This window comes from Asticcacaulis sp. P2_B1, assembly GCF_056404915.1.
In genome coordinates this window covers 395,396-453,066 of the sequence record NZ_JBFUDD010000003.1, presented here as the reverse complement: position 1 = coordinate 453,066, position 57,671 = coordinate 395,396, and the positions used below count along the sequence as shown (strand labels likewise).

The following is a 57,671-nucleotide window of genomic DNA, read 5'->3' as shown; positions in this document are numbered from 1 at the left end:
GCTTCGGTCAGCAGGATCGTATCCGCATCCTTGGGGAAGTGCGGCGTCAACTCGATCGGTATGCCCATATTGCCGAGATAGTTGTGCAGGAAATCTTCGCCCGACGAATGGAACGGCTTGTAGCTGGCTATGCCTACCGGATTGCCGAGCTCGCCCAAAACCCCATCGACGGTTTTCAACGCATTGCCGGCGGCCGCGCCCCAGCCCGGGCCCGGATCCTTGGGGCCTGCCGGCTTGTAATTGGCGACAATGGCCTTCCAGTTGAACGAGGTGTCGAGATTTTCCCACTTGGCACGGTCGCCGCCATCGATCGTGGTGTCGTCCGCCGCCGGGATCCAGTTGAAGAGGGTGATTTCCGGCGCCTTGGCAAACATGGTGTCCCACAACTGCTCGGCATAGCGATCGGCATAAAGGGTCGAATAGGTATCGACCCAGCCGCCGCCATTATGGTGGTCGGGGCGGATATTGCGGTAATAACGGATGATTTCGTAGGACTCATATTGCTGCAGCAATTGATCGGTAATCATCGGGTCGCGCGTTTCGGTGCCGGTATAGAGGCCGTCATACATCAACGGCTCTTTTTCCAGGTCGTAGCCCAGGCCCTGGAAGTGCTCGTACCAGTTCGGGTATTTGATGATGACCTTGACGTTGGGATTGACCTTTTTCGCCGGCCCCAGGACCAGATTCTGGCTGACCTCGCGCATGGTGTCGAGGCGGTATTGCGTCCACGACCGGTCGCCCTTGGCCTTGATGTCTTCATCGGATTTAGAGGTATAGAAGAAGAAGTCGTCCATAATGACTTCGTTGAAGTGACGGGCGGCCATTTCGACGGCCTTCTGGCATTCGGCGCGATCGGTCGGTAATTCGTAATCGAAGGTGCCGAACTGACCGTTGAAACCGCCGGCCGCCAGGGTCATACCGCCGGCGACCTCGATCCCCTTGGCTTCGAATTCTTTCTTGATGGTTTCGATTTCGGCGTCGCTGGCGAATTCCCGGTCGCGGTAGACTTCGAGATAGACCTTGTCGAAAGGCACGCTGGCCATGGCACGGGCGAATTGGTGTTCGAACACCTTGGGATCGGCCAGGGGACGGGCGACCCCGACAGGGATATAGATGGCGGTCTTGAAATGCTTGTAATGGGCGACGTGTGCCGCCGGCTTGGCAACCGCCTGGGTGCCGGCAAGCGCGGCGACGCAGGTGAAGGCCGGCAGAAGTGCCAATAGAAATGAACGATGAAATCCCGCCATGACGTCTTCCCCAACATAGTTTTTTGTTAGCGTTATCATGACTCATCATACGACTCTTTGGCAAGCCCTTGCCGCGTCTATTTCGCACTTGAATGAAATTTTACTCATAAAGAGACAGCGCTGTCAGCACTGTCCCATCCAAGAAATTTTGACTTGACCCCGCGGCAGAATAGGGGCTTTGTCGGGCCAATTCGCGACCGGCCGTCGCTTTACGCCTCGGTCGGAAAAATAGCTCAATCAATTCAAAGAGTAGCGCCTTGAAAATCCTCCGCCGCCGCAAAACCAAGATCGTCGCCACCTTGGGACCGGCGAGTTCGAACGCCGACATGCTGGCGCAACTGTTCCAGGCCGGCGCCGACGTTTTCCGCCTCAACTTCTCGCACGGCAGCCATGAGGATCACGGCAAGAATATCGACCTGATCCGCGAACTGGAAGCGCGCTCCAAGCACCCGATCGGCATCCTGGCCGACGTCCAGGGCCCGAAACTCCGCGTCGGCCGCTTCATGGGCGGCGCCGTCGTCCTGAACAACGGTCAGAACTTCCGCCTCGACCTCAATCCGACCCCGGGCGATTCGACGCGCGCCAACCTGCCCCATCCGGAAATCATCGCCGCGGCCCAGATCGGCTCGCACCTGTTGCTCGACGACGGCAAGCTGAAGCTGCGCGTCACCCATGTCCGCGAAGACCACCTGGAAACCATCGTCGTCAACGGCGGCCGCCTCAGCGACCGCAAGGGCGTCAATGTCCCCGACGTCGTCCTGCCGATCCCGGCCCTGACGGTCAAGGATCGCGCCGACATGGCCTTTGCCCTGGAACGTGGCGTCGAATATATCGGCTTGTCCTTCGTGCAACGTCCGGAAGACGTGCTGGAAGCCCAGGAGATCATCAAGGGCCGCGCCTGGGTGCTGAGCAAGCTGGAAAAGCCGCAGGCGCTCGACAATCTCGATGAAATCATCCGACTGTCCGACGCCGTCATGGTGGCGCGCGGCGACCTCGGTGTCGAACTGCCGCCGGAAGAAGTGCCCCTAGCGCAAAAGCGCATTGTGCAGGCGGCCCGCGCTGCTGGCAAGCCGGTGATCGTGGCGACCCAGATGCTGGAATCGATGATTTCGGCCCCTACCCCCACCCGCGCCGAAGCCTCCGACGTGGCGACCGCCGTGTTCGACGGCGCCGACGCCGTCATGCTGTCGGCTGAAACCGCCGCCGGTCAATTCCCGATCGAAGCCGTCACCATCATGGACCGCATCGTCGCCCGCGTCGAACAGGACGACGGCTGGCGCACCATGACCGACCGCCGCCGCCCGGATCCGGAGCCGACAACCAACGGCGCCATCGCCGCCGCTGCCCGTCAGGTCGCCCAGACCATCGGCGCCGCCGCCATCGCCGCCATGACCAATTCCGCCAGTTCCGCCCTGCGCGTGGCGCGCGAACGGCCCAATGCCCCGATCATGGGCCTGACCCCCAATATGCAAACGGCGCGGCGCCTGGCCCTGTGCTGGGGCGTTCACCCGGTTCTGACCCCGATCACCCACTCGATGACGGAAACCGTTGCTGTGGCGTCGAAACTGGCGCGCTCGGAAGGTATTGTCGAACCGGGCCAGGACATCGTCATCGTCGCCGGCATGCCATTCGGCAAGTCGGGCTCGACCAACAGCTTGCGCGTCGCCAAGGTCACCCGGACCAATGCTCAGGAAGTCGAATTCGTCGACGACGCGAAGTAGGGTCAGCCAAGCGCATCCGGTGTAAACGCCGAAGGCAGCAATTCCGCCACGCTCAGGCTCTTTTGTGGACCACTGGTGTCACACAGCGAGATACGCGTTTTCGGCGTGGCGAATTCCGATATCTTCTGCCGGCAACCGCCGCACGGCGCGCACAACGGCAATTTGTCGGCCAGAACCGCGATCTCCATAATCTGACGGCCGCCGGCCATGACCATGTGGCTGATAGCGGTCGTTTCGGCGCACCAGCCCTCCGGAAAGGCGACATTTTCGACATTGCAGCCGGCATGGATGCGGCCGTTCTCATCGCGGATAGCGGCACCAACCGGAAAATGAGAATAGGGCGAATGGCTGTGCGTCAGCGCCGCGCGGGCGGCTTCGAAGAGGTCTTGTGCCACGTCTGTGATCCTTGCACGAAGAGGGCAGGATAGTTTTGCACCGTCGTCAGGATTTGGGAAGCGGAATTCCTAAAAGCCACAAGCACTGTCCGCGGAAAGCCCGGATTTTGGATGAGATACTAGCCGGCTAGCGCCGCGGGTATACTTCATACCCGCAAGCGACGACTGCGACGTAGATCGCCAAAAGCCGGCGCTTTCCGCATTATTCGATGTATTCGGGGGCCGCTATCCTCTTCCCCACCAGCATCGCATCGGCGACGATGCGCAGCGGCTGGAAATCGGCGTCGGACTCGTCATCCATGACCAGCTTGTAGAAATGCGCATAGAGGCCGGCATATTCCGCCTCTTTCTGCTTGATGACGACATGGCCGTCGATCTCCAGCTCGGTACCGCCCATGCTCAGAGTCAGCTTTTCACCGGCTTCGGATTCAACGAATATGCTCCAGGTCTGGACGCCGGTTTGCAGGAAGTCGTATTCGGCGCGAATAGCCAGGTCGTTCTCGGTCGTCATGTCCATCTCGACCTGGATCGGCGCGTCGCAATTGACGGGGATATGCAGGTCCGCCTTCTTGACCAGGACGGCGTCGGGGATGATCTTCGTCAGGATCGACAACGAATTGATGCCGGGATCGAAAACACCCATGCCGCCGGCTTCAAAGATCCAGCGCTGACCGGGGTGCCATTGACGGACATTTTCCTTCCACACGATCTTGATGCTCTTGATCGGGCGCTCGCTGATCCAGACGCGGGTGGCTTCGACAGCCGGCGCGAAACGCGAATGCCAGGAGGCCAGGACCGTCACACCGGCAGCGGCAGCCAAAGCCTTGATGGCCTCGGCTTCGCCCAGTGTCGCGGCGGGCGGCTTTTCGAGGAAGACGTGGCGACCGGTGGCGATGACCTCGCGCGCGATCTTGTGACGGATCTGCGGCGGCGTGCAGATGGCAATGGCGTCGATCTCAGGATGGGCGGCCAGCATGGTTTCCATGTCGGGATAGGCCTGAATGCCTTCCGGTCGCGCGTGCGGCGAACAGCCGGCGACCAATTCCAAATTCTTGTTGCCCAGGATCGAGGGGATATGCTGGTCGACGGCGATTTTGCCGAGACCGATCAGGCCGATTTTCAGTTTTTGCGCCATGGCGGGATCGTTTCCTTGAAGTCTTTAGATCGTCTTTAATTGTATTACTTATTTGGCGCAAGGGACTGCGGTGTTAAAAAAAGCGGCCCTGAACTCTTCCATTAAGGCTGTTCCGCCAGGCTGTAGATGCGAGTCATGGCCTGCCATTTTTCACCCGGCGCGGCGAACGGCAAGGCCTGTTGGAACTCCCACATCAGTTCCTCCCATTTTTGCACGTCGGGAGAGGCGGCATCGGCCGCGGCCTTGGCGACCGGATCGAAATCCGGTCCGGGCGTCAGGATCATAAACATGCGGTTACCGACCAGGTAAATTTCCAGGGCCGTTATGCCGGCGCCGCGAATCGAAGCATTGATGGCGGCCGGGACATTACCCGCGGCATGCCAGTGTTTATAACGCGCGATCAGCTCGGGATCGTCCTTCAAATCGAGCGCGTAGCAAAGTTTTTCCATCGGCGTTTCCGTCTTTTATAGCTTCCAAATCTTGGGATTTGGCAAGGGCTGGCGCCCGCGAGGCACCTGCGCGCCCATAATGTCTGAGTATATATTTGAGGTTTGCCGGGAATGCAAATTTCATATTTGACGGGGCGGTTTATATGTGATGTTTAATGCTTACAAGCAACAAGGTCTTTCGACCGACGAGACACAGGGGTAAGCATCATGGACGTCACACCGGCCGACGAAACGCCAGCAAAATCCAGCGGAATTTGGCCCGTCATCCTGATCACGGCGCTGTTTTTTTTCTGGGGCATGGCCAATAATCTCAACGATGTGCTGATCCCGCAATTCAAAAAAGCCTTCACCCTGACCGACTTCGAGTCGAGCTTGGTGCAGCAGTCCTTCTATCTCGGCTACTTTTTCATGGCTCTGCCGGCCGGCTTCCTGATGCGCCGTTTCGGCTATAAGGCCGCCGTCGTCACCGGTCTTGTCATCTTTGCCATCGGCGCCTTTTCCTTCTATCCCGGTGCCGAAATCCGCCAATATGGCTGGCTGCTCGGATCGCTTTTCGTCATCGCCTCCGGCCTGGCCTTCCTCGAGACCTCAGCCAATCCGTTGATGACGATCCTCGGCGACGAAAAGCACGCTGCCTTTCGCCTGAACCTGGCGCAGTCTTTCAATCCTCTGGGCTCCGTCATTGGTCTTCTAATCGGTCGTACTTTTATTTTGTCGGGTGTCGAGAAGCTTAATACCGCGGCCGATTACATCCGCGAAACCAAGGCCGTGCAAATGCCCTATGTCATTATTGGCTTGGTCGTTCTTGGGTGGGCCGCCCTTGTGGCGTTAAGTAAGTTTCCGCAAGCGGCAACGAAAAGCGTCCATGATGAAGCCGATTCTAAGCTCAGTGCCGGTCAAGCTATCGGTGGGCTATTCAAACACAAGCATTTCCTTACGGGCGTCGTAGCGCAATTCTTCTACGTCGGCGCCCAAGTCGGTATTTGGAGCTATACAATTCGTTATGCTCAGGCTGAAATTCACATTAACGACAAGCTGGCGTCGGATTACACAACCGCTGCCTTGATCATCTTTGCCATCGGTCGCTTCGCCGGCACAGGCTTGATGCGCTTCGTCTCGCCGTCGCGCCTCCTGGGTGTCTTCGCCGTCATCAATATCGCCCTTACCGGCTATGCCGCTTCGGCCGGCGGCCAGTATGGCCTCTATGCCCTAGTGGCAGCCAGCTTCTTCATGTCGATCATGTTCCCGACAATCTTCGCCACCTCTGTGCGCGGGCTTGGACCGCTGACCAAGACCGGTTCGTCCCTGCTGGTCATGAGCATCATCGGCGGCGCCGCTCTGACCGCCGTCATGGGCAAGGTGTCGGACATGAGCCACATCCGCACCGCCATCTTCGTGCCCCTGGTCTGTTTCGTCGTCATCGCGCTCTACGGCCTGATGTCGCCGAAGGAAAAGACAGTCGTCGATATGAGTGCCGCCCATTGATCATCGATTCGCATCAGCATCTGTGGCAGATCGGCCGTAACGACCAGAGCTGGCCGACGCCGGATCTCGTCACGATCTGTCGCGATTTCATGCCCGCCGACCTGGCCGACGCGGCGCAAGGCGTAGACGGCACGGTGCTGGTGCAATCGCAACCCTCCGAAACCGACACCCTGTGGCTGCTGCAGGTGGCGAAGATGACGCCGCTGATCAAGGGCGTCGTCGGCTGGACGGACATGGCCGCGCCCAAGGCGGTCGAACGCATCCGCTATCTCAGCCACCAGCCCAAGTTCAAGGGACTGCGGCCGATGTTGCAGGGTTTGAGCGAGGACGACTGGGTACTGCGCCCCGAACTCGATGCCGCCCTGACCACCATGGTGGAACTGGGCCTGAGCTTCGACGCCCTGGTCTTTACGCGCCACCTCGGCGTCATCGCCACCCTGGCCCAGCGCTATCCCGATATGGCCATCGTCATTGATCACGGCGCCAAGCCGCCCTTCGCCGCCGGCGATGCCGCGATGGCAGCGTGGCGCGACGGGATAACCGCCGTCGCACAATGCCCGAATATCGTCTGCAAGCTGTCGGGCCTTGTCACCGAAATGGCCGAGGGTCAGGATATGGCGGTCGTCGCTGACGGCGCCGATCACCTGCTCGACGTCTTCGGACCGGAACGGCTGATGTGGGGCTCGGATTGGCCGGTCGTGCTGCTGCGCGGCGCCTATGACGACTGGTTCGGCTGGACGCGGCGATGGTTGCGTGACAAGGACATTACAGTACGCGAACAAATTATGGGCCGGACGGCCGAACGTTTTTACAGACTGGATTAAGGTTCAGAGACATGCCATTTTCCGACAGCGCCGACAAATCGGCCAGCAAATACCGCGCTCCCGCCCTTGAAAAAGGCCTTGACGTCCTGGAGCTGCTGGCCAGCGCCAAGACCCCCATGACCCTGTCGCAGATCTCGGCGCGGCTGGCGCGCTCGGTCAGTGAACTGTTCCGCATGGTCCAGGTCCTGGAGGCGAGAGGCTATGTCGGCGCCTCCCAGCGCGGCGACGGCTTCGAACTGACCAACAAGCTGTTCTCCCTCGGCATCTCGCGCGGCCCCAGCCAGAACCTGCTGGCCAGCGCCCTGCCCATGATGCAGGCCCTGAGCGAGCAGACCAAGCAGGCCTGTCACCTGGCCATCGCCTCAGACGACCGCATGGTGGTTATCGCCCGCATTGAGGCGCCGGGCGATCTCGGCTTTTCCGTCCGCGTCGGTTATCAGCGTCCGCTGATCCATTCGACCTCCGGCGTGGTCCTCTACGCCTTCCAGAAACCCAAGGTTCGCGATCAATGGCGCACCCTCCTCAAAGCAGGGGCAACGGCGGAAGAGTGGCAAGCCTTCGAAAGTCAGGCCGATCGCGTCCACAGCCAGGGCCATCATACGGCCAAGAGCGAATATATCGACGGCATCACCGATCTGTCGTGTCCCATCACCAACGACGTCGCGACCGTCGCCGCCATGACTATGCCGTGGATCCACGTCCATGACGGCGTCTCGATGGAGGACGCCCTGACGCGTCTGAAAGCCACGGCCAAGGCCTTAAGCAAGGCTTTGGGAGCCTAGAGCGTTGACCGGCTAAGGTGGGCCGGGCAAACACTCTAAGTTTTTGTTTTGTCGCATTTCCTTACGCCAAACCGGCGTTCACTTTGGCGGGAAATGCTCTAGCGCCACATTGTTGCTTGATTCTCACATAATGGAGCGTTATCTCTTTTATCTATAATAAGACTTTCAAGTCTGAATAATCGTAATCCTAATGTCGGTTGAAGCGCGTCAGTGAGTCACACAGCCCTACCCGTTCGAACCCTGGCCTCCACCGAGGTCGCCGTCAGCGTGCTTGGTTTCGGCAGTGCTGCGCTGGGGAATCTTTATCGCGCCGTCACTGACGATGCCGCGGCCGCGGCTATGCGCGCCGCCTTTGAGGCCGGAATCGGCTATGTCGATACGGCGCCGCATTACGGACAGGGTTTAAGCGAGCGCCGCGTCGGTCGCGCCGTAGCCGAGCAGGAGGTGACCTTGTCGACCAAGGTCGGGCGTGTCCTGCGACCGATCGCGCAATCGGCGCCCGGTACGGTGCGCCACGGCTTTGTCGACGGCGACGCCTTCGAGCCCGAGTTCGATTACAGCTATGACGGCGTCATGCGTTCGTTCGAAGACAGCCGCCGGCGCCTGGACGGCGCCAGGGTATCCATCCTGCTCGCCCACGATCTCGGCCTTGCCACTCATGGCGACGACGCCCCGCGTCACATGCGCGACTTCCTCGGTGGCGGTTACCGCGCCATGGCCGAGTTGAAGGCCGCCGGCGAGGTCCAGGCCATCGGCCTCGGCGTCAACGAGTGGCAGGTCTGCGAGGAGGTCCTGACGTCCGTCGATCTCGACACCGTCCTGCTGGCCGGGCGCTATACCCTGCTGGAACAGACCGCCCTCGACAGCTTCCTGCCGCTGTGTCAGCGCCGCGGCGTTTCGGTTATCGCCGCCGGTCCGTTCAATTCGGGCATATTGGCCGGCGACGTCCATTACAATTACGATGTCGCGCCACCCGAGATCGTGACCAAGGTCAAGGCCCTGGCGGCCGTGTGCACGGCCCACGGCGTGCCCCTAGCCGCGGCCGCCCTGCAATTCCCGCTCGCCCACCCAGCGGTCGCCTGCGTCCTGGCCGGCATGGCCGACGCCGCTCAGGTCGCCGCCAACCTCGCCCTGTGGCAGGTGGCAATTCCCCCCGCCCTGTGGGACGATCTCAAAAGCGAAGGCCTGCTGCGCGCCGACACACCGGTGCTCGAGGCGGTGGCATGATGGGACCGTTCCTGCTTTTGCATCCGGACGACAATGTCCTGGTGTGCCGCGAACATGCCTTCAAAGGCCAATCGATCGTTATCGACGGCCAGACCGTCACCCTGACCCAGGATATCGATGTCGGTCACAAGATCGCCCGCCGCGCCCTGCGTGCCCAGGACAAGGTCATCAAATACGGTGCGCCGATCGGATCCATGACGGCCGACGCGGCCCGCGGCGAACACGTACACATGCACAATATGCAAAGCGACTATATTTCATCCCACACGCGCGAGGCCACCGGTCATGGACATTAAGATCGGGGACACCAAGACCTTCCCGGCCTGGCTGCGCCCCGACGGCCGCAAGGGCATCCGCAACGTCATCTGCGTCGTCTACCTGGTCGAATGCGCCCACCATGTGGCGCGCCAAATCGTCAATCGCGCCGATGACGATGAAGTCCACCTGATCGGCTTCCCCGGCTGCTATCCCAACAGCTATGCCTACGCCATGATGGAGGCCCTGTGCACCCATCCCAATGTCGGCGGCGTAGTCCTGGTGTCGCTCGGCTGCGAAAGCTTCAACCGCGGCGCCCTGGCCCACCACGTGGCGGCATCCGGCCGTCCGGTCGAGACCTTCGTCATCCAGAACGAAGGCGGCACCTTGTCGACCATTCAAAAAGGTCTCGAGGCCGTACAGCGTGTCAAGGCCATCGCTGACGCCACACCGCGCGTCAACATGGACGTGTCGGAACTTATCGTCGGCACAATCTGCGGCGGTTCCGACGGCACGTCGGGCATCACCGCCAATCCGGCGGTCGGACGTTGTTTCGACACCCTGGGCGCCGCCGGCGCCGCCTGTATCTTTGAAGAGACCGGCGAACTGGTCGGCTGCGAAAAGATCATGGCCTCGCGCGCCATCACGCCGGAACTCGGCGCCGAGCTGGAAGCCGCGGTGATGAAGGCCGAGGCCTATTATACCATTATGGGCTACGGTTCCTTCGCACCCGGCAATGCCGAAGGCGGTCTGACCACCCAGGAAGAAAAGTCGATGGGGGCCTATTCGAAGTCGGGCTCGGCGCCGATCTGCGGCATCATCAAGCCCGGCGACGTACCGCCTTCAGGCGGCCTCTACCTGCTCGATGTCGTGCCGGATGGCGAGCCGCGCTTCGGCTTCCCCAACATTTCCGATAATGCGGAAATTGTCGAAATGATCGCCTGCGGGGCGCACCTGACCCTGTTCACCACTGGCCGCGGCAGCGTCGTCGGCTCGGCCATCTCGCCGGTCATCAAGGTATGCGCCAATCCCGAAACCTATCGCAAGCTGTCCGGTGACATGGACATCGATGCCGGCCGCATCATGGAAGGCCGCGCCACGCTCGATGAAGTCGGTGCCGAGATCACCGACCTGGTCCTGCGCGTCGCCGCCGGCGAACGCAGCTTAAGCGAACAGATGGGCCACCAGGAATTTATACTGACCTATAAGGCATTCGATCCAGTGGGTCCCGCCTGCCTGCCCCTACGGAGAACGTAATGAGATTGACGGGTAAAACCGCCCTGGTGACCGCAGCGGGCCAGGGTATCGGCCGCGCGACGGCGGAACTGTTCCTGCGCGAAGGCGCCACGGTCATCGCCACCGATATCCGCGCCGAACTGGTCGAGACCCTGGGCGGCGCCATTCCCCGCGCCCTCGACGTCACCAATGCCGACGCGGCCAAAGCCATAGCTTCCGAATTTCCGGAAGTGAACGTCCTCTATAATTGCGCCGGCTTCGTCCATTCCGGAACGATCCTCGACTGCGACGAAGACGCCTGGAACTTTTCCCTGTCGCTCAACGTCACCGCCATGTACCGCATGATCCGAGCCTTCCTGCCGGCCATGCTGGAACGCAGCGGCGGCTCGATCATCAACATGTCGTCGATCGCCTCGTCGATAAAGGGCATCCCCAACCGCTTCGCCTACGGCGCCACCAAGGCGGCCGTCGTTGGCCTGACCAAGGCCGTGGCGGCGGACTTCGTTACCAAGGGTATCCGCTGCAACGCCATCTGCCCGGGGACGGTCGAGACCCCGTCCCTGCTGCAACGCCTTCGGGACACCGGCGATTTCGACAAGGCCTATGCCGAGTTCACCTCGCGCCAGGCCATGGGCCGCTTCGGCCGCGTCGACGAACTGGCCAATCTGGCGCTTTACCTGGCCAGCGACGAGTCGTCCTTCACCACCGGTCAGACCCACATTATCGACGGCGGCTGGATCAACTAACAAATCCACCGGCGGCGAAAACGCGAGAGATTTTTTCATGTGAGCAGGCGGCGAGCGACAGCTGTATGCTTATACAGCCTAGCGATGCCAACGCACTCACAGGGAAAAAGGACCGCGTTTTCTAGAAAGCGATGTCCATCCAGACCATGCTGGTTTCCCCGGCCTTAAGGCATTTCAATCCGCTATTGGGCTGGTTGAACGGGTCCGGCATATGGTTGACCGGCTCGACGCAAAAATAGTTATCCCCCAGCGGCACGAAGATGTGCAGCCAATGGCTATCCGGTGAGGCGCGCAGGGTGTGGGTCAACCGATCGCCGTCATAGATCTCAGCGCGGCCCTTGAAGCCGGTATAGCAGTGGTCGATGGTGACATCGAAAGCGACCGGCTCGCCGTGCGTCCAATCCTTGCGCAGCACGCCGGCATGCCACGAAATCGGCAGGCATTCATCATCGCTGCGCCAGATGCCGTCGACCGTCGCCTTGAGGCGCGAGTTGGGCTTGAGATTGAAATAGGGGTGGAAACCGAGCCCCGCCGGCATGGTGATGCGCGACAGGTTCTTCACGCTCAGGAAGCTGCGCAGGCCGTCGGCGCGCAGTTCATAAACGATGGTCGCTTCATATTCCCACGGCCAGGTGTCGGGCTGATGATGATAGCTCAGGACCGCGCGGGTCGGCGAGGCTTCGACGATCTTCCAGGCGTTCCGCCACCCCTGGCCGTGCAGGGCATGGGGATGGTCGCTGAGATTGGGCGGCAGGACCACCTTGTGACCCTCGAAGACGAACTTGCCGTCGCGGATGCGGTTGCAGAAGGGGACCAGCGGAAAGCAGCTCGTTTGCAGGGCGTCCGTGGCGCCTTCCGGCGTCGGACGCAGGATATCCTCGTCCTTGCGAACAAGGCGGGCGATCGACCCGCCGATGTCCGGATTGATGTCGAGTACGGTGTCGGCAGTGCTTAAGCGTAGCATTTTTATCTCTATTTTTGCGCTTAATAAAAAAGCAGGCGGAGCCGTGGCCGACTCCGCCTGCCTCAAGACGATAAGATTACTTCTTCTTCCAGAAGCCTTCGATCATTTCGAGCGTCCGGCCCTTGGTTTCCGGGACGAACTTCCACACGAACAGCGCCGCCAAAACCGAGCAGATGCCGTAGAGGTAATAGGCAAAGCCATGGTTGAACATGGCGTTCAGCTGGCTATTGCCGTCGATGATCAGGAAGGTCGAGGTCACGAAGAAGTTGGAGATCCACTGCGCCGCGACCGCAATGCCCATGGCGCGTCCCTTGATCGAATTGGGGAAGAGCTCGGACAGCATGACCCACACAACCGGGCCCCACGACAGGGCGAAACCGGCGACATAGAGCATGGCGGCGGCCAGCAGCATGGTGCCTTCCGTCTTTTGCTGGAACATGTAGCCCATGGCGATCATAGCGACGGCCATGATCAGGGCGCCCAGGATCAGCAAGGGCTTGCGGCCCCAGCGGTCGACCGTGAAGGTCGCGACCAGGGTGAAGACGACATTGGTCGCCATGATGATGACGGTCTGCACGAACGAGGCGTCGGTGCCGAGATTGGCATTCTTGAACATCAGATTCGAATAGTACAGCACGGCATTGATGCCGACGAACTGCTGGAAGACCGACAGCATGATGCCGATAACGATGACACCGAGGCCGAACGAGAACAGCTTGCCCGAATGCTGGTTCAGGCTGTCCTTGATTTCAGCCATGGTCGTGGTGGCTTCGTCGACGCCGTCCAGCTGGGTCAGCAGCTTCATCGCCTTTTCGTCATGGCCCTTCATGACGTACCAACGCGGCGTGTCCGGCATCATGAAAGCGGCGAGGAAGAAGAGAGCGGCCGGCAGGGCGCAGGAGGCCAGCATGTAGCGCCAGCCGATATTGTCGATCCAGGTATCGTCGCCGCCGCCCATACGCGAAATATAGAGGTTGACGATGGCGACCAGGAGGATGCCTCCGACGATAGCCAGCTGCTGGAAGGTCACCAGCATGCCGCGGCTCTTGGCCGGGGCGATTTCACCGATATACATCGGCGAGATCAGCGAGGCCATGCCGATGGCGATCCCGCCGAAGAAGCGGTAGACCATGAAGGGGTTGAGCGCATCGACACCCATGTGGCCGATCGGGGCCAGACCGAATTCCGGAAAGCCGGACAGGATCGACGAGACGAAGAACAGGACGGCGGCGATCAACATGCCACCGCGGCGGCCGAAGGCCCGCGACGTCCAGCCGGCGACGCCGGAACCGACGACGCAGCCCAGCAGCGCCATACCGGTCGCCGTGCCGAACAGGCTTGAGCGCTGCAGCTCCGTCAGCGCCGTACGCGGATCGATGAAATTGTGCTTGATGGATTCGACCGCGCCATTGATGACGGCGGTGTCGTAGCCGAACAACAGCCCGCCCAGGGCGGCGCCGACGGCGAGCCCCATGACCAGACCCATGTTCGCGGTCTTCATTGTTGAGGACATCCTCTAACTCTCCCATTTGAGCGGACATTGGTGTCCGCATTTCCCTAGTCTTCGGCATCTCGTCCGGGTTGGTTCCCGGTTGTGGCAAAACCTTAATGCGGCGGCGCATTTCAGGCAAGCTCTCCTTTCCAAAAGAGCTATATTTTTAAAGGCTTTGCGGGGAAAATTCGCGCAAATTCATGCCATTTTTCCATTAACCTTGTTATCGCTACCATGACGCAACGCAACACGTTCGGCGATTGTGAACCCTATACATTTTGACGTAGTCACCGGCCCGCAGGCCGGGTGACAATTGTCAAACGCTGGATTTGTCAGTGATTGTGCCGGGGCATCTTGTCGGCGATCCGCACGTATTTCAGGGCCGGCTCCATGACCCCGCCCGTGTGCAGTTGCGAGACCGTGGCCCGATAGATCTCCTGCCACGGCGTCATCGACTCCGGCACCGGCGGCAGGCCGTCTTTCTTGCGCTCGGCTATGGTTTCATCATCAACCAGCATGTTGCAAGTGCCGGCATTGAGGTCGATGCGAATGATATCGCCAGTGCGCAACCAGGCGAGACCGCCACCGACGGCGCTTTCGGGCGACGCATTGAGGATCGACGGCGAATCGGACGTCCCCGACTGGCGACCATCGCCAAGCGTCGGCAGCGAGGTGATGCCGCGCTTCAGGAGTGCGTCGGGCGGCTGCATATTGACAACCTCCGCCGAACCGGGCCAGCCGACGACACCGGAGCCGCGGATGACCAGGATGGTGTTCTCGTCGATATCGAGCGCCGGATCATTGAGCCGGTTGTGGTAATCGGTCGAGCCGTCAAAGACGACCGCCTTGGCTTCGAAGATGTTCTCCTGGCCGGGCTTCGACAGATAGCGCTGACGGAATTCGTCGCTGATGACGCTGGTCTTCATGATGGCGAAATCGAACAGATTGCCCTTCAGGACCAAGAAGCCGGCGCGCTCCATCATCGGCTCGGCCACCGTCTTGATCATTTCCCGGTCTCTGGAAGCCTTGCCGGCGATGTTCTCGCCCAGTGTCTTGCCGGTGATCGTCTTCGCCGTCGTATCGAGACGATTGGCCACAGCCAGCTCATGCAGGATGGCCGGTACGCCCCCTGCCCTGTGAAAACGCTCGCCGAGATATTTGCCGGCGGGCTGCATGTTGAGGATCAGCGGAATATCGTAGGCGGCCATCCAGTCGGCGTCCGTCAGCTCGACCCCGGCATGGCGCGCCATGGCGACGATATGCGGCTGGGCATTGGTCGACCCGCCGATAGCTGCAACCGCGGCGATGGCGTTGAGGAAACTGGCCTTGGTCAGGATCTTCGACGGCTTCAGGTCCTCATAGGCCATCTCGACGATGCGGACACCGGTCTCGTAAGCCATCTGGCCGCGTTCGCGATAGGGCGCCGGAATGGCAGAACAGCCGGGCAGGCTGAGCCCCATGGTTTCGGCGACGGCGTTCATGGTCGAGGCCGTGCCCATGGTGTTGCAATGGCCCGCCGATGGCGCCGAGGCGCAGGCCATGTCGAGGAACTCCTCCTCGGTGATCTCGCCGGCGCCCAGCTTGCGGCGGGCGCGCCAGATGACGGTGCCGGAACCCACCAGGTCGCCGTCGTGATAGCCGTCCAGCATCGGCCCGCCCGACAGGACGATGGCCGGGATGTCGACCGAGGTCGCTGCCATGATGCCGGCGGGCGTGGTCTTGTCGCAACCCGTCGTCAGCACCACCGCGTCGATCGGGTAACCGTGCAGGATTTCGATCAGGGTCATCATCGACAGGTTGCGGTCGATGGCGGCGGTCGGTCGGCGACAATTCTCGAAAATCGGATGAGTGGGAAATTCCATGCAGATACCGCCGGCGTCGCGGATACCTTCACGCGTGCGCTTGGCCAGTTCGAGATGGATGCGGTTGCATGGCGCGAGGTCCGACCCCGACTGGGCGAAGCCGATGATCGGCCGGCCCGAACGCAATTCCTGCGGCGTAATACCGTAATTCATGAAGCGTTCGAGATAGAGCGCTGCCATGTCGATATGGCCGGGCGCCTCGAACCATTCCTGGCTGCGGAAGCGGCCATTGGCTGTGGCGGGGCGACGTGTCAAATGACTTGATGGCGTTTTTTGATCGTACTCAGACATGCTTTATCTCGTTTTGGGGTAAACCCGCGATATCGGTTTCGAAGCGGAACAGGCCACCGGCCAGAGGCTGGTGTTTCAGATCGTCGGCCGTCAAACCCTTGGCAGCCGTGGTGGCATAGACGACCTTCAGGTCGCGGCCGGCAAAGGCGATCTTGGTGACGTTGGAAACGGGGAACTGGACCTTGCGGATCAACCGGCCGTCCGGCGCATAACAATTGACGCCCCAGCCGAAGAAAAGCGCGTTCCACACATTGCCGGCGGAATCGACGATTGGACCGTCCATATAGCCGTCGCCATGCTGGCTGCGGGTTTCTGCTTCACCGGCATAGCAGACAGGGCTGGCGACCTCGGTGGCCGCGCCCTGGTCGAGCTGGGTGAAGACGCGCTTGTTTGACAGGTGCCCGTCCTCGCTCAAATCGAAGGCGTAGATGATCTTTTTCAGCGTGTCATTGTGGTAGAGCGTCTTGCCGTCGGGGCTGACGGCCGGGCCGTTGGTGATGACATAATCGTCGTCGGCAACGTGCAAACCGCGATGATCATAACGATAGAGCTTGCCCGAAGGCTGCTCTTCGGCATCGTCCATGGAACCGAACCACAACCGGCCATGATGATCGACATAGCCGTCATTGAGGCGATTGCCGGGGAAATCTGGCTCGACATCTTTATGATGGCTGAACTGGCCGGATTTCGGATCGAAATCATAGAGGCCGGTCTTGCAGCCGACCAGGAAACCGCCCGACGCTTTCGGCGCCAGGAAACCGCAGGGGCTCGGCGCATTCCAAGACTGGTGCGAGCCGATATCGGTATCATAGCGGTGGACATGCTGTTTCTTGATATCGACGAACCACACGGCGTGGTCGCGCGCCGACCACAAAGGCCCCTCGCCCAAGGTCGCCTTCAGGTCCCAGACGCATTCAGGTTGGAAAAGATTGGGCATCCTGTGTTCCGAAGTAAGAGATAGAAGCCTGCAAATTAGGACAAAACCGCTACCTTACACCGCCCCACCCGTGGGGCGGGGGACCGCACGACGCCACGCCTTCGCGGCTAGATGCGGTGGTGGGGGCCTTGCTGTCGATCCCGCGAGCGCAAATCGGGTACTTCTTGTACGCTTTTAACCTTGCGCGAACAACCTAACGCCAGCCGGCGTCGATCCAGTAACCATGCCCCGTGCACAAAGACGCATCGTCCGAGGCCAGGAACAAGGCCAAAGACGCGACGTTTTCCGGCACAATACGGCCCGGCAAGCACTGCGAGCGGACGATTTCGGCCTCGCCTTCCGGCGTGTACCACTGTTCCTGACGCTTGGTCTTCACATTGCCGGGAATGATTGTGGTGACGCGGATATTGTCCGGGCCCAGTTCGCGGGCCAATGCACGCGTCATGCCTTCGATGGCGGCCTTGGCGGTCTCGTACAACACCAGGTCCGGCAGGCCGAGGTGCCAGGAGATCGAGCCGAAATTGATGATGGCACCGCCACCGGCCGCCTTCATGCCGGGCACGATGGCGCGGGTGACCATCATCATGTGCTTGAGATTGACGGCGATATTCTTGTCGAAAAATTCCGACGTCACTTCCGCCAGGGTATGGCGGTCGTCGCGGGCGGCATTGTTGAGCAGGATGGAGACCGGGCCATCGGCGACGATCGCCGCCAGGGCCTTTTCCAGAGCCGGCGTATCGGTCAGGTCACATTTGTGAAAGACCGGCATGACATCGACGAAGCCCGTGTCGATCTTGTCGGAAATGTCGTCGACCAGGTCAATGAAATGGACCTTGGCGCCCTGACGGACGAAACCGGCCACAAGACCGGCGCCTATGCCGGAGCCACCGCCGGTGATCAGCACCTTGCGGCCCTTGAGGCTGGGATAAATGGCAGACGACATAGACGTTTACTCTCTGAGATTATGCGCGCGTTCCGCAGGGGTCTGCGGAACGCGCGAGGATTAGGAGGCTTTTTTGACGGCTGACGCCGTATTTTTTGGTTTCAGCAGGCCGCGATCGGCCAGGTTTTGCATCAAATCGGAAATACCAAACGTCCAGTGACGGGCGTCCTTCGAATAGGTGACGCGATTTTCCAGGCACCCGAGCTTGGGTGACGACACCTTGACGACGTCGCCGACCTTGTGGGTAAAGCCGCGGCCCGGCGTATCGCGATCCTGGGTCGGGGCGAACAAGGTGCCCAACATCAGGACGAAACCGTCGGGATAATGGTGCTCGCTCATCGCCTGGGCGATCAGGTCGAGCGGATCGCGGCTGATATCGGCCATAGTCGAACGGCCGACCAGTTCATAGCCTTCGGGACCGTCGATCTTGAGATCCAGAACAGCGTTGCGGACGTCATCGATCGTAAAGCCGTCGTCGAACAGGCGGATAAACGGCCCGAGCGCACAGGACGCATTATTGTCCTTGGCCTTGCCCAGCAGGAGCGCCGAACGGCCTTCGAAACAGCGCAGATTGACGTCATTGCCCAAGGTAGCACCGACGGCGCGGCCTTCGGGCGTGACCACCATCACCACTTCGGGTTCCGGGTTGTTCCAGGTTGAATCGGAACGGACACCGACCTCGTCACCCCAACCCACGGACGACAGGACCGGCGACTTGGTGAAGACCTCGGCGTCGGGGCCGATGGCGACTTCGAGATATTGCGACCACAGGCCGTCGCTGATCAGGGCGTCCTTCAGCTTGGCCGATTCGGGCGAGCCCGGCTTGACCGAGCGAATGTCGGAGCCGACGCGTTCGGCCAAAGCGTTGCGGATGTCCTGGGCCTTGTCGGAATCACCACGGGCGCGTTCTTCGATGACACGTTCGACGGCCGAGACGGCGAAGGTGACGCCGGCGGCCTTGACGCACTGCAGATCGATGGGGCTGAGAAGCTGGTCGCCGTCGCGGCCACTGGCCCAAGTCTTGGCGAAGTGGAAGTCTTCCAGCTTGCCCAGGGACAAGCCACCGCCCGGAATCCCCGTGTCGGGCCAGGCTTTCAGCAGTTGCGAAACGGTCGGCGCGATGGCCGACATATCGAAGACTTCGCCGTTCTTGACCAGGATAGGTGTCGGGCCGTCAGCGGTCTGGATGCGCCCGACCAGCGTGGCATTACGCCAGTCTGCGGGCAGAAAATCGAACATGTCTCATCCCTTCAGGATTGTAAGTGGTGTGGTTGCCCACGTCTGCTCAACCCGTTTGACCGTCCACATAGGATGGCTCTTATCTTGTTAGCGCTAACATCGGGCAGATGCACGCGCGTGTCAAGATAGACCGGGAAAATAATGAGGCAATAAGAAAAATTAAAAGATGAAATAAAGAAGCCGTAGGCGCCGATGCCACAGGCGCCTACGCCGAAGGTCCGGAAGCTAAAGGACCTGAAGCCAAGGGACCTGACGATTGCCGTTCGATCAGGGCGAAGTCGCGGACCTCGCGCACCGCTTCGAACGGACGGCCCAACCGGCGGGCGCGAATATGGTCGAGCAGCAGACGCAAGGACAGGCCCGCCATGTCGGAAATCGGCTGGCGTACGGTGGTCAGTTCCGGCCAGACGCTCGACGCCATGGCGGTGTCGTCGAAACCGACAATGGTGATATTGTCGGGGACATCGAGCCCGAGACGATGCACGGTGGCGACGGCGCCGGCGGCCATGTCGTCATTGCTGGCGAAGATGGCCGTCGGGCGCACCTTGTGGCTCAATACCCGTTCGGCGGCGTCGAAACCCGAGCGATAGGTGAAATAGCCCTGGGCGACGAAGTCGGGGTTCACGCTTAGGCCGGCCTTGGTCATGGCCGATTCGAAACCCTCGTACCGCATCTGGCTGGCATAGGCATTGGGATGCCCCTTGATAAAGCCGATCTCCTTGTGACCCAATTCGATCAGCCGGCGCGTCATGGCGAAGGCGGCCTTGAAATCGTCGATGGTGACGCACGAGACGTCAGGGTCCGGGCGCGCCATGGCGACGCCGACGAAGGGCATATTCATATCCCGTAATATCTTGGCGACCCGCGACGAATCGGACAGGGGCGGCGACAGGATGACGCCGTCGCAACCGCCGGCCTTCATCTTTTCCAGGGCCGAAGTCGCGCCTTCGGGACCTTCGCACGACTCGATGAGCAACTGGGTGCCGCTGACCGAGCTTTCGGACAGAATACCCAGCAGGAATTCACTCAGGAAAGCGACCGATGGATTGGAATAGAGCAGACCGATGCGCGCCGAATCCTGGGTGGCCAGCGACCGGGCGGCCAGGTTGGGCGAATAGTTAAGCGCTTCCACCGATGCCAAAACCTTGGCCCGGGTCTCCTCGCGGACATTCTTCTCGCCATTGATAACGCGGGACACGGTCATGGGGGAGACGCCGACATGGCGCGCCACATCATGGATGGTGACGATATTGCCGCCGCGACGACTGACCTTACGCGCCAAACCCTGTCCCCTCTTATGATTCCATGAGCGCAATCCAAAAAATGACTCCCATTTTTTGGATAAATTGCGCGTCAAAACAGAAAGTTAGAGCAAAAAGATTTTCCGTCTAAATCATTTTGCTCTAACGCCTCTATAGGCCGCAATTGCGCCCTTGGCAAATCCCATCACCGGTGAAACAGATCGACAAAATAATTTTAGAACTAAAAGGAATTTTGACATGTGAAATATTGCGCATGAATTCTCTTGAAAAGTATGACAATCTTTGCCGATATGGCCCAAAGAAAACAAACAGGTTGAGAGCTCAAGATCATGCGTTTCGGTTCAATTTCCCTGACAGTGCTGCTGGCGGCCCTGCCCCTTGGCGCCGCCGCGCAAACGACGGCGCCGCATTTTGCCGGCGTCTTCGGCGACCACGCCGTCCTGCAACGCAACCAGCCCGTGGCGGTATGGGGCACGGCGCCGGCCGGCGATGCCCTGACCGTGACGCTCGGCGACAAGAGCGTGACCGCTGTGGCAGACGACGCCGGTAAATGGCGGGCACAGTTGCCGCCCTCTCCCGCCGGCGGCCCCTACGACCTGACGCTCAGCGATGCGGCCGGCCAGACCAAACTCAGCGATATCATGATCGGCGACGTCTTCCTGTGCGGCGGTCAGTCGAACATGGAGTTCGCGCTGAAATACGCCACCAATTCCTGGGGCATGACGGGCATCGCGCCCGACAACAATCTGCGCTTCATCACCGTGGCGCGCGATTCGGCGATGGCGCCGCTGGACGAACTGACGACACCGGCATCGTGGCAGGCTGTCGGCCCGACGACCGGCGACGTGTCGGCGGTGTGCTATCATATGAGCAAGGCGATCGCGAAGGACCAGGGCGTCACCGTCGGCATGATCGATTCCTTCTGGGGCGGCACCCTCATCCAGGCCTGGATCAGCGACAGCGGCCTGCGCACGGTCAAGACCTACGACAAAAACCTTGATGCCCTGAAGGCTTATGCCGCCGACCCGGCGGGCGTCCGAGCGGCCTGGGACAAGTCGAGCCGCGACAGTTGGCAGGAATCTGAGCCCGACGCCGCCGCCAAGGTCAACTGGCTCAAGCCGGGCTTCAACGACGCGGATTGGAAATCCATGACACCGTCGGCCCCGTGGGAACAGGCAGGCGACCCCGCCCTCGCCAGTTTCGACGGCATTGTCTGGTACCGCCAGACCGTTAGCCTGACCAAGGCCCAGGCCGCGGCCGCGAAGACCATCAGTCTCGGCCCGGTCGATGACGACGACATCACCTGGATCAACGGGGTCATGGTCGGCAACACCTTCGGTTGGGATACGCCGCGCAATTATTCCGTGCCGGCCGGCACCCTCAAAGCCGGCAAAAACGTCATCGTCGTTCGCGCCCTCGATACGGGCGGTGGCGGCGGACTGTACGGCAAACCCGAAGATCGCAAGCTCGCCTTCGCCGACGGCACCAGCCTGACCCTACCCGCTGAATGGAAGTACCGGATTTCCGGTCCGGTCGTGCCGGGAACGACTGTCATGGGCCCGCCGTGGTCGTCACCCACCGGCATCACCAATCTGTACAATGCCATGATCGCCCCGATCGCGCCCTACACGCTGAAAGGCGTCGCCTGGTACCAGGGGGAGGCCAATGCCGGCAATGCCACTGAGTATCGTACGCTGCTGCCGACCATGATGGCCGACTGGCGCCGAACCTTCAACGAACCCGACCTGCCCTTCCTGGTCGTGCAACTGGCCAATTTCGGTCCGGTCGCCACCACGCCCGGGCAGTCGGCCTGGGCCGAGCTGCGTCAATCCCAGCGCGATGCCGTCAATGCCGATCCGCATGCCGGCCTGGCCGTCTCCGTCGACGTCGGCGACCGCACGGACATCCATCCGACGCAAAAGACCGTTGTCGGCCAACGCCTGGCCCGTGCCGCCCAACGCGTCGTCTATGGTGAAAACGTCAGCGCCAGCGGACCGGACGCCACGTCCGTCACCCGTTCCGGCAGCGATCTGGTCGTCACCTTCCGCAATACCCAGGGTAAGCTCCTCACCTATAGCTCGGCCGAGGCCATGGGCTTCGAAGTCTGTTCGGCGCCCAATACCTGCCGCTATGCCGTGGCCACGGTCGCCGGCGACAAGATCGTGCTGCCGGGCGCCAACACCACCGACGCCAAAAGCGTCCGCTACGCCTGGGCGGACTCGCCCTATGTCAATCTGTACAGCGCCGACGATCTGCCGGCCGTGCCCTTCGAAATGGATATTGCCCAATGAAAGTGACAAGACGCGGATTGATGGCATCGACGGCAGCCGCCGCGGCCGTGACGGCGAATACGGTTGACGCCAAGACGAAAAAGGGTCCGTTCGAGGCCAGTTGGGACTCCCTGGCCCAGGGCAATGCGACGCCGGAATGGTTCCGCGACGCCAAGCTCGGCATGTGGGCGCACTGGGGTCCGCAATGCATCCCGGAACGCGGCGACTGGTACGGGCGCCAGATGTACCAGCAGGGCAACTGGTATTACGACTATCACGTCAAGACCTACGGCCACCCGGCCCAGCACGGCTTCATGCAGTTCATCAAGGACTGGAAGATCGACAAGTGGGATCCGGATCGTCTGATCGGGCTCTATAAGGCCGCCGGCGCCAAATATTTCGTCTCGCTGGCCGGCCACCACGACAATTTCGACATGTTCGATTCGGATCATCAGGACTGGAACGTCACCAAGCTCGGCCCCAAGCGCGACGTCGTCGGCACCTGGGCCAAGGCGGCGCGGGCCCAGGGCTTGCGCTTCGGCGTGTCGAACCACCTGTCGCACGCCTGGCACTGGTGGCAGACGGCCTATGGCTACGATGCCGAAGGTCCGGTGCGCGGCCTGCGTTACGACGCCTATACCTTGCGCAAGGCAGACGGCAAAGGCCAGTGGTGGGACGGCTACGACCCGCAGGAACTCTATGCCGGCGCCCGCCAGGGCCCTGCCATGGGCGACTTCACCCCGCCCGACGGCATCACTACGATCAAGGATATGCAGACCTATCACGACAACCATTCCGGCCAATGGCTGGAAACCGTGCCGCCGGCCGATCCCTATTTCGTCAAGAAGTGGCTGGCACGCCAGAACGACCTGATCGACAAGTACCAGCCCGACCTGGTCTATTTCGACGACACCGCCCTCCCCCTGGAACAGGCCGGCCTCGACGCCACCGCCTATTATTATAACCGCAGCTATGACTGGCACGGCAAGCTCGACGTCGTCGCCACCGGCAAGAAGCTCGACGACCTGCAACGCAAGGCCATCACCGAGGATATCGAACGCGGCTACAGCGACCGCCTGCGCGACAATCCGTGGCAGACCTGCACCTGTATCGGCAACTGGCATTACGACCGGCCGCTCTATGACCGCAACGGCTACAAGACCTCGAAGGACGTCATCCAGCGCCTGGCCGACATCGTCGCCAAGAACGGCAATATGTTGCTGTCGATCCCGGTCCGCGGCAACGGCGAAATCGACGACAAGGAAGAGAAGATCCTCACTGAGATGGCAGCGTGGATGACCGTCAACGGCGAGGCCATCTTCGCTACCCGTCCGTGGACCATCTATGGCGAAGGCCCTTTCAAGCCTCCGGTGGAAGGCGCGTTGAACGAAGGCGAGGCCAAGCCGTTCTCACATGAGGACATCCGCTTCACCACGAAGGACGGCGCTCTTTACGCGCTCGGCCAGGAGTGGCCGGACAATGGCTATATGACCATCGTGTCGATGGCCGAGGGCTCACCGCAGCGCGTCGGCACCATCGCCAAGGTGGAATTGCTGGGCCATGCCGAGCCGCTGAAGTTCGATCTCGGTCTTGGCGGCTTGACGGTCAGGCTGCCCGACACGCGGCCGGCCTTTACGCCGGTGTTGAAGATCACCGGCACGGGTTTGGTCTAAAAGACCTGTCCCCGCAAGGGCTGGCGGGATTCGGAGTAGCCGTGGGCCTTTTTAGGGAAAACCGGCGCTCCGAATCTCCAGGCGCCGGGTGTGAGTCCATGGAGGCAGCCCGGATTCCTGGAACTTAAGTGCGCTGACAACTACGGCTTTTCGTTATTTCATTTTGGTATTATGATACCGCAAACGCTGGACCCTTACCTATTCGGAGTGTCGATTTTTCCTAAAAAGGCCCACGGCTACTCCGAATGGCGCCGGCAGCGCGCGGCGGCCTGATCGACAAGAGCGCGGCTTGGGCGTAAGCTCGCCCCAAACAAGGGGAAAACGCTCATGTCCAGATATCTCGCCGTCATCGCCGTCGCGGCACTTGGGTTGGTTCAATGCTCGCCAAAGCCTGCCGACGCGCCAGCCTCGTCGTCCGCCGCCGTCAGCTATGCCTATGATGTCGATTTCGAGCTGACACCGGCCGCCCTGGCCAAGCTGAAACAGACCGGCGCCAAGGTCAGCGTCACGGCCCTCTATTTCGGCCATCCCACCCCCGAAGGCGCCAGCCAGGCCGGCGCCGACTACACCATCCATTTCAACATGGACACCGTCCCCGTCACGCCGGAAAGCCAGACCGTCCATATGACCGGCGCCGGCATCGACCTCAGCAAATTGCCGGTCATCACCCAGCGCAAACCGCTGGTCCTGGTCGACGCGGTCGCCACGACCAAGCCGGGCGGCAAGAACCTGCTGACCTGCGCCGATTTCGAGGACTATATCACCGTCGCCCAGGAACAGCCGGTCAAGCTGGTCTGCGACGTCAAATAGCCACTCAGAATCTCAGTGGCCAGGTACGAACCAGGATATGGTTGGCGGCCGCGGCCGCCAGGACATCGGGACGCTTTTTCAGCGCCTCCAGGGCCGCGACATAGGCCTGGTCGCGAGGCCCGAAGGCGATCGGCGACAAGCCGTCCTGCATGAACAGAATGACCTGATTGCGGCTGTCGGGATCGGCCATGGCGGCGATCAGGTCGCGGGCGGCGCCTTCCGCATCACCGGCGCACAGGTAAGGTTTGATGCGCATGATCGGCACCGCCGCCAAAGCATTGGCGGCCTGAGCGAAGGCGGGTTCGTCTCCGGCATAGCCATAGGCGCACCCCAAATTGGCGGTCAGGGTGGCCGCCTGGATCATGTAGGAATCGCCGCTGGCCAGGGCGATGCCGCCGGCCAGTTCGATGCCGGCCTTTTCATCGCCGCCATCGGTCAGATAGTTCATCCATGACAATTGCAGATTGGTCTTGTCGTCGCCCGTCAGCTTGGCGGCGCCAGCGGCATAGGCCGCCTTGGCATCGGCGTCGCGTCCGATGTCGGCCAGCATTTCGGCCTTGTCCGTCAACAGCTCGCCATACATGCCGGTGCTGTCGAACTTGTCGAGACCGTATTGGTCGATCAGGGCGAGGATGCCGTTGAGCTGGGTCAGGGCCAGGGCATCCTGGTCGTCGGCGCGTTCCAGGGACATCAGGATGCTTAAGGACAGCAGGTCGGTCGGGTTGGCGGCCACCCAGGTCTTGAGGTCGTCGATTTCCTTGCCGATCACCGGCTTGATGTCCTGCGGCGCGACGGCACCCGAGCTGAGTGTGCCGTCGCCCTGGCTGACGACATAGACCATGGTAGCGGCGGCGATGTCGCCACGATAAAGGTCGGCATGGACGGTATCGCCGGCGGCGACGGCTTCACGCAGGGCGGTCATGCGCAGATAGCCGATCAGGGGCCGGCTGGACAGGCTGTGGGCCTGCCAGTGCACTTCCTCGAGGTGGTTGAGCAGGCTGTGCATGGCCGCCGGGTCGCCGTCGCGAATGGCCAGCAAGGTGCCGAACACGCTCATATCGCTGAAATCGCCGGCATTGCCGGAAAATTTGGTCAGGCCGGCATTGAGGGTGGCGGCGGCCGCGGCATTTTGCTTGTCGACCAGTTGCAGGAAGACGTGCAGGTCGTAATCGCTGGCCGAGGCATCGGCGCGCGCGATATTGGTCGTCGACAGCGCCAGGGCGGCGGCCATACCCTGGGTCTGGGCAGTGCAGGCGATCAGTTGCGTACGGAACTGCGCCGCCAGGGCCGGGTCGGCGGCCGCAACGCTGGGGTCGTTCCATAATTGAGTCAGAGGCGGGATGGCGGCGGCGCAGTCCTGGGCCTGGACCGCAGCGCCGGCCTGCATGATGGCGATGGCGGTGCTGGGGCTGCCGGCAGGGGCAGGCGCGGCGGCCTGGACGCCTCCGGCGATGCCCAATCCCAGGACCAGTCCTAAGGCGCTCAGCGTTTTGCCCGCGCGAAACTGATACATGCCATCCCCCAAAAAAACGCGACCTGAAAACCCGCGACACCGTCAGTCATAAAGCGTTAACCCACTCTAACCGCTAATTAACACCCGGCAAGCGAAAAGGCGGCCAAAAGACCGCAAGCGCGAAGGGTTACAAATACTGTGATGTTTCTGCGCTGCATTGACGATCACGCGTTTGTGACCTACCTTTCTCCCATTACGGGAGGCGGCGGATGCGTAGGCTTAAGGTCATAAGCGTGTTGGCGTTGGCAGGGCTGGTTCTGGCCGGTTGCGGCAAGCGGGCGGCCTGGGACAGTTCCGTTGTCGGACCCGATCTCGATCGCGACGGTCCGTGGGGCAAGGCCGCCAGCGTCGTCATCTCCGGACCGGCGCGCGGTGGCGGCCGCGACATGCGCATCACCATTGCCCGCGGCCAGGGCGAAGACGATGCCCGCATGGAAAACGTCCTGTCCGACACCAAAGACTATATGGCCGGCGTCACCTATCGTCCGTTCACGCCCATGGTCGCGGAAACCAATGCCGAGCGCAAGGATTACTGGATCGTCGCCATGAACGCGACGCGCACCAAGGACCGGTCGACCTACACCGTCCTGCGCTTCCCACACAGCCTGGCCATCGCCCCGGGCACGAGCAGCGACGCGTTCGACTATGTCGCCCTGGATTGCGGCGATCTCGACATGGCCCGTAAAGATAGCTACAGCGCCGAAGATTCCAATGGCAAGGCCGTCGGACAACCGATAAAGCTGGAGCCGGCGCCACCGCCGGAAATGGGCGCCTGCGAATATAACAGCCTGAAAGAGGCCATGGCGGTCACGCCGGCCGTGTTGCGTAATTACGACCTGATCAAGAACGAAACGGATGCGCCGCATTTGCGCTGGCAGTCCGTCCATGTGGAGGTGAAGTGATGCGTACACTCTCGTATTTTGGCGGACTTTTGACCGCCGTCGCGGCCGCCATTTCCCTGTCGGCCTGCAGCATGTTTCCAGTCGGGCCCGACCTCGCCAAGGCACCCTCGCCGTTCGGCGATGCCACCCGGATACAGGTCGTTGACGACCAGGGCGACACGGTTGCCGATATCACCCATCAACCGACCGGCGATACCGGCGTGCTGCATTTCGGCGATTTCGACAGCAAGACCTATAATGCCGACGTCACCTGGCACGCCTTCGATCCCGGACTGAAGGACCAGCAGGACTACTGGCTGGCCGGGGTCAATTTGTTCAAGACCGCCGACCGCTCGGCCTATGCCGTGCTGCGTTTCCCGCACAGCTCCGGCATGAGCCTGCCGGCCAAGGCCGATATGATCGTGATCAATTGCGGCATGCGCATCGATCCCGACGAGATGTCGGATGCCATGACCTCTGACTCCATGACCAGCGATATGGCCGAGGACAGCAGTTCCAGTAGCGACAGCAGCAGCGCCAGTCCTGAAGACAGCAGCGCCGGCGAAATCCAGGCCAAGGCCATGGCGGAGCAATTGACCGGCTGCGATTTCGATACCCTGGACCAGGTCTATACGTTCCTGCCGGACATGCTGGCCAAGGCCAACCAGGAAGTCATCGACAATAAGGACAAGGGCGAGGACGAAAAGACCAACGACTATGAGTGGGAAAAGGTGACGATCAAGGTTCCCTAAGCGGTCACCAGCTTCAGGCCGACCAGGACCAGCACGCAGGCCAGGACGCCGCGCAGGACCTTTTCCGGCATCTTGGGCGCCAGGAAGCTACCCATGATAATGCCTGGGATAGACCCGATCAGCAGGGCAATCAGCAGTGACGGGTCGACCTTGCCGATCATGAAATAGCCCATGCCGGCGATAAAGGTCAGCGGCACGGCGTGGGCGATGTCGGAGCCGACAATCTTCACCGTCGGCAATTGCGGGTACAGAAGGATGAGCGCCGTGACTCCAAGGGCACCGGCGCCGACCGACGACAATGACACCAGAAAGCCCAGCACCAGGCCCGTCAGGATGGTCAATACGGCGCGGCGGCCGGTATGCAGCGGCTTGTCCTCGGCAATCGCCTTTTCCTGGCGTTTTTCAGCCAGTTTGCGAATGACGCCACGCAGCATCAGCAAGGCCGCCGTTAAAAACAGCGCATAGCCCAGGACCAGGGTGATAATGTGGGACATGGCCTCGGGCTTGCCGAAATGCTGGACGGCATAGACGGTCAGCAGGGTCGCAGGAATCGATCCCAAGGCCAGGAGACCGACGACCTTCCAGTCGACCGTGCGTTTACCGCCATGAATGGCCGTGCCGACAGCCTTGGTGATCGAAGCATAAAGCAAATCCGTCCCGACCGCGGTCGCCGGATGGACACCGAACAGCAGGACCAGAAGCGGCGTCATCAATGAGCCGCCGCCGACGCCGGTCAAACCGACCAGCATCCCGACCACCAGGCCGGAAAAACAATATAGGGGATTGATATGCAGGCCGGCGATATAGCCTTGAAGATCGAAGTCAGACACGCGGCCATCCCGTATGGGGTAAGCACCAAGCCGCGCTCAAGCGGCTTGGCAAGGGCGACCGCCCGTCGCCGCTGATGCGGCGAGCCATGCGGCGTTTGAGCTAAAAAAACGGGCCGTATCACTAGGTCATGTCAATGACCGGCTGATACAGCGCTGCTTTGATAGAAGGCCGGAGGCCACCGGCAAAGCGAATTTAATTCACTGCTGTCGTTAGCTGAGGTGTTTTGCCTTGGCCGGCTTGAGCGGCTATGTAGACGCATGACCCTGAAATCCTTGAACTCCCCGCTGGCGCCCACCTTGCTGCGCCGCCTTCACGACCTCAATGAAGCCCACGCCGTCGAGCTGTCGTCCCTCAGCGAAACGCGCCTGGAACAGCTGATTGAGACGGCTTTCGTCGCGGATGCCGACCCTGCGGGCGATGCGCTGTTGCTCGCCTTCGATCAGGAAGGCGACTATGACAGCCCGAACTTCCTGTGGTTCCGCGAGCGCTATCCTCGCTTTGTCTATGTCGATCGCGTTGTCGTCTCGGCGACGCGGCGCGGCGAAGGCCTGGCGCGGCAGCTCTATGAGCGCCTGTTCGCCACGGCGCGCACGGCCGGTCACGACTGCGTCGTCTGCGAAGTCAATTACGATCCGCCCAATCCGGCTTCGGACGTGTTCCACGAAAAACTGGGTTTCGCCGAGGTCGGCCGTGCGCACTTAAGCGACCGCGGCAAGGGCGTGCGTTATCTGCACAAAACCCTATAGATTGACGATCTTGCGCCGCAATTCCTCCGGACGGAACGGTTTGGCGATATAGTCATCCATGCCGACGCCGAGGCAACGCTCACGGTCGCCGGACAAGGCATGGGCCGTCATGCCGATAATGCGCGCCGGCGCCCTGCCCTCCTGCTCTTCCCAAGTCCGGATGGCGCGCGTGGCGTCGAGCCCGTTCATGCCGTGCATCTGGACGTCCATCAGGACGGCGGCATAGTTGCCGGTCTTGACCTTGTCGAAGGCTTCCATGCCGTTGCTGGCGACATCGACCGTATAGCCGAAATCCTCGAGAAAGGTTTGCGCCACCAGAATATTGGGCTCGTAGTCTTCGACCAGCAGGACCTGCGGACGCAGCGATTTTTCGACCGTACTGTTGACGGTGGCGGCCAATGAATAGTCCGTGGTGGCGACCGCGCGCGCTGTGGCAATTTCAAGCGGGATGCAGACCTCGAACGTAGAGCCCACGCCGGGCTCGCTGGTCACCGAAATACCGCCGCCCATGATTTCGGCCAGGGTCTTGGTGATCGCCAAGCCCAGACCCGTACCACCATATTTGCGGTTGATCGAGGTGTCGGCCTGGACGAACTTCTGAAAAATCGTGTCGATCTGGTCGGCTGGAATGCCGATGCCGGAGTCGCGCACGGCGATACAGATCATTTCGATATCGGGCCGATCGGTCGGCTGGCAGGTGATCGAAACGTGGACATAGCCGTTGTGCGTGAACTTTATGGCGTTGCTGCACAGATTGATCATGATCTGGCGCAGGCGGGTGGGATCGCCGACAAAGACGCGCTCCTCGACGCAATCTCCATCGCCGGTGAAGGTCAGCCCCTTCTCGCGCACCTGCACCGCCATCATCGACGTCACCTCCTGCATCAGGCGGGTCAACGAAAAGGGGATATGCTCTAATTCGACGCTACGCGCCTCGATTTTCGCAATATCGAGCAGGTCGTTGATCAAAGCCAGGAGCGAGTCCGCGCTGCTCGACAAGGTACGGATATAGTCGCTCTGACGTGAGGTCAGAGGCTGGCTCTTCGCCAATATGGTCGACAGGCCGATGATGGCGTTCATCGGCGTCCGAATCTCGTGGCTCATATTGGCCAGGAATTCGGTCTTGGCGATATTGGCCGCCTCCGCGGCGTTGCGCGCCTCAAGCAAAGCTTCCTGGGCCTTCTGCTGCGCCGTCATGTCGCGAGCGATCTTGATGAAGCCCTTCACCCGGCCGCTGTCGTCGTACATGGCCGCCATGGTGCCAGAAGCATAGAAACGTTCGCCCGTCGCCCGTATATGCCAGCGTTCGTCACCGGCGTACGTCTTGTTGGCGGCAGTCGCCAGCTCCATGCGCGGCGCGCCATGGGCACGGTCTTCGGGCGTAAAAATGACTTCGATATGGCCGCCCAGAACGTCTTGCGCCTTATGGCCGAAGATTTCCTGGGCGCCGCTGTTCCACAACACGATGCGGCCGGCTTCATCCAAAGAGATTATGGCGTGGTCCTGAACACTTTCGACCATCAGGTTGAGATAGTCCTGGCTTTCCTTGACCAGCAAGGCCGCGGCCTTGCGTTCGGTAATGTCCTGGACCATGCCGACCATGTGCAGCGGCTTGCCGTCGCCGTCGCGCGTGAATTCGGCGCGGCGATAGATCCAGCGGATTTCGCCGTCCGAATGCCGCCGGATGCGGTATTCGGTCTCCGACGGCGTCGTGCCGGTCGCACGATCCTCGGGTTGTGACGAAGCCGAACTGTCCTCGGGGAGGACGAGAGCGGCATAGCTGGCAAGCGAGGCCTTGCTTGTCACCGGCATGCCGAATATCGTGCAAAATTCCTCGGACACCGTCATCTCGTCGGCGCCGGTCGCCACAGCGAAGACGCCGATGCCGCCGACCTTTTGCGCCATGCGCAACTGGTCGTGGGTCTGTTTCAAATCCGCCTCGACGCGTTTGCGTTCGTCGATGTCGATGACAATACCGGACTGGCTGACCGGCTGGCCGGACGCATCGAGTTCGGCACGGCCGATGGCATTGACCCAGCGCCAGGCGCCTTCGGCCGTACGAACGCGGTAATCGATCGAGCAGGTCTCACCGGTCGTCATGGTCTTGGCGACACCATCGACCAGAACCGGCAAATCGTCAGGGTGCAGGGCCGCGCCAATCACGTCGAACGGCACACCTTCACGCAGAAGCTCAGGATCGATCATGAAGGTGCGCGCAAAAGCCTCGTCGCCGGTTACCAAACCACGATCCAGCGACCAGAACCACATGCCGGCCACGCCGGCGGCACTTTGAGCCAATCGCAGCTTCTCGGTCGATTCCTTCAGCGCCTGTTCGGAGGCGGTGCGTTCCGTCACATCGACGCCTTCGACAAAGACGCCGGTGATGGAGCCGTCCGCCTCCTGAATAGGCTGGTAAACGAAGTCAAGATAGCGGACGTCATCCACCTTGCCGTGACGCAAATATTTGACACCGTTGGCGACGAAAGGCTTACCGCTACGGTAAACATCATCCAGCAAGGCGACAAAACCCTGCTCGACTGTTTCCGGCAAGGCCTGGGCTACCGTCCTGCCCAGAACATCGCGGCCGACCAGCCTTTGGTAACCTGGATTGGTCATGGCGAAGGTATGTTCCGGCCCGGTCAGCAGGGCCATGAAGGTGGGCGCCTGGTCGAACAAGGATTGAAAGCGCTCGACTTCCGTGACGCGGCGTTTTTCCGCCATGACCTGTTTGGTAGTTTCGGTACACACGACCAGCACGCCGCCGACGCCATGGGGCGCGGTCTCGTCGTCGATCGGGCTATAGCTATATGTCCAATAGACGTCTTCGCGCTGGCCATTGCGCGTGATCGGCACAAGGGCATTTTCATGCCAGGTGGCGCCCTTGCCGGCCATCACCTGGTCGACCTGCGGCCCGATAATGTCCCAGATCTCGTCCCAGACCTGACGCGCCGGCTGCCCCAACGACACCGGGTGGCGCTCCGGTCCAATCGATTGACTGTAGGCGTCGTTATAGAGACAGGCCCCGTCGGCGCCCCAAAAGATGTACATGGGATGGTTGGTGTTGAGCATCAGGCGAACGACGACGCGTAACGGCTGCGACCAGGTCTCAGGAGGCCCCAATGACGTCGCCGACCAGTCGTGACCACGCATCAGCACGGCCATCTCGCTGGCGCCATCCAGAAAGCGCAAGGCCGCGCCGGCATCGACGCTTTTGGACGACTGATCCCCCGTCTTTTTCAACTCACTTACTGTTCCAAGACCGCCGCGGCAAATGTGGGGCGCTCTTTGCGCCGGTTGTCAGAAAATGGCAGTTTCCTATAAAGGATCAATAAGGAAATATAGCAACCGATTGCGTACTTGCCCCCTACTCATATTTTTGTTTTAGCCATTGGGCCACCGGCGGCCGCGGTTTGCGCCCCCACGCTTCCATTTCAGCAAAAACGTCTTCAGCGGGAATAGCCGGACGCGGGTCGTTGATGGCGGCATCCAGGGACCGTTTCAGAATCTCCTGACGAAGATCTGCGTGAGGTTCCAAATCCATATGCTCGCCTAAAATAACGAAGACAGCCTCGCTCGGATCGGTAAAAACACCGCGCTCGACGAAATCAAGAATCCATTCAGCCAAGCCGGACGGCAGATAGACCTCGAACGATAAGCCACCTTCAGCAGCTTGTTGCCGCAGAGATTTGGCCTGGGCAATATCATTGTCGCGCTGGGCAGATGTGCGCCAGCCTAGTGGTGGTTCGTCGGTCATTTAACCTCCCTAAAGGTGCAGTCGCGGTTCCATGCGTTCATGCAGAATGTCGACTATCTGAATGTGATCGGATTGGATGTAATAATAAACGACGTGGCTCTTGAGATGAAAGCTGAACAGACCCGCGGCCAATTCTTCACGCGCCCGCCCCTTATCAGGCCTCACCGCAAGATCATGAAAACCCTTGTCCAGTTCGGTCAGATACTTGTTTCGCTGGTCGACACCCCATGTCTTTTGAGTATCCCGGCCAATCTCGCGGAGACGCTGACGCGCCCTGAGCGTCAAACGGAAATAGACCATGATCAGTCGTCGAGGTCTTGATCTAACTCGGTGATAAGACTTTGCAAGTCGTAGTCGGCAAATTGACCGGTTGCCGCCTCTTGCAGCCCCGGCGCCAGGGCTTGCCGCAAATGGTCCAACTTGACGTCAAGCAGGAGGTGATCACGCGCATCGAGCTGCCGGATCGCGTCACGTACGACATCGCCCGCGTCATTGTAGAGACCGCTATCGATCTTGGACTGAACGACCTGCATCAATTCAGGGCTAAGTGACACGCTTACAGATGGCATGGTTACGCCTTTCGCTCGAGTAAACCTAACAAACCTGCAGTCCAAGTCAATAACCCCGCCGGTTTGCACCGGCGGGGTTATGAAAGCAAAGACGCGGGGCCGCGGGCCCCACACCCCATGAGTTAAGAGTCCAGGAAGCTGCGCAGCTTGCGCGAGCGGCTCGGGTGCTTCAGCTTGCGCAACGCCTTGGCTTCGATCTGGCGGATACGTTCGCGGGTAACCGAGAACTGCTGGCCGACTTCTTCCAGGGTGTGGTCGGTGTTCATGCCGATACCGAAACGCATGCGCAGCACGCGTTCTTCGCGCGGGGTCAATGAGGCCAGGACCCGCGTCGTCGTTTCACGCAGGTTGGACTGGATCGCCGCATCGATCGGCAGGACGGCATTCTTGTCCTCGATGAAGTCGCCGAGGTGCGAATCCTCTTCGTCGCCGATCGGGGTTTCGAGCGAAATCGGTTCCTTGGCGATCTTCAGAACCTTGCGCACCTTTTCCAGCGGCATGGCCAGCTTTTCGGCCAGTTCTTCCGGCGTCGGCTCGCGGCCGATTTCGTGCAGCATCTGGCGCGATGTCCGAACGATCTTGTTGATCGTTTCGATCATGTGTACCGGGATACGGATGGTCCGGGCCTGGTCGGCGATCGAGCGCGTAATGGCCTGACGGATCCACCAGGTGGCATAGGTCGAGAACTTGTAGCCGCGGCGATATTCGAACTTGTCGACCGCTTTCATAAGGCCAATATTGCCTTCCTGGATCAGGTCGAGGAACTGCAAACCGCGGTTGGTATATTTCTTGGCGATCGAGATGACGAGACGCAGATTGGCTTCGACCATTTCGGTCTTGGCCTGACGCGCTTCGCGCTCGCCCTTCTGCACCGTCTGGACGATGCGGCGGAAGTCGTCGACCGCAACGCCCATATCGGTGGCAAGCGTCGTCACTTCGGTGCGAATACGGTTGACCGCCGCGCCGTCATTATCGATGAACTTGCTCCAGCGGATGCCCATGTCGCGCACCTTGTCGCCCCATTGCGGGTCGAGTTCGCGCGAATAATAGGCGTTGAGGAATTCCGTTCGCGAAATGCCGTAGCTATCAGCCAGACGCAACAGACGGCCTTCGAGGCCCATCAGGCGCTTGTTGATCCCATAGAGCTGCTCAACCAGGGCCTCGATACGCTGGTTGTTGAGCTTGAGCGTCTTCAGGTGGCGGGTAATCGTCGCCGTCACTTCGTCATAGGCGGCGCGGTCGGCCGGATCCAGCGGCGAGCCTTCCAGCTTGGCCGTCAGCATCTTTTCCTGGGTGCGGCGATAGGTTTCGAACTCGCCGGCAATGGCGTCCAATGTCGCCATCACGCCTTCGCGCAGTTCCGATTCCATGGCCGAGACCGAAGGGCCGGCGCCATCGTCGAAATCGTCCTCGTCTTCTTCCTCAACGACTTCGGGCTTCTTTTCCTCTTCGTCCATCGGGACGTAGTCGTCGTCATCGTCGTCATCGCCGCTCTTGGCCTTCTTGGCCACCGGCTCAGCAGCAATCACGACAGGCTTGGGAGCTTCGACGACCGGTTCAGGTGCCTTGACGACCGGTGCGGGCGCGGGCGCGGGCATCGGACGCGCGACGATGACATCGCTTTCGTCGCCTTCGACGTCTTCGCCCAGGGCGCCCGGAGGCGGACCTTCCGACGGACCGCCGCCGTAAGTGCCTTCCAGATCGATGATTTCACGCAGCAGGATGCGGCCCGACCCGAGCTCTTCGCGCCATACCATGATGGCTTCGAAGGTCAGAGCGGATTCGCACAGGCCGCGGATCATGGTGTCGCGACCGGCTTCGATGCGTTTGGCGATGGCGATTTCGCCTTCGCGCGACAGCAGCTCGACCGAGCCCATTTCGCGCAGATACATGCGCACGGGGTCGTCGGTGCGGTCGTAGTTCGACGTCTTGGCGGTTTCGGCCAGGGCGCCGGCTTCTTCACGGACGACGACTTCGCCGCCTTCAGCCGCTTCCTCTTCGGATTCGATGACATTGACGCCCATCTCGGTGAGCATGGCCAGGGTGTCTTCGATCTGCTCGGAGGTAAATTCTTCCGACGGCAGGACCTTGTTCAGTTCGTCCATCGTCACATAGCCGCGCGCCTTCGCAGCCTTGATGAACTTCTTGACCGCGGAATCGGTCAGATCGAGCAAGGGGCCGTCAGATGTGGTTTCCGACTCGGGTTTTTCTGCCGCTGTGCTCATTTTGTCACGCTCATATGGGTCTCCGCAACTGACCTGTGGGACACAGGGGCCGCTAAATGTCTTATTTAGGAATAGTCTAAACGAAGCCTTAAGTATGTGAATCCTCACATAATCCTCTTAAGGCTTGGCCGCCTCGTCCTGCCAGATTTGTCCGCTTCTCAAGGACCGCCGCAGGGCATCGCGTTCCAGCTTCAAACGTGAAAAAAATTCTGTCCCAACCTGATCGCGGGCAGAATTGAGCGCACGTTCCAAGGCCGTCAAACGCGAGACCGCGTTGAACGCTTGTAACCAGCGGGCGTGGGCATGGGCTAAAGATAGTTCCGGTGAAAGGAATGGCGCGCCTGATTTCAGTGCCGCCTTTTGTATCTCGCTTAACAATGCTCCAAGTCCTAGTTTTTGCAGATGGCGACTTAAAGCCTCCCTGTCAAGGCCTGTATGTTGAAAACTGAGTGAAACGAGGGCACGCGACAGCGGTTCCAGGGCCTCATCGCCCAGTCCGTAAGCCTCCAGGGCCTCGACCTGATCGTCCAGCCAGGCCGGGTTATCGACCAGGCCTTGCGCTAGGCCGGCGCAGGTCGGATCAAGCGCCACCGACAGATTCCTGGCCGCCACCTTCGATTCCTGCATGGCCGGCGGAATGAAGACCTCGCCTTTTTTACGGAATTCGCCCTTTTTATAGGGCTGGAAATTGCCCTGTTGTTGCTGCGATGGTGCCCGCGGCGGAGAAATCAGGGCATCGAAACGCGCCAGCATGTCCTGGCGGTAGCTGTCGGCCAAGTCCTTGTCCTCGATCAGAGCCGACAAGGCGCGCAGGCGTTTCTTGAAACCGGCCTTGCGCTCGGGAGTGTCGAGCGGTTCCAGTTCGGCTTCACGCGTGAACAGGACCTCGACGAAGGGCTTGGTGTCTTTCAACGCCTCCCGCAGCGCCAGCGGGCCCTTTTCGCGCAACATGTCGTCGGGATCCTGGCCGCCGGGCAGCAAACAGACCTTGAAGGAGCGGCCTGGCTTCAGCTTCGGCAGGGCGCGATCCAGGGCGCGAAAGGCGGCGCGTTGTCCCGCCTTGTCGCCGTCAAAACAGAGGGTCGGTTCGGCGTGGCGGCGCCACAGAATGTCGATCTGCTCTTCGGTCAGGGCCGTCCCCATCGGCGCGACGGCGGCGACATGGGCGCGTTGGCAGGCGATGACGTCCATATAGCCTTCGACGACGACTAGGTCGGCGCCGGTCTCCTCCGCGCCCAGCAGTTTCAGCGCCTTGGGCAGGCCGAACAGCATATTGCCCTTGTGGAACAGCGAGGTTTCCGGGCCGTTGAGATATTTCGCCTTGTCGTCGGGATTGAGGGCACGGCCGCCGAACGATACGACATGGCCGCGCTGATCCTCGATCGGGAACATCAGCCGGTCGCGGAAGCGGTCATAGGGCGCGTTGCCGCCTTCAGGCTCGATCAACAGACCGCATTCGATCAGTTCCGACGGCTTGGCGCCGCGCTGGATCAGCGAGTCCTTCAGGGCGGTGCGGTCGCGCGGGGCATAGCCGAGGCCGAAGGTCTGGACGTCCTCCGGGCTCAGGCCACGCTTGACCAGATAGTCGCGGGCCGCCTGCGCTGCCGGGTTCTTTTCCTGCAGCCGCGCCATGAACCATTTCTGCGCCAGCTCCATCCAGTCCCCCAGGGATTGGCGCTTCATCTCCGCCGCCTTGGTTTGCGGCGTTACCGCCGGCAGGGCCATGCCCGCTTCGGAAGCCAGTTTTTCGACGGCCTCGTTGAAGGACAGGCGTTCGGTTTCCTGCAGGAAGGAGATGATGTCGCCATGCTTGCCCGAAGAAAAGTCGTGATAGAAGCCTTTGACGTCGTTGACATAGAAGGACGGCGTCTTTTCCTTGGTGAAGGGCGACAGGCCGACCCATTCGCGGCCGTTGCGGCGCAATTTCACCGACTTGCCGATGACCTCGGAAGGCCGCAAGCGGGTTTTCAATTCTTCAAGAAAATGGTCGTCGAAGCGCACGGAGGGAATATAATCGCAATACAGGTTTTTGACAGCCTGTTATGGGGCGATTCTTCGCACCGTGCAGGTTTCGCCATCAACGGCCGGTGTTGTCCCTGCTCCCCTTACCAAACGATATGGCTGAGGAAGGCATCGTCGTCCGCCTGAGTATTGGCGATCGTGACCATATTGCCGCCGCCAAAGTCGATGACCGTATCGGCGCCGACCTGGGTTATGACCGTGCCGGGATGACCGTTATAGGCATGGACGTCGATCGTGTCGCCTTGGGCGGCCGAGAAATCGCTGATGACATCGGCGCCGCTATCGGCTGCAAAGACGAAAGTATCAGCGCCCAGACCTCCGGCAAGATGGTTGCTCCCCGTGTTGCCGGTCAGGATATTGGCGCGGCTGTTGCCGGTTCCGTTGAGATTGGCGGCTCCGGTCAGGGTCAGGTTCTCGACATTGTTGCCAAGGGTGAAACTGACTGAGCTGAAGACACTGTCGACGCCTTGGCCGGAATATTCCGTGACCGTGTCGCCGGCATTGTCGACATAGAAGATATCGTTGCCGTTGCCGCCACGCATGGTGTCGGCCCCTTTGGCACCATCGATGACGTCATTGCCATCGGCGCCGCCTAGCGTATTGTTGCCGACATTGCCGGTCATCAGGTTATCCAGTGTATTGCCTGTGCCGAAGCGAACGCCGGAGCCGGTAAGGATCAGGTTCTCGATGTTGGCGCCCAAGATGTAGGTGCCGTTGATCGCGATCGTATCATTGCCGGAATTGCTGTATTCGGTAACGATGTCGAGCTTGTTGTCGACATAGTAGCGGTCGTCGCCAGCGCCGCCCTTCATGGTGTCGCCGCCCTTGCCGCCATCCAATGTGTCATTACCCAGGCCGCCGCCCAGGTTGTCATTGCCCTCGCCGCCGATCAGCTTGTTATTGCCGTCATTGCCGATGATGGTGTTGTTCAGGGTGTTGCCGGTGCCGGCGGTGTTACCGGTGCCGCTCAGGGTCAGCTTCTCGACATAGGCGCCCAGGGTATAGGTGCGGGTACTGATGACGGTATCGCTGCCGCCGCCGTTCAGCTCGGTCACGACATCGCTCGAACTGTCGACAAGATAGGTGTCGTTGCCGGCCCCGCCGCTCATCTTGTCGGCGCCCGCGGCGCCATCCAGAATATTGTTGCCGTTATTGCCGGTCAGGGTGTTGGCGGAGGCGTTGCCGGTCGCATCTATGGCTCCGCCACCGGTCAGGGTCAGGCTTTCGACATTGGCAGACAGACTGTAGGAGACCGACGACAGGACCAGGTCACGGCCCACGTCGACACTTTCAGAAACTATATCGCCGGCATTGTCGACGATGTAGGTGTCGTTACCCCATCCGCCGCTCAGGGTATCGAGACCTTCACCGCCGTCCAGAACGTCGTCGCCCGAGGATCCGTATAGAAGGTCGTTACCGCCATAGCCGAACAGCTGGCTGTTATATAGAGGCAGCGCCATGACGTCGTCATAGTTGCTGCCCCAAAGTATCTCGATGTCTTGATAAACATAGCTATCGCCCCAGGCATAGCCGTCGCGTTCGGGCTGCAACAGGTCTCCGTTGCCGTGGACAAGATAGATGCCACCCGGGGCATTGCGGTAGGACAGCGTATCGATACCGGCACCGCCGGTTACCTGATCGGCACCGGGGCCCGCCTCGATGAAGTCGTCGCCGTCGCCGCCGTCGACCAGATAGGTGGCGGCGGGTTGCCCAAAGCTATTGGTGCCCGTGCCCGTGCCGCAGACCAGATGGTCGTTGCCGGCGCCACCGCGCAGGATGGCACTGGCATGGCCAGCATAGAGTGTATCGGCGAAATCCGTAGCGATAATGCCTTCAATATTGACCAGGGTATCGCCCGCGGCGTCGCCGGTATTTGTGCCGCTGTTATCGATGTAGACGGTGACCCCCGAAGTGGCGCCGGCATAGTCGGCATAGTCCGGGCCATAATTGAAGTCATCGCTGAGATCGCCGACATTGCCTGTGCCGCCGTCAAGCACATCCGCTCCAAGACCGCCACGCAGGTAATCAATGGCGCCGCCGCCCTGCAGCGTGTCGTTGCCGTCACCACCGTACAGATAATCCTGGCCACCGCCGCCCGACAACAGGTTATCGCCGCCGTTGCCGATAATCAGATTGTCCAGGCTGTTACCGGTGCCGCTGAGGTCAGCCGATCCCGTGAGCCGCAGATCCTCAATATTGTCACCGAGCGTATAGCTGACGGAAGCGTAGACAACATCGAACCAGCCGCCGGCCGGTCCGGCCGTCTCTTCGACCACCCGATCGCCGGTATTGTCGACGCGATAGGTGTCGCTGTCGTCGCCGCCATACAGGGTGTCGGCGCCCGCGCCGCCATCGAGAAGGTCCGCGCCGCCCCCGCCGTGCAGCGTATCATTATCCGTGCCGCCCGTGAGTGTCTGGGCCGCGGCAGCCGTGTCGAAGACGATATGCTCGATCGGATTGAGCAATCCATTCGTGATGCGCACGCCGTCATAAAACTGCTGACTGGCTTCCGGCAGATAGCTGTAAGTGCCAATAGTGATGATGGTGTCGTTCCCGACGATTTGCCGGCGCAAGTCCTGTGAGGTCATGTCGCCATGGACCAGCAGTGTATCATCGCCGCCGCTGTCGCCGATCAGGTCGAACCCGGTGCGGTTCGTGCCGTAGACATAGGCATTGATGGCGTAGCTGTCGTTTCCGCTCCCGCCATCCAGCACATCGTTGCCGGCGCCGCCAACCAGCAGATCATTGCCCGCGCCGCCGCCCAGATGATCGTTGCCGCTAAGTCCGCTCAAGCGGTCATTGCCGGCGCCACCGTTCAAGGTATCGTCGCCGACATAGGAAGCCGACTGGCGGGGATCGAAGGCGACGACATCATCATAGCCATTGTTGTCGTTCGGCGTCAGGGTGCCAGGATCGAACCAGGTTTCGAAGGGCTTAACGGCCACGACGGAACCGTCCGCCGAGAAAGAAACAGGTATCTCCTGGCCGGAATAGTCGCCTCTCATAAACAGGTCATAGGCCGCGGTATGAATCTCACCCGTCGCCGGGTCATAGATCATCAGGTCGACATAGCCGCCCTGGTTCTGTCCGTTGGTCGCGGGGTCTTCGGCATAGAAGGCGACAAGATGGGTGTTACCAACAAAGAAGGGCGGATGCGTTTCCAGCAGCCAGGTGTCGTTAACCGGCAGGGGCAGCCGGGTGATGTCACCCGTCGCAATATCCATGATGAAGGGATTGGCGTCGATGGTGCCATCGTCAGGTGTCAGGCCTGGCGTTTCCGTAACGAACAACAGCTTGGTCCCGTCGGCGGAAATCGATGCTGCCGCCGGAACATAGGTCAGGGCATAGTAATTGTCATTGTGGCCAACCAGACGGATATCCCCCGTCCACAGGTTTTTGAGAAAGATGTCGGTGCGTGAACCGGAAAGCGAGCCGTCATGCGTCAGGTTGGGCATTGAGCCGATGAAGGCCATCCATTGGCCGTCAGCGGACAGGCTGTATTCGGCGCCGCCATGGTTGCCGAACTTATCCGGCTGTGCCAGATAGGCAGCCTGGCCTGTCGCGATCGTGTAGGCCGTAATGCCGTGCTGCCCTTCGTAGTACAGGGTGCCGCCGTTTGCCGAGATCGAAATGTGGGCCACCCGCTCGTCTTCGGGAAAGGTGGCCAGCATCTTCAGCGTGCCGGTCGCGAGATTCTTGCGGTAAACGACCGTGTCAAAGGAGTCGTTCACCGAAATAAAATATACCGACTGGCTGTCGGCGGAAAAGACGAACGATCCATGATGTCCGCTACTGCCCGTATTGGTGAGACCAAGCGCCTGGCCATCGGCCGTGACATTGATGCGGGTGACGGCGCCGGTTTTCAGGTCCTTTACGAACAGGTCGTCCTGGCTGTAATTGGCATTGGGATTGAACGGCGCATCGCCGGGCGCCAGATTTCCGGCCCAGCTGTCGAACACCACATAGCGCCCGTCCGGTGAGACCACCGGCATGAAGGAGGGTCCGTCGCCCACCCCGCCATCCATGGCCGAACTGACCAGGGTCGTGCCTTCCATGACGACATTCTGGCCGGTGATCACGTCGTCGAAGGCGGACCCGATAACCGCCTCGATCGATTTCAGCGTGTCGTGACCGATGCCGGGTCCTGAAGCTTCGCCGGTGCCGAGGTCAAGGGTGACCGGTCCGGTCGCTCCGGCATAGCTTACGGTATCGTGTCCGGCACCACCGGATATCTCCTCATCGGCCGCTGTACTCGTAAGTACGTCATCGCCCTTTCCCCCGTCGAGACGCGCCATCCTCCCCCTCCCCCATGTGTCCATTTCGACATCCTTAGCGCAGCCGCGCGTGCCGTCAAGTCGCGCGAGTCTTCAGACAGAGCTGTCTCATCGGGTTAATACGTAGTGAACCGTTCGAGACTGGTCAAAGGTGGCATTTCACCCGCCCGGGCGGTAAGACCGTTCGGTATGGCCGGCCAGTTGGTCGGGATAGAAATAGACCTCGCGCAGATTGCCGGCGATATAGCGGTCGACCTGGTCGGTGAAGTGCGGGCTGTCGGGATGGCCACTTTCGCCGCCCGCGGTGACGGCCCAGGCCTTGAGGCGCGGGCCGAACTCGACTAGGGCGATGAAGCTGTTGCCCAGGGTGCCGTAATAGCGCTTGGTGCCTGGATAGCGTTTGGCGCCGAACGCCGCCAGCGACCCCCACTGGCTGGACGTGAAGGGCACCGGCGTGCTGGGCTTTGAGTCGTCAAAGGTTTGGGCAATGGCGCCGTCATTGCGCTGGAAGCGGTTGATCTCGCCCCATGCCACCTGCCAAGAGCCGAAATCCTGAGTCAAGCGATCGACGGCCTCGTTCAGGGCGTCGAGGCGCTCGATATCGCTGCCATGGGTGGCGATATAGTCGAGGACCGGCATCCGCGCCGCCTTGGCCGGTCCAGCCGCGCGTTGCCACATCGCCTCGCCCCAGAAGACCGCCAGTGAGGTTGCGGTGGAGTCCTTGCCCCAGCGGCGGTCCCAACCGGCCAGCAGGGCGACCGGGGCGTCAAGCTTGGCCCGGCGCGGATCGTCGGCGGCCAAGGCGGCATAGGTTTGCGCCAGTAACGGCACGAGACGATCAAAGGCCGGCAGCCACGGATCGAAGGCCAGGGTGTTGATGTCATGCGGGGCGATCTTGGGTGGCAGGGCGTGCAGCAGGGTTAGGGCGTGGATGCCGCGGGCGGTCTCTCCCACCTGATCCATATAGCGCGGAAAGTCGGCGGCCCTCGGACTGTCGCTGCCGGCTGCCGTCCACGGCCAGTTATTGACATTAAAGGCCCAGCCGGCCTTCGGGTCAATGACGTGGGGCAGGCTGTCGAGGCTGTGCAGGCCCTTCCAGTCGGTCGCCGGGTCGCTGCCGTCGACCGGTTGCGTATAGTCGAAGCGGTTGTCGCGAACGGGCACGAACTGCGGGTGAAGATAGGCGATGTCGCCGCGACGGCTGGCGAACAGGGTGTTGTTCGACGAATTGGCCTTGAGCTCTGCGACTTTCATGAAAGATTTGAGGTCGTGGGCCTTGGTGCGCAGGAAGGATTGTTCCAGCGCCGCCACCGGCTTGTTCATCAGGGCGAACGCGATCCACTTGCCGTTGTCGGCGCGGACGATCGGGCCATGGTGTGTGGCATAGGTGGTGAAGCTGCGCGAGGTCATGGCGCCATCGCCGCCGCGGTAGGCGATAGTCACGGTCTTCTGCGTCACCGGCCTCAACTCGCGGCCGTAGCGATAGGACAGGCTGCCATTGGGGTTTTTGATAATGGTCTCGGCGAATTCGTCAACGCTGTCGACACCGCTGGAGGTATGCATCCAGCCGACATAGGCATTGAAGCCCTGGTAGATGAAGAACTGGCCTCAGGTGGTGGCGCCATAGGCATCGAGGCCGGCGTCGCTCTGGACCTGCATTTCCGAGCGGAAGAAGAAGCTGGTGTGCGGATTGATCCACAACAGGGCATGACCGTCCTGCTCGCGCGACGGGGCGATGGCGATACCGTTGGAGCCGGAAGGCTCATGATAGAGAAGGCCCTTCTCGTCGTCCGTCATGGCCAGTTGTTGATGGTCGTAGAAGTCCTGAAGCTGGGTCAGGGGTGCGCGTTCGATATCGCCGCCGATACTGCCTTCGGTAAAGGAGAGCGCCATCCACGGCTCGAAATGCGTCAGGACGGCGGGGTGGACATCGGGATGGTCGGCGAGGTAGGCGTTGAGCCCGGCCGCCCAGGCGTCCATCAGGTCGCGCAGCCACTTCGGGCTGGCACGATATTGCGCCTGTAGAGCTTCCGGGTCGATAAAGAGGCGCTGGCGCAGGTCAGCCCAGATGGCGCCCTCGCCGTCAGCCTCGGCTGTGCGGCCAAGGGCGGTCAGGTAGTTGCGTTCGACGCGGTTGAAGTCGTCCTCGGCCTCGGCATACACCATGCCGAAAACGGCGTCGGCATCGCTATGGCCGTGGATATGGGCGATGCCCCAGTCGTCGCGGGTGATGGTGACGTAGTCGCGATAATTGGCAGGCGCGGCTTGAGCCGCACCGGCGGACAGGGCGAGACCGAGAAGGACGGCGCGGATCATCTACGGCCCCTTGACGACGTCGCCGCCCTTGATGACCAGGTCGACATGGCGGAGGGTACTGAGATCCTGGGTCGGATCGCCAGGGACGGCGACCAGGTCGGCGAGCAGGCCCGGCTTGATGGCGCCGACCTTGCCGTCGACGCGGAACATCTTCGCATTGACCGAGGTGGCGGCCATCAGGACCTCGCCGGCCGGCATGCCGTTCTGGCCCATCAGCTCCAGTTCGCGTTCATTGGTGCCGTGGGCGAAGACGCCGACATCGCCGCCGGCGCAGATGGTGACATGGGCGGCGCGCGCCAGGCCGAAGGCTTGACGGGCTTTCAGCACGGCGTCGGGCGCCGGTTCCACCCCGGTCCAGCCGCGGTAGCGCGCGACGGCGTCCGAAGCGGCCAGGGTCGGGCAGTAGCCTATGCCCTTGTCGTGCATTTCCCTGAAGATTTCGGCCGTACCGCCATAGCCGTGTTCGATCGTGTCGGCGCCGGCATCGATGGCGCGCTGCATGCCGGCGGCGGTGGCGGCGTGGACGGCGACGATACGGCCGGCGTCGTGGGCGGCAGAGACCGCGGCCTGCATCTCGGCGGCGGACAGGGTGGGACGGCTGTCCTCGCCCGGGCGCCAGCGATAATCGGCATAGAGTTTGACGATATCGGCGCCGTTGGCGATCTGGGTGCGGACGGCGCTGACGATATCGTCGACGCCGCTGACCTCCTGCGCCCCTTGAGGGATCTCGACGCCGGGTTCGAAACCCTTGGGGCCATAGGCGCCGAGCGCGACGATTGCCTTGGTCGCCACCAACATGCGTGGGCCGGGGACGATGCCCTGGTCGATCGCCTGTTTCAGCCCGACATCGGCATAGCCGGCGCCTTCGGTGCCGAGGTCGCGTTCGGTGGTAAAACCGGCCATCAGGGTGGCATTGGCCTGGACGACGGCGCGGGCGGTGCGCAGGGCCAGCGGTTCGTGCTCGACCTGGTCGTCCCAACTGGTCTCGTTATAGGGATGGAGGAACAGGTGGCCGTGACCCTCGATCATGCCTGGCATCAGGGTGTCGTTCGGGAGGTCGATGACGCGGGCATCGGCCGGCGCCGTCAGGTCGGGGCCGGYGGCCGAGATCTTGCCGTCCTGGACGAGGACCTGCCAGCCGGTGTGGGGCTTGGGGTCGATGCCGTCGAAGACGCGCGCCGGCCTTAGCAGCAGGGTTTGCGGCGCGGCCTGGGCGAAAGCTGGCATGAGGGCCAGGGCGGTGCACAGGGCGGCTGATTTCAACGACAAGGCCATGGTCCCGTCCTCCTGAACAGGCCGGCAGGTTTGTCCATTTTCGCCGATAAGTCCACGCGATAATTACCGGCGTAACGAGATGGGCTGGCGCCATTCGGAGTAGCCGGGGGGCATATCGGCTGAAAACCGGCACTCCGAATGGAGAGGAGGCAGCTTTTTGAGGTTTTATATTACCGCTTTGAAGGGCGGCGGAACCTGTGCTTGCGGCCCTTAATCGATAGACAATAGCATTGCCCTGGACCGGCCGTTTGGGATTCGGAGTGCCGGTTTTCGTAGTACTGGCGCAGATCTACTCCGAATGACGCCAGCAGTCGGTTAAGCCTTGATAATATGACCTTATTCCACCGTCACGGTCTTGCTGAGTTTGATATCGGCCGACGAGTCGCCCAACATCAGGCTGACCGGTTCAGCTTCGACGGTGAAGGCTTTTGCGGCGGCATCCCAATAGGCGAGCTGTGAAGCTTTGAGGGCGATCTGGACGGTTTTGGTTTCGCCCGGCGCCAGCGTGACTCGCTGGAAGCCTTTCAGTTCCTTGATCGGGCGTTCGACGGCGGATTTCAGGTGCTTGACGTAGAGTTGCACGACCGTGTCGCCGGCGACCTTGCCGGTATTGCTGACGTCAACGTTGATCGTCACCGTACCGTCCTTGGCGACCTTGGCAGCATCGGTGCGCATATGGCCATAGCGGAAGGTCGTATAACTCAGACCATAGCCGAACGGGTAAAGTGGCTTGCCCTTGGCGTACATATAGGTGCGGCCGTGGCGGATATTGTAATCCATCATCGGCGGCAACTGGTCCATCGACGCCGGCCAGGTTTCGGTCAGGTGACCACCCGGATTGTAAGCACCGAACACCACCTTGGCCAAGGCGGTGCCCTCGTCCTGGGAGGCGTGGGTCATGTGCAGGATAGCGGGGACGTGGGCCTGCGACCAGTTGATGGTGTAGGGAAAGCTCGAGACCAGGATCATCACCGTCTTCGGGTTCACCGCCTGCACCGCCTTGACCAAATCCTCCTGTGCCAGGGCCAGGGTTTCGCGGTCGCGGCCTTCGCGGCCGTCGCCCGGATCGGCGCACGGCTTGGTGCCGGCATCGGTCCAGTCGTGCGCCATGTTCGGGCCGCAGGTCGGGTCGTTGCCGACAACGACGATGACGGCATCGGCGGCGCGGGCGGCGGCGACCGCGGCGCCGGCGGTATTATCGGCGGTATAGATGACATTGATATCGGGACCGAGCTCGGCCTTGATGCCTTGCAGCGGCGTCACGGCATAGGGCGGCGTGCCGCCGTACCAGTCCCAGTGGACGCTGTCAGCCAGCGGCCCGACGACGGCGATGGTCTTGACCTTCGCCTTGTCGAGCGGTAGCAGGCCATCGTTCTTGAGAAGGGTCACCGACTCCAGGGCGATCTGTTGCGAGACGGCGCGATCGGCGTCGCTGTTCCACGGTTCCGGCCCAGAATCCGGCAAGGCCTTGATAGTCGAATACGGCACCATCTCCGGCGGATCGAGCAGGCCGAGCTTGATGGTGACGCGGAACTTGCGGCGGAGCGCCGTGTCGATATCGGCCTCGGTCAGGGTGCCGTCGGCCAAGGCCGCGTGGGCCTCGTCCTTATAGGTGTCGAGGAACTGGTTGATGCCGGCTTTCAGGCAGGCCACGACGGCGGCTTCTTGTGTAGGATAGGCGTGATAGAGCTTGACCAGGTTGGTGACGGCGCCGCCGTCCGACGACACGACCTCGGCGCCCCATTGGTCGATGACGAGGCTGTTGAGGATGGGATGGACGCCCATGGGCGTGCCGTTCCAGGCATTGTAGGACGCCATGACGCCGACACCGCCGCCGTCCTGAAAACCCATGCGGAAGGGGACGGAATAGTATTCCCAGAACAGGCGGTCGTCGAAATCGGATGATGAATTGCCGCGGCCGTTTTCGTTGCTGTTGGCGAGGAAGTGCTTCATCAGCGAGGCGCCCAGCCAGTATTTCGGATCGTCGCCCTGCAGGCCGTGGATGAAGGACACCGCCATTGTGCCAGCCAGGTACGGGTCCTCGCTATAGACCTCCTCGCTGCGGCCCCAGCGCGGGTCGCGGGCGAGATCCGCCTGCGGGCCCCACGACATCATCAGCTTGCGGTCATAGGACGCGGTCTGCGAAATGAAGCGGGCCTCGTAGCTTTGCACGCCGGCGGCCTTTTGCACCAGGGCCGGGTCCCAGGTCTCGCCCATGCCGGGCGGCTGCGGGAACTGGGTGGTGGTGACGGGGGTGAGGTTGCGTTTGCCGCCGCCGCGTTGGACGACGCCGTGAATGCCCTCGGTGCTGCCGAAGCTAGGGATGTTGAGCCGCGGCACGGCGGTATTGGTGCTCAGCGCGTCGATCTTTTCATCGACCGTCATCAGGGACAGGATGTTGTCGATGCGTTGCTCGGTCGGCAGGTTCGGATCGAGGAAAGGATAGGCCGGTTGAGCCATGGCGGGCGATGATAACGCTATCACGCACACGGATAAGGCCAGCGTTGAAAATCGTCCCATACACTGTCTCCCAGGGGTTTGTCCGGCGTTATTGTGCGCCGCTGAGGTGACAGGCGGAACGTCCGGTTAGATGAAGGTTGTCATATGAATGTAACGGAGGCAAGCCTCAATCGATCAGGTAGCCATTGGCGAGTTCGGTGAAGTCGGCGATTTGGGCCGCCTGCCAGGCCGTGTCGTAGTTTAGTTCTTCAGCCAGCATTTCGGCGACGCGCGGGGCGCAGGCGACGGCTGCGCGGGCGTCGAGCAACAGGGCGCGCAGGCGGCGCGACAGGCCGTCTTCGACAGTACGCGCCTGCTCATGACGGACGGCCCAGCGCACCTCTGCCTCATTGTAAGGCAGGTCCGGATGCAGGGGCGTGTCGGCGCCGGGCAAACCGGCGATGGCGACGGCATCGCTGCCACGGAGGCGCAGATGTTCGGTGCGGCTGGACGCCGAGGTCAGGCCGGCTGAGGTGATGGCGTGGTCGATCGTGTCCTCACCCATGCGGCGATAGGTCGTCCACTTGCCGCCGGTCAGGGTGATCAGACCGCTTTCTGAGGTGACGATGGTATGTTCGCGCGAAAGGGACTTGGTGTCGGCAGCGTCGGCCTTGACCAGGGGACGCAGACCGGCAAAGACGCTCAGGATATCGCTGCGCGTCGGCGCCGGGTCGAGATAGGCGGCGGCGGTCTTGAGGATAAAGTCGATCTCGCTATCGAGCGGTTTGGGTTCCAGGGATATCTCCGGCACCGGCGTCTCGGTCGTGCCGATCAGGGTGCGCTCGTGCCACGGCACGGCGAACAGGACGCGGCCGTCGGAGGTCTTCGGTACCATCAAGGCGGTGTCACCTGGCAGGAAACGCCGCGCCACAACGATATGGACGCCCTGGCTGGGCGACAGCATGGCGGGGGCTTCGGCATGGTCGAGACGGCGGACACTGTCGACGAAGATGCCGGTGGCGTTGATGATGACGCGGGCTCGGGCAGCGTGGGTTTGGCCGGTTTCGCTGTCCGTGAAGTGAACTCCTGTCACCCTGCCCGCTTCTTTGATCAGGCCTGTCACGGGGGCGTAGTTGAGCGCCGTGCCGCCCTCGTCTTCGAGGGTGCGCAGCAGGGACACGGCGAGGCGGCTGTCGTCGAACTGGCCGTCGAAATAGAGGATGCCGCCTTTGAGGTTTTTGGTCTTGAGAGTCGGAATATGGGCCAGGGCCGAACGGCGGCCAAGAAAACGGCTGGGGGCCAGGTTGAGCCGCCCGGCCAGCAGGTCGTAGAGCTTGAGGCCGAGGCCGTAGAAGGGCAACCGCCAGGCCTGATAGGTGGCGATGAGGAAGCCGAGATCGTGAACCAGATGCGGTGCGTTTTGTTTCAGCAGGCCGCGTTCGTGCAGGGATTCGTGGACAAGATGGAGATGGCCCTGGGCAAGATAACGCACCCCGCCATGGACCAGCTTGGTGCTGCGGCTGCTGGTGCCCTTGGCGTAGTCGTGGGCTTCGAGGAGCAGGGTGTTATAGCCGCGGGTGACGGATTCGAGCGCCGTGCCGAGACCGGAGGCGCCGCCGCCGATGACGATGACGTCCCACACCTGATCAGCGGTGGCGGCGCGCACGATGTCGGGACGCGGATCGGTCATTCGGCCCAGGCCGCGCTGCGGGAAACCGCCTTGCGCCAGGTGGCCATGCGGGCGGCGCGTTCGTCGGCGCTCATGGCCGGCTCGAAGACGCGATCGACCTGCCAGTGCTGGCTCAAGGCATCGGTCGAGGTCCAGAAACCGGTAGCGAGGCCGGCGAGATAGGCGGCGCCAAGCGCGGTGGTTTCGATGATTTTCGGCCGCACCACCGGGACGCCGAGGATATCGGCCTGGAACTGCATCATCAGATTGTTGCGGCTGCCGCCGCCATCGACGCGCAGTTCCTTCAGAGGGGCGTCGCTGTCACGCTGCATGGCCTCTAGCACCTCGGCCGACTGAAAGGCGATGGCTTCGAGGGCAGCGCGGGCGATGTGGGCTTTTGTACTGCCGCGCGTCAGGCCGAGTATCGTGCCGCGCGCGTAGGCGTCCCAGTGCGGGGCGCCGAGGCCGACAAAGGCGGGCACGAGATAGACGCCGTCGCTGTCGGGGACCGAGGCGGCCAGGGCTTCGACATCATTGCTGGAGGCGATGATGCCAAGACCGTCGCGCAGCCATTGCACCAACGCGCCGGCGACGAAGACCGAGCCTTCGAGGGCATAGGTGCGCTGGTCGCCCAATTTCCAGGCGAGTGTGGTGAGAAGTTTGTTGTGGCTGGGGACCGGGGTGCCGGCGGTGTTCATCAGCATGAAACAGCCGGTGCCATAGGTGTTCTTGGCCATGCCCCGGGTCAGGCAGGCCTGGCCGAAGGTGGCGGCTTGCTGGTCGCCCGCCATGCCGGCGATGGGGATGCGGGCGCCGAACAGGCCTTGGGCGGTTTCGGCATAGACGGCGCTGTTGGCGACGACGGTCGGCAGGAGGGCGCGCGGCACGTTGAGGATGGTGAGGAGTTCGTCGTCCCAGTCGCCCGTGTGGAGGTTGTATAACAGGGTGCGGCTGGCATTGCTGGCGTCGGTGATATGGACGGCGCCGCCAGTCAGGTTCCACACCAGCCACGAATCGATGGTGCCGAAGGCGAGTTCGCCGGCTTCGGCACGGGCGCGAGCGCCGGGGACGTTGTCGAGGAGCCAGGCGATCTTGGTGCCGCTGAAATAGGCATCCAGCAGCAGGCCGGTTTTGGATTGGAAAGTGGGTTCGTGGCCGGCAGCGCGGAGGCTGTCGCACAGGCCGGCGGTGCGGCGGTCCTGCCAGACAATGGCGTTGTGGATTGGCTGTCCCGTCTTGCGGTCCCAGATGACGGTGGTTTCGCGCTGGTTGGTGATGCCGATGGCGGCGATATCCGAAGCGCGCAGGTTGGCCGCGGCCAGGACTTCCTGCGCCGTGCCCATCTGGGAGCTCCAGATGTCGCGGGCCTCGTGTTCGACCCAGCCCGGCTGCGGGAAGATCTGCCGGAATTCCTTCTGGGCGATTTTGACGATATTGCCATCCGCGTCGAAGAGGATGGCGCGGCTGGAGGTGGTGCCTTGGTCTAAGGCCAGGATGTAGGTCATGATGACTCCGGCCGCGGGTGTAAAAGTAAGTCAGAAGCCCCACCACCACCGCGCAAGGGCGCGGCGGTCCCCCTCCCCGGCAAGCGGGGAGGATCAAGAAACTATTGAGCCGCCGGCTTGTTAGACTTCAACGTCGGGCTGTCGAGGTCGAGGCCGGCGGCGGGGATGGTCTCCGCCTTGGGCAGGGCCGTGGTCAGGTCGGCGCCCATGACCTTGGCGTCGCCAACAACGATGATGCTGGCTTCGGACGGATCGAATTGTTCCTGGGCGAACTCTTCGACCTCCTGGGCCGAAACGGCGTTGACCTTGGACGTGTAGTGTTTGATTTCTTTCAACTTGACGCCATAGAAGGACAGGTCGCTCAGGATGCCGGCCAGGCCGTCGGCGGTGCCGAGCGTGCGGCCATAGTCGCCGACCAAGCCCGACTTGCGCGCCGTCAGTTCATCGGCGCCGACCGGGGTCGTGCCGAGTTTGGTCATTTCATCTTTCATCAGGCCGACGACCTGGGCGGCGGATTCGTTCTTGGTCTGGGCCTGGGCGGTGAAGCCGCCGGTGGTGGTGCGGGTCGATAGCGACGAACCCGCGCCATAGCTTAAGCCGCGCTTGATGCGGATTTCCTCGTTCAGGCGGGCGGAATAGCCGCCGCCCAACACGCCGTTGGTGACCAGGCCGATATAGTAGTCTGGATCCTTGCGAGCGATGGCGGTCTTGCTGATGGTAACCGCGGCCTGGCCGGTACCGGGCAGGTCGACGATGACGTCGCGCGGCGGGGCCTTCGGCTTGACCGCAGGCGCGGTCAGCGGCTTGCCGGCCGGGGCTTTCCAGTCACCGAAGGCCGCCTTAGCCATAGCAAAGCCTTCCGCCGGCGTGATGTCGCCGGTCAGGACCAGGATGGCGTTGTCGGGACGCCAGGCGCCGGCGTGGAACTTGACGAGGTCGTCGCGGGTGATGCGGGTCAGCGAGTCGGGCGTGCCGGCGGCGACGTGGCCCATGGCGGTGCCGGCATAGATAACCGGCGCCGTAACATAGCCGGCCAGGGAGCGCGGCTGTTGGTAGGCCAGTTTCAGGCCGTCGAGCGATTGGGTGCGGACGCGGTCGATTTCTTCCTGGGCGAAGGCCGGGTGTTCGGCGACATCGGCCAGGATCCCCAGGGCCGGGGTCAGGTTGCTCTTGACGACGCTCAGGTTCAGCGACGACGATTCCATGGCCGACGAGGCATCGACCTCGGTGCCCAGCGCCTCGCTCTCGGCGGCGATCTGCTGGGCCGACCTGGTCGCGGTGCCTTCGGTGATGACGTCGGACATCATGCTGGCCGTGCCGGATTTGTCGGCGGCGTCGGACGAGGCGCCGGCGCGTACGGTCAGGCGAGCCGCCACCAGGGGCAGGTCGGAGCTTCGCGCCACGACGACCTTGAGGCCGTTGGGCAGGGTCATCTGGTCCGGCGACGGCAGGACGGGATCGACAGCCTTGCCAAGCGCCGGCATGGCTTCGCGCTGGCCTTCGTCGGCCAGGGCGTAGGTAGCGCCGGTGAAGGGGACGCTCGGGACATTGGCGACGGTGACGGCGGGTGCTGCTTCGCCGGCCGGGCGTTCGGATTCGGCCATGTAGCGGATGGTGGTGGCGCGGTCGGCCCGGAAGTATTTTTGCGCCACGCGCTGAACGTCGGCGGCGGTGACGGCGGAGATATCGGCGATGGCGGTATTGGCCTTGGCGGCGTCACCGTCGGTTTCCAGGGCATAGCCCAGGGCGAAGGCGCGGTCGTCGATCGATTCACGGGCGCGGACGGCGGTGGCGATCAGTTCGGTCTTGGCGGAATCGAGCTCGGCCTGGCTGACCGGAGTGTCGCGCAGCGCCGCGACCTGGGCATTCAACAGGCTCTCGCCCTCGTCGAGCGTCTTGCCGTCGGACATAATGGCGCCGACATAGAGGACGCCCAGTTGCGCCTGCATATCGGCGCTGGAGAAGATGTCGGCGGCGGCCTGCTTGTCATAGACGAGTTCGTTATAAAGCCGAGACGACTTGCCGCTCGACAGGATGGCGTCGAGGACTTTCAGGGCCGGGGCATCGGGGTCGGAGGCCTTGGGCGCCAGCCAGGTGATGACGACCGCCGGCAGGGGGACATTGGGGCCATAGGTGAGAACCGTCTTCGATCCGGTGCGCTCGGGCTCGGTCGCCGTGACGCGCGGCAGGGGCGTCGACGGCGTCGGGATGGCGCCGAGATACTTGTCGATCCAGCTATTGAGCTGGGCTTCGTCGAAATTGCCGACGATGATCAGGGCGGCATTGTCCGGGCGATAATAGGTGGCGTGGAAGGCGCGGACATCGTCGATGGTTGCGGCGTCCAGTTCCTCGATCGAGCCGATGCCCGGGCGTTTATACGGGTGCTGGGCATAGGTGTTCTGCGGAATGTAAAGGTAGAACAGACGGCCATAGGGTTGCGACAGGACGCTCTGGCGCAGTTCCTCTTTGACGACGTCGCGTTCGGAGGCGAAATTGGCCTGGTCGACGACCAGCTTGCCCAGGCGTTCGGATTCGGCCCACAGCAGGCGCTCCAGGCTCTGGGTTGGGACGACCTCGTAATAGTTGGTGAAATCGTCCCAGGTCGAGGCATTGTTGAAGCCGCCGACATCTTCGGTCAGGCGGTCGAAGGATTCCGCCGGCAGGTCCTTGGTCGCCTTGAACATCAGGTGTTCGAAGAGGTGGGCGAAACCGGAGCGGCCGTTGGGATCGTCCTTGGAGCCGACGCCGTACCACACCTGGACCGTGACATTGGGGGTGGTGGTGTCGCGCGAATAGAGGACCTTCATACCGTTGGGCAGGATCCGCGTCTTGTAATCGATCGGCGGCACGGTGATCGGCGCTGCCGAGGCCGCCGAGGCAGCCTGGGCATGCGACGCCATAGGCACGGCCAGCAGAAGGGCGGCGGCACAGGCGGATTGCCACAGGCGATGGGTCTTGGACATGGGAGGCTCCGGCGATCGTTGAGGCCGGAACTATTCGCATACGGTGGGCGGGTGTAAAGTGAATTCGATGACAGGAATTTTAGACAAAGCTTGTGCCGCCGGCGGGCAAGGCTTTGGCGGTAAAGGTTTGCTGGGAGGTGCAGGCGAAGGTCTGGCTGGTGATGGTGTCCAGCGACATCCATTCGCCGGTCGCGGCACCTTCGGTCAGGGTCAGGCGGACGAAGCCGTTATAGCTGTCGTCGGCGGCGATGATCTCGGCATTCTGGTCGGCCAGGGTCTTGGCGAATTGCAGGTCGGGCAGCCAGGCGTCGAACCATTTGGTCGGGCTGGTCACCGAGGTGACGCCGAGTTCGACGGCGACGGGCGTGCCGGCATTATCGTGCAACTGGTTGGCCCATGCGGTGTGGCTGTCGCCGGAGACGACGACGGCGCGGGCGCCGGCTTCGCGGATCATGGCATAGAGGCGTTCGCGTTCGGCCGGATAGCCGTCCCACGAGTCGAGATTAAAGGGCATCGGGTCCGCCTGGCTGAACAGGCCGATCATGGCCTGGAGCTGGGTGCGCGTGGCCTCCGGCAGGGCGGCGAGGACGGTGGCGATGGTGTCGGCGCCGAAGACCTTGACCAGATCGGGTCCGGCGACTTTCGCCATGATGACCTGGTTGCCGAGGACCTGCCAGCGTATGCCGTCGGCGACGGAGGTTTTCAGGGTAGCGGCCAGCCAGGCGCGTTGTTCGCCGCCGAACAGTTCGCGAGCCGGGTCATTGAGGGCGGTGCGGAAGGCGGCGTAGTCGGGCTGGCCGTCGGTGATGGTCAGGTCCTTTTGATAGTCGAGCTGCTTGGTGCGGCCGAGCAGGCGGGTTTCCAGCATGATCAGTTCGGCCATCTGGCCGAAGCGGAAGCTGCGATAGATGGCTTCGCTGAGCTGGCCGGGGGCTGGGTCGCGGATCGGCATCCATTCGCGATACGCTTTCAGGGCTGCCGCCTTGCGGACGTACCAGTCGCCCTCGCCTTTTTCCGGATTGTGGTTTTCGGCGCCGGAGGTCCAGGGATTGTTGCAGATCTCGTGGTCGTCGAAGACGCATATCCATGGGGCGCGGGCGTGGGCAGCCTGGAGGTCGGCGTCGCCTTTGTATTGGGCGTGGCGGGTGCGGTAGTCGTCGAGGGAGAGGATCTCGTGGGGCGGTTCGGGGGCGCGGTTCAGGATGCGGCCATTGCCCATGCCGTAGTCGGTGGCGCCGGCGCCGTATTCGTAAATATAGTCGCCGAGGTGGACGACGGCGTCGACACGGTCGAGATTGGCAATGGCGCGGTAGGCATTGAAATAGCCGTTCGGAAACAGCGAGCACGAGACGACGGCCAGGACGACCTTGTCGGTTTGCAGGGGCAAGGTGCGGGTGCGGCCGGTGACCGAGGTGATGCCATTGGCGCGGAAACGGTAGACGTAAGCTGTGTCGGGCGTCAGGCCGGCGACATCGGCCTTGACGGTATAGTCGCGGCCGGCGTCGGTGGTGACGCTGCCCTGGGCGAGGATTTCGCTGAAGCTGTCGTCAAGAGCGACTTGCCAGGTGACCTCGGTCGGTTTGTTCGCGCCGCTGAGGCGGGTCCACAGGATGATGCTGTCGGCGAGCGGATCGCCCGAGGCGACGCCGTGGTCAAAACTGACGGTGATGGGTGATTGGGTGACGGCGGCCGAAGCCAGGGCCGAGGCCCCGGTCAGGCTGCCGAAGGCGGCAAGTGCACCGCGTCGGTTAAAACGCATCTCATACCCCCGTCTTGGTTGACTTCAGCCAAGCGGTTAGGGTGATTTGATGACGCCGGTTTTACAGACTTATGACGGTTTTTCAGCGAAATCCTTAATTTCGTTAAACTTTTACGGTTTGACCGTTTTACGCCTTAGCGCGCCATACCGGGCGAATTGACCCGCCTTATGCAGTAGTCAACCCGCTGCATAAGACATGGTACTTAATTGAAATTATTCACTTTTCTGGGATTAATGCAGTGCCCCGCCATGCGGCAATAGCATACCTTTTGTCAGCCTTGGGCGGCCATGAAGGCGTTGCGCGCGGCGACCGCGGTGTCGGCGAAGTCGCTGAACAGACCGTCAACGCCCATGGCCAAGAGCTGCTGATATTCGGCAGCGGCGTTGCCGGCATAGTAAGGGTCGAGCCGGTCGTTGCGCATGGTCCAGGTATGGACGTCGAGGCCGCAGGCGTGGGCGCTGTCGATCAGGGCCGTATTGAGGACAGGCGCGCCATAGACGAAGCTGACCAGGTAGCGCTTCCACGGGGCGACGATGTCGGCATAGGTGGCGATCTCTTTCAGGCCGGCGGGTGTGACGCGATCGAGATTGGTGCCGGCTTGGCCTGCCGCCGTCCAGTCATAGGGCTTGTCCGACGGCGCTTTGAGGATCATGGCGCCGGTCAAAGGGTCGGTGTCGGAGCCGTCGATCAGTTGCATCAAACGGACGCTCGTCTTGGTGCGGAGATATTTCAGATTGGCGACTTCGAACGATTGCACGATTACCGGTGACGATTTCTGCGTCAGGCCGGCGCGCGCCAGGGTGTCGAGAAACTTGTCCTCGATGGCGAGGCCGAGATTGCGGTGGAAGGTCGAGTGCTTGATTTCAGGATAGACGCCGACGCCGCCGGCCTTCGCGATGTCGATCACCTCTTCCAGGGTCAGGATGGGATAG

41 protein-coding genes and 1 pseudogene (2 of these 42 running past the window's edge) are annotated in these 57,671 nt (G+C 61.8%); 14 read left to right on the top strand and 28 right to left on the bottom strand.

Annotation, left to right across the window (positions count from 1 at the left end):
• Positions 1 to 1,247 carry the 5' portion of a hypothetical protein gene (locus AC1DX3_RS11220; protein ID WP_476989365.1) on the bottom strand. The gene continues 718 nt to the left of window position 1, outside the view, so the window shows 1,247 of its 1,965 coding nt (coding positions 1-1,247); its start codon is at positions 1,245 to 1,247; the stop codon falls past the left edge of the window.
• Positions 1,248 to 1,510: 263 nt separating this feature from the next.
• Between AC1DX3_RS11220 and pyk the strand changes: the two genes are divergently transcribed.
• A complete protein-coding gene (gene pyk, locus AC1DX3_RS11215) occupies positions 1,511 to 2,968 on the top strand; it encodes a pyruvate kinase (RefSeq protein ID WP_476989506.1) in 1,458 nt (485 codons plus the stop codon).
• A gap of 2 nt (positions 2,969 to 2,970) precedes the next feature.
• Here pyk and AC1DX3_RS11210 read toward each other — a convergent pair whose 3' ends face one another.
• The 3 genes from AC1DX3_RS11210 to AC1DX3_RS11200 form a co-directional block, all read right to left on the bottom strand.
• On the bottom strand, positions 2,971 to 3,363 hold the full coding sequence (locus AC1DX3_RS11210; RefSeq protein ID WP_476989364.1) for a cytidine deaminase: 393 nt from the start codon (positions 3,361 to 3,363) through the stop codon (positions 2,971 to 2,973).
• A gap of 202 nt (positions 3,364 to 3,565) precedes the next feature.
• Positions 3,566 to 4,498, bottom strand: a complete 933-nt coding sequence (locus AC1DX3_RS11205; RefSeq protein ID WP_476989363.1) for a Gfo/Idh/MocA family protein — start codon at positions 4,496 to 4,498, stop codon at positions 3,566 to 3,568.
• Positions 4,499 to 4,599: 101 nt separating this feature from the next.
• Positions 4,600 to 4,947 (bottom strand): L-rhamnose mutarotase, encoded by a 348-nt coding sequence (locus tag AC1DX3_RS11200; protein WP_476989362.1) that lies wholly within the window; start codon positions 4,945 to 4,947, stop codon positions 4,600 to 4,602.
• A 207-nt stretch (positions 4,948 to 5,154) separates the two neighbouring features.
• Here AC1DX3_RS11200 and fucP point away from each other — a divergent pair, with 207 nt between their 5' ends.
• The 7 genes from fucP to AC1DX3_RS11165 all read left to right on the top strand — a co-directional run bounded on the left by fucP (position 5,155) and on the right by AC1DX3_RS11165 (position 11,502).
• Entirely contained in the window at positions 5,155 to 6,432 is a 1,278-nt protein-coding gene (gene fucP / locus AC1DX3_RS11195; protein WP_476989361.1) for an L-fucose:H+ symporter permease, read from the top strand.
• Positions 6,429 to 7,256 carry an amidohydrolase family protein gene (locus AC1DX3_RS11190; protein ID WP_476989360.1) on the top strand — a complete coding sequence of 276 codons (828 nt, stop codon included), beginning with the start codon at positions 6,429 to 6,431 and terminating at the stop codon, positions 7,254 to 7,256. The genes fucP and AC1DX3_RS11190 overlap by 4 nt, the downstream gene beginning before the upstream one ends.
• An 11-nt stretch (positions 7,257 to 7,267) precedes the next feature.
• Entirely contained in the window at positions 7,268 to 8,038 is a 771-nt protein-coding gene (locus AC1DX3_RS11185; protein ID WP_476989359.1) for an IclR family transcriptional regulator, read from the top strand.
• A gap of 210 nt (positions 8,039 to 8,248) precedes the next feature.
• Positions 8,249 to 9,265 (top strand): aldo/keto reductase, encoded by a 1,017-nt coding sequence (locus AC1DX3_RS11180; RefSeq protein WP_476989358.1) that lies wholly within the window; start codon positions 8,249 to 8,251, stop codon positions 9,263 to 9,265.
• On the top strand, positions 9,262 to 9,561 hold the full coding sequence (locus AC1DX3_RS11175; RefSeq protein ID WP_476989357.1) for a UxaA family hydrolase: 300 nt from the start codon (positions 9,262 to 9,264) through the stop codon (positions 9,559 to 9,561). Before AC1DX3_RS11180 ends, AC1DX3_RS11175 begins: the two co-directional genes overlap by 4 nt.
• Entirely contained in the window at positions 9,551 to 10,777 is a 1,227-nt protein-coding gene (locus AC1DX3_RS11170; RefSeq protein WP_476989356.1) for a UxaA family hydrolase, read from the top strand. The genes AC1DX3_RS11175 and AC1DX3_RS11170 overlap by 11 nt, the downstream gene beginning before the upstream one ends.
• A complete protein-coding gene (locus AC1DX3_RS11165) occupies positions 10,777 to 11,502 on the top strand; it encodes an SDR family oxidoreductase (protein WP_476989355.1) in 726 nt (241 codons plus the stop codon). The genes AC1DX3_RS11170 and AC1DX3_RS11165 overlap by 1 nt, the downstream gene beginning before the upstream one ends.
• 121 nt (positions 11,503 to 11,623) lie before the next feature.
• Here AC1DX3_RS11165 and AC1DX3_RS11160 read toward each other — a convergent pair whose 3' ends face one another.
• The 7 genes from AC1DX3_RS11160 to AC1DX3_RS11130 all read right to left on the bottom strand — a co-directional run bounded on the left by AC1DX3_RS11160 (position 11,624) and on the right by AC1DX3_RS11130 (position 20,512).
• A complete protein-coding gene (locus AC1DX3_RS11160; protein ID WP_476989354.1) occupies positions 11,624 to 12,466 on the bottom strand; it encodes an aldose 1-epimerase in 843 nt (280 codons plus the stop codon).
• A 76-nt stretch (positions 12,467 to 12,542) separates the two neighbouring features.
• A complete protein-coding gene (locus AC1DX3_RS11155) occupies positions 12,543 to 13,967 on the bottom strand; it encodes a sugar porter family MFS transporter (RefSeq protein WP_476989353.1) in 1,425 nt (474 codons plus the stop codon).
• Between the two features lie 323 nt (positions 13,968 to 14,290).
• A complete protein-coding gene (locus AC1DX3_RS11150) occupies positions 14,291 to 16,111 on the bottom strand; it encodes an IlvD/Edd family dehydratase (RefSeq protein ID WP_476989352.1) in 1,821 nt (606 codons plus the stop codon).
• On the bottom strand, positions 16,104 to 17,048 hold the full coding sequence (locus tag AC1DX3_RS11145; protein ID WP_476989351.1) for an SMP-30/gluconolactonase/LRE family protein: 945 nt from the start codon (positions 17,046 to 17,048) through the stop codon (positions 16,104 to 16,106). The genes AC1DX3_RS11150 and AC1DX3_RS11145 overlap by 8 nt, the downstream gene beginning before the upstream one ends.
• A gap of 193 nt (positions 17,049 to 17,241) precedes the next feature.
• On the bottom strand, positions 17,242 to 17,991 hold the full coding sequence (xylB, locus tag AC1DX3_RS11140) for a D-xylose 1-dehydrogenase (RefSeq protein WP_476989350.1): 750 nt from the start codon (positions 17,989 to 17,991) through the stop codon (positions 17,242 to 17,244).
• Between the two features lie 60 nt (positions 17,992 to 18,051).
• Complete coding sequence (locus AC1DX3_RS11135) at positions 18,052 to 19,230, bottom strand: fumarylacetoacetate hydrolase family protein (RefSeq protein WP_476989349.1); 1,179 nt, start codon at positions 19,228 to 19,230, stop codon at positions 18,052 to 18,054.
• 205 nt (positions 19,231 to 19,435) lie between these two features.
• Positions 19,436 to 20,512, bottom strand: a complete 1,077-nt coding sequence (locus AC1DX3_RS11130) for a LacI family DNA-binding transcriptional regulator (protein WP_476989348.1) — start codon at positions 20,510 to 20,512, stop codon at positions 19,436 to 19,438.
• A 309-nt stretch (positions 20,513 to 20,821) separates the two neighbouring features.
• Here AC1DX3_RS11130 and AC1DX3_RS11125 point away from each other — a divergent pair, with 309 nt between their 5' ends.
• From AC1DX3_RS11125 to AC1DX3_RS11115, 3 genes are all read left to right on the top strand, one after another.
• Complete coding sequence (locus AC1DX3_RS11125) at positions 20,822 to 22,783, top strand: sialate O-acetylesterase (RefSeq protein WP_476989347.1); 1,962 nt, start codon at positions 20,822 to 20,824, stop codon at positions 22,781 to 22,783.
• Positions 22,780 to 24,435, top strand: coding sequence for an alpha-L-fucosidase (locus AC1DX3_RS11120; protein ID WP_476989346.1), 1,656 nt, complete (start codon positions 22,780 to 22,782; stop codon positions 24,433 to 24,435). Before AC1DX3_RS11125 ends, AC1DX3_RS11120 begins: the two co-directional genes overlap by 4 nt.
• A gap of 327 nt (positions 24,436 to 24,762) precedes the next feature.
• On the top strand, positions 24,763 to 25,245 hold the full coding sequence (locus AC1DX3_RS11115) for a hypothetical protein (protein ID WP_476989345.1): 483 nt from the start codon (positions 24,763 to 24,765) through the stop codon (positions 25,243 to 25,245).
• A gap of 4 nt (positions 25,246 to 25,249) precedes the next feature.
• On the opposite strand, the gene AC1DX3_RS11110 is transcribed toward AC1DX3_RS11115, so the two are convergent.
• Positions 25,250 to 26,758 carry a hypothetical protein gene (locus AC1DX3_RS11110; RefSeq protein ID WP_476989344.1) on the bottom strand — a complete coding sequence of 503 codons (1,509 nt, stop codon included), beginning with the start codon at positions 26,756 to 26,758 and terminating at the stop codon, positions 25,250 to 25,252.
• 209 nt (positions 26,759 to 26,967) lie between these two features.
• On the opposite strand from AC1DX3_RS11110, the gene AC1DX3_RS11105 reads away from it, so the two are divergent.
• A complete protein-coding gene (locus AC1DX3_RS11105) occupies positions 26,968 to 27,660 on the top strand; it encodes a hypothetical protein (protein ID WP_476989343.1) in 693 nt (230 codons plus the stop codon).
• Positions 27,660 to 28,391: a hypothetical protein gene (locus AC1DX3_RS11100; protein ID WP_476989342.1), complete on the top strand. Its 732-nt coding sequence runs from the start codon at positions 27,660 to 27,662 to the stop codon at positions 28,389 to 28,391. Before AC1DX3_RS11105 ends, AC1DX3_RS11100 begins: the two co-directional genes overlap by 1 nt.
• Here the strand turns inward: AC1DX3_RS11100 and AC1DX3_RS11095 are convergent.
• Entirely contained in the window at positions 28,388 to 29,221 is an 834-nt protein-coding gene (locus AC1DX3_RS11095) for a sulfite exporter TauE/SafE family protein (RefSeq protein ID WP_476989341.1), read from the bottom strand. The genes AC1DX3_RS11100 and AC1DX3_RS11095 overlap by 4 nt on opposite strands.
• Positions 29,222 to 29,479: 258 nt before the next feature.
• Between AC1DX3_RS11095 and AC1DX3_RS11090 the strand changes: the two genes are divergently transcribed.
• Entirely contained in the window at positions 29,480 to 29,968 is a 489-nt protein-coding gene (locus AC1DX3_RS11090) for a GNAT family N-acetyltransferase (RefSeq protein WP_476989340.1), read from the top strand.
• Here AC1DX3_RS11090 and AC1DX3_RS11085 read toward each other — a convergent pair.
• The 15 genes and pseudogenes from AC1DX3_RS11085 to AC1DX3_RS11015 form a co-directional block, all read right to left on the bottom strand.
• Entirely contained in the window at positions 29,963 to 33,208 is a 3,246-nt protein-coding gene (locus AC1DX3_RS11085; RefSeq protein WP_476989339.1) for a PAS domain-containing hybrid sensor histidine kinase/response regulator, read from the bottom strand. The two genes, AC1DX3_RS11090 and AC1DX3_RS11085, sit on opposite strands and share 6 nt — an antisense overlap.
• 124 nt (positions 33,209 to 33,332) lie before the next feature.
• The gene (locus AC1DX3_RS11080; RefSeq protein ID WP_476989338.1) at positions 33,333 to 33,722 is read right to left on the bottom strand and encodes a hypothetical protein; all 390 of its coding nucleotides are present in this window, start codon (positions 33,720 to 33,722) and stop codon (positions 33,333 to 33,335) included.
• Positions 33,723 to 33,731: 9 nt separating this feature from the next.
• Positions 33,732 to 34,022 carry a type II toxin-antitoxin system RelE/ParE family toxin gene (locus tag AC1DX3_RS11075; RefSeq protein ID WP_476989337.1) on the bottom strand — a complete coding sequence of 97 codons (291 nt, stop codon included), beginning with the start codon at positions 34,020 to 34,022 and terminating at the stop codon, positions 33,732 to 33,734.
• Between the two features lie 2 nt (positions 34,023 to 34,024).
• Complete coding sequence (locus tag AC1DX3_RS11070) at positions 34,025 to 34,291, bottom strand: type II toxin-antitoxin system ParD family antitoxin (protein ID WP_476989336.1); 267 nt, start codon at positions 34,289 to 34,291, stop codon at positions 34,025 to 34,027.
• Positions 34,292 to 34,413: 122 nt separating this feature from the next.
• The gene (gene rpoD / locus AC1DX3_RS11065) at positions 34,414 to 36,516 is read right to left on the bottom strand and encodes an RNA polymerase sigma factor RpoD (protein ID WP_476989335.1); all 2,103 of its coding nucleotides are present in this window, start codon (positions 36,514 to 36,516) and stop codon (positions 34,414 to 34,416) included.
• A 117-nt stretch (positions 36,517 to 36,633) separates the two neighbouring features.
• A complete protein-coding gene (gene dnaG / locus AC1DX3_RS11060; RefSeq protein ID WP_476989334.1) occupies positions 36,634 to 38,517 on the bottom strand; it encodes a DNA primase in 1,884 nt (627 codons plus the stop codon).
• 104 nt (positions 38,518 to 38,621) lie between these two features.
• Positions 38,622 to 42,833 (bottom strand): hypothetical protein, encoded by a 4,212-nt coding sequence (locus tag AC1DX3_RS11055; RefSeq protein WP_476989333.1) that lies wholly within the window; start codon positions 42,831 to 42,833, stop codon positions 38,622 to 38,624.
• A gap of 138 nt (positions 42,834 to 42,971) precedes the next feature.
• A pseudogene (locus tag AC1DX3_RS11050) lies at positions 42,972 to 45,128 on the bottom strand (penicillin acylase family protein).
• Positions 45,129 to 46,403: an amidohydrolase family protein gene (locus tag AC1DX3_RS11045; protein ID WP_476989332.1), complete on the bottom strand. Its 1,275-nt coding sequence runs from the start codon at positions 46,401 to 46,403 to the stop codon at positions 45,129 to 45,131.
• A gap of 336 nt (positions 46,404 to 46,739) precedes the next feature.
• Positions 46,740 to 48,923: a glycoside hydrolase family 3 C-terminal domain-containing protein gene (locus AC1DX3_RS11040; RefSeq protein ID WP_476989331.1), complete on the bottom strand. Its 2,184-nt coding sequence runs from the start codon at positions 48,921 to 48,923 to the stop codon at positions 46,740 to 46,742.
• Positions 48,924 to 49,029: 106 nt separating this feature from the next.
• Positions 49,030 to 50,532, bottom strand: a complete 1,503-nt coding sequence (locus AC1DX3_RS11035) for a glycerol-3-phosphate dehydrogenase/oxidase (protein ID WP_476989330.1) — start codon at positions 50,530 to 50,532, stop codon at positions 49,030 to 49,032.
• The gene (gene glpK, locus AC1DX3_RS11030; RefSeq protein ID WP_476989329.1) at positions 50,529 to 52,016 is read right to left on the bottom strand and encodes a glycerol kinase GlpK; all 1,488 of its coding nucleotides are present in this window, start codon (positions 52,014 to 52,016) and stop codon (positions 50,529 to 50,531) included. The genes AC1DX3_RS11035 and glpK overlap by 4 nt, the downstream gene beginning before the upstream one ends.
• Positions 52,017 to 52,117: 101 nt before the next feature.
• Positions 52,118 to 54,979: a M16 family metallopeptidase gene (locus tag AC1DX3_RS11025; protein WP_476989328.1), complete on the bottom strand. Its 2,862-nt coding sequence runs from the start codon at positions 54,977 to 54,979 to the stop codon at positions 52,118 to 52,120.
• A gap of 79 nt (positions 54,980 to 55,058) precedes the next feature.
• The gene (locus tag AC1DX3_RS11020) at positions 55,059 to 56,738 is read right to left on the bottom strand and encodes an alkaline phosphatase D family protein (protein ID WP_476989327.1); all 1,680 of its coding nucleotides are present in this window, start codon (positions 56,736 to 56,738) and stop codon (positions 55,059 to 55,061) included.
• Positions 56,739 to 57,010: 272 nt separating this feature from the next.
• Positions 57,011 to 57,671: the 3' portion of a glycerophosphodiester phosphodiesterase gene (locus AC1DX3_RS11015; protein ID WP_476989326.1), read on the bottom strand. Its footprint extends 419 nt past the window's final position; the window shows 661 of its 1,080 coding nt (coding positions 420-1,080); its start codon lies off the right edge, out of view; it ends in the stop codon at positions 57,011 to 57,013.

What these genes read in the sequence shown, in the direction of transcription:
- AC1DX3_RS11205 (WP_476989363.1), bottom strand. Translation starts at nt 4,498, where the DNA reads ATGGCGCAAAAACTGAAAATCGGCCTGATCGGTCTCGGCAAAATCGCC.
- AC1DX3_RS11200 (WP_476989362.1), bottom strand. Translation starts at nt 4,947, where the DNA reads ATGGAAAAACTTTGCTACGCGCTCGATTTGAAGGACGATCCCGAGCTG.
- fucP (WP_476989361.1), top strand. Translation starts at nt 5,155, where the DNA reads ATGGACGTCACACCGGCCGACGAAACGCCAGCAAAATCCAGCGGAATT.
- AC1DX3_RS11185 (WP_476989359.1), top strand. Translation starts at nt 7,268, where the DNA reads ATGCCATTTTCCGACAGCGCCGACAAATCGGCCAGCAAATACCGCGCT.
- AC1DX3_RS11175 (WP_476989357.1), top strand. Translation starts at nt 9,262, where the DNA reads ATGATGGGACCGTTCCTGCTTTTGCATCCGGACGACAATGTCCTGGTG.
- AC1DX3_RS11170 (WP_476989356.1), top strand. Translation starts at nt 9,551, where the DNA reads ATGGACATTAAGATCGGGGACACCAAGACCTTCCCGGCCTGGCTGCGC.
- AC1DX3_RS11165 (WP_476989355.1), top strand. Translation starts at nt 10,777, where the DNA reads ATGAGATTGACGGGTAAAACCGCCCTGGTGACCGCAGCGGGCCAGGGT.
- AC1DX3_RS11160 (WP_476989354.1), bottom strand. Translation starts at nt 12,466, where the DNA reads ATGCTACGCTTAAGCACTGCCGACACCGTACTCGACATCAATCCGGAC.
- AC1DX3_RS11155 (WP_476989353.1), bottom strand. Translation starts at nt 13,967, where the DNA reads ATGAAGACCGCGAACATGGGTCTGGTCATGGGGCTCGCCGTCGGCGCC.
- AC1DX3_RS11150 (WP_476989352.1), bottom strand. Translation starts at nt 16,111, where the DNA reads ATGTCTGAGTACGATCAAAAAACGCCATCAAGTCATTTGACACGTCGC.
- AC1DX3_RS11145 (WP_476989351.1), bottom strand. Translation starts at nt 17,048, where the DNA reads ATGCCCAATCTTTTCCAACCTGAATGCGTCTGGGACCTGAAGGCGACC.
- xylB (WP_476989350.1), bottom strand. Translation starts at nt 17,991, where the DNA reads ATGTCGTCTGCCATTTATCCCAGCCTCAAGGGCCGCAAGGTGCTGATC.
- AC1DX3_RS11135 (WP_476989349.1), bottom strand. Translation starts at nt 19,230, where the DNA reads ATGTTCGATTTTCTGCCCGCAGACTGGCGTAATGCCACGCTGGTCGGG.
- AC1DX3_RS11125 (WP_476989347.1), top strand. Translation starts at nt 20,822, where the DNA reads ATGCGTTTCGGTTCAATTTCCCTGACAGTGCTGCTGGCGGCCCTGCCC.
- AC1DX3_RS11120 (WP_476989346.1), top strand. Translation starts at nt 22,780, where the DNA reads ATGAAAGTGACAAGACGCGGATTGATGGCATCGACGGCAGCCGCCGCG.
- AC1DX3_RS11115 (WP_476989345.1), top strand. Translation starts at nt 24,763, where the DNA reads ATGTCCAGATATCTCGCCGTCATCGCCGTCGCGGCACTTGGGTTGGTT.
- AC1DX3_RS11110 (WP_476989344.1), bottom strand. Translation starts at nt 26,758, where the DNA reads ATGTATCAGTTTCGCGCGGGCAAAACGCTGAGCGCCTTAGGACTGGTC.
- AC1DX3_RS11105 (WP_476989343.1), top strand. Translation starts at nt 26,968, where the DNA reads ATGCGTAGGCTTAAGGTCATAAGCGTGTTGGCGTTGGCAGGGCTGGTT.
- AC1DX3_RS11100 (WP_476989342.1), top strand. Translation starts at nt 27,660, where the DNA reads ATGCGTACACTCTCGTATTTTGGCGGACTTTTGACCGCCGTCGCGGCC.
- AC1DX3_RS11090 (WP_476989340.1), top strand. Translation starts at nt 29,480, where the DNA reads ATGACCCTGAAATCCTTGAACTCCCCGCTGGCGCCCACCTTGCTGCGC.
- AC1DX3_RS11080 (WP_476989338.1), bottom strand. Translation starts at nt 33,722, where the DNA reads ATGACCGACGAACCACCACTAGGCTGGCGCACATCTGCCCAGCGCGAC.
- AC1DX3_RS11075 (WP_476989337.1), bottom strand. Translation starts at nt 34,022, where the DNA reads ATGGTCTATTTCCGTTTGACGCTCAGGGCGCGTCAGCGTCTCCGCGAG.
- AC1DX3_RS11070 (WP_476989336.1), bottom strand. Translation starts at nt 34,291, where the DNA reads ATGCCATCTGTAAGCGTGTCACTTAGCCCTGAATTGATGCAGGTCGTT.
- rpoD (WP_476989335.1), bottom strand. Translation starts at nt 36,516, where the DNA reads ATGAGCACAGCGGCAGAAAAACCCGAGTCGGAAACCACATCTGACGGC.
- AC1DX3_RS11055 (WP_476989333.1), bottom strand. Translation starts at nt 42,833, where the DNA reads ATGGCGCGTCTCGACGGGGGAAAGGGCGATGACGTACTTACGAGTACA.
- AC1DX3_RS11040 (WP_476989331.1), bottom strand. Translation starts at nt 48,923, where the DNA reads ATGGGACGATTTTCAACGCTGGCCTTATCCGTGTGCGTGATAGCGTTA.
- AC1DX3_RS11035 (WP_476989330.1), bottom strand. Translation starts at nt 50,532, where the DNA reads ATGACCGATCCGCGTCCCGACATCGTGCGCGCCGCCACCGCTGATCAG.
- glpK (WP_476989329.1), bottom strand. Translation starts at nt 52,016, where the DNA reads ATGACCTACATCCTGGCCTTAGACCAAGGCACCACCTCCAGCCGCGCC.
- AC1DX3_RS11025 (WP_476989328.1), bottom strand. Translation starts at nt 54,979, where the DNA reads ATGTCCAAGACCCATCGCCTGTGGCAATCCGCCTGTGCCGCCGCCCTT.
- AC1DX3_RS11020 (WP_476989327.1), bottom strand. Translation starts at nt 56,738, where the DNA reads ATGCGTTTTAACCGACGCGGTGCACTTGCCGCCTTCGGCAGCCTGACC.